Origin of the sequence: Enterobacter sp. CRENT-193 (genome assembly GCF_002787395.1) — a bacterium.
GTDB classification, from domain to species: Bacteria; Pseudomonadota; Gammaproteobacteria; order Enterobacterales; family Enterobacteriaceae; genus Enterobacter; species Enterobacter hormaechei_C.
Genome location: NZ_CP024812.1, coordinates 113,113 through 169,081, shown reverse-complemented (window position 1 = coordinate 169,081; position 55,969 = coordinate 113,113). Strand labels below are relative to the sequence as shown.

Below are 55,969 nucleotides of genomic sequence, written 5' to 3'. Positions count from 1 at the left end.
GTTAAATCCAGAACATAAATATGCTCACCCTCTTCGATGCCTGAAAAATGAAAGCCAGTCCTGATAAGTAATTTTATTGAAGAGGTATTTTCCGGATCTACACCGGCTTTGATGAGTGGAAAACCGTTCCCTTTAATCCAGTCGATCGCGGCGGTAATTGCTTCAATTGCATATCCCTGACGAGCATAAGCGGGGCTGATGGTATAGCCGAGCCAAAATACATCGCATTACTGACGTAAATAGATATCACCAATCAAAACCTCCGTCAGTTTGTTGATGATGGCCAATTGTATGCCACGATCAAGTGTAAGGACACCCAGCAATGCTGCTTCATAGGCCCTTTTTGTTAGCCCCTTAAACCCCTGATATTTCATCTACTCAGCATCATTGCGATACACCATAAAACTATCAATGTCGTGTGGCTGAAATGGTCGAATGATGCATCTTGGCGATCTTATTTGCATAAGACTTCCTGTTTAATGATTCTCCTGCCACAGTCTCTGCGACTATAAGAGTTACCGCCTGACGCTACGCCCGACGGCTACTCTCTGACTATGTCCGGTGCGTCGCCGCTTTCATACACAACACGAAAACTGTCAGTTTAATGTTCAACCCTCATCGGCATAGAACACAAACGCCAGCTTATTGCCATCCGGATCGCGTACATAAGCACTATGGAATCCTTGTCCGTACTGCGGCCTGTGATCCGGCGCACCCTCATCCGCGCCTCCCAGACTAAGGGCAAGCTCATGCAACTGACTGATATGTTCAATAGAACGGGCGTTCAGCGCCACCATCGTGCCATTACCAACCCCGGCGGGCTGCCTGTCAAAGGGCCTGCCGACGCACAATCCGATGGTATGGTTATCGCTGAACGTCCCCCAGGATGCGCCTTCTTCATTCCGGCCTGCCTTAGGATGCCCAAGCAATTCCATCAACGGATCGTAGAATCGGATGGCGCGTGGTAGATCGTTAGTACCCAGCATCACATAAGAAAACATAAACCCTCCTTACTCACTTTTGTATTATTGTTCCTGACAGCCTGACGGTGATTCTAACTGGCTCTGATGCTGCCCACGCAGTTTAAGCAGGCGGGAAACTGATATGATGACGGCTATACCGGCCAGCAGCGCCGCGCAGTGGAAAGCAATCCTGCCGCCAGCATGGAAGTAAACCCAGCGGGTTATTTCAATGCTAAGAGCAATTATGCCGAGCGCCAGAATATTCAGCGTGGCAGAAACGGTGCCTTTTGGCAGGTTATGAGAAAAGAGCGTAAAGCGAAACAGCACCGGATAGAGCAGTCCAATACCCAGGGCATAAAAGCTCGTTCCCAGTACTGACCATAGCCAGACGTGTGGCCATAGCAGGTTACCGACCAGCAAAGCCAGCAAGCCAGCAAACTGTATCGGGACTGTACCCCAGATAAAACGCGGTGAAGTCGGGTCTTTGATAAAATTCGCTACGATCGCACTGGCGATAATGATCCCACTAAACACGGGCACCTGTGTCCAGGCATAGGTACCGGGAGACATACCCCCGTGCTCAATCAGGATCACGGGGGAGAGCGCTACCCAGGTGATGATAGGCAGGTTACCAAAAGCGACTGCCAGTGAGCCGGTCAGCACCACTGGATGGCGAAATGCCGCGATGAAATCTGACAGCACTTCACCCGGTTTGAATTCTCTTCCCTGAGATATAACTGTTTCCGGCATTTTGAACAGTAGTAAGAACCATGCTACCAGACCAAACACACCGATGATGGCAAAGAGCAGTTTCCAGTGAATGAACGCCATCAGCGCAGCGCCGGCCACCGGCCCGATAACTGGGGCGAGCAGAACAATGGAGGTCAGCGCAGCCATGATCCTGATGGAATCTTTTTCATCAAAGGCCTCCTGTATTGATACATAACCAACGGTGGAGATAAAACAGATGCTGGTGCCCTGAATAAAGCGGGCGACGAAGTATTGTTCGATCGAGGTGACAAACAGCATGCTCAGGCAGGCTAAGGCAAAGATCATTGCACCCGTGAGCAGGACCGGGCGGCGGCCAATCCTGTCGGAGAGTGGCCCCAGGAGCCACTGTAGCGCCAGTCCGCCTGCCATATACAAACTGACTGATGCTGGAGCCAGCGTAACATCCGCCTGTAACTCATTTATAATGTTAATGACGCCCGGCTGAATAAGGTCCGTTGTCAGGTAGGCTGAAAAATCGTAGATGATCATCGCCAGTGGAAATAATAGCACGCTGCCATACCTGCCAATGCGTCCCGAAAATGGCTTCATAAACGGGTTCTCCGTTTTTTATTATTGAATGATTATTATCAACTTAGATCGTGCAGGTCCTTATCCATCGCAGGAGTCAGTCTGAGATCAAGAAATTCTACCTCCAACCCCTTGCGCTGAGGTGTACAACACATGATGCCCGTTTTTACAGGGCCTGTAGGGAAATGGCATAAGCGAAGTAATGGCCAGTGCTGTCCATCTGAGGAGTACTGCAGTCGTAACGCATCTTTTTTACGGGTCAGACGCAGCCAGAATTCCTTCGGATCCCCAGGAAAGAGTCCTGTAGCCCAGTCGGAATTTCTCATCGTGAGTACACTCCCGATTGCAGGTGCTCCATCGTTAAATTCGATGCCAGCTTTGAGCCAGTGCTGTTCGTCAGAGAGCATCATAATTCCGGCCTGGTCATAGAGTGTGGTGAAGTCTGCGCGGATCCTGACCTGAAAAGTAAAATCACCTGTTACATCAGTAGCGTAGATGTGGCCGGTAAAACGCTCAAACCCGTACCAGGTACGGTACCAGAAATCAGTATGCTCATCTGTGATTACTGACAGGGCGTTATTTTCGTAGCACCATACGGCGGGCTCATTGATCCATTCAAACTTGCAACTCATCATTGTTCTCCTGTCATGCGGAACGGAGCATGACGATATTTAAAATGTCAGTTCCATCTCATACTGGCATAACGGTTCAGCCTGATAACCCGCCGCAGTAAATAATGGTGCCAGCGTTTCTGGGATCGCGGCTGATGTACCTATGCCAGGCCATCTGGCATTGATTTTCTGAAGCATTCTTTTAGCCCGTCCCTGGTAACGATACACCGGTTCCACAAACAAACAGCGGAGCTGAGGTTGTCCCATGAACTCCGCGACAGCACACCATGCATGTTCGTTATCCCTGAGGATGTCGCAGGGAATAGACAAGAGCTGCAGGGGGCTGGCCAGCCAGGGAAGATCATCATCTGGTGCAGACCAGACGGTACGCAGGAAGTCATTAGCAGTCTTGGATTCCATATCTCCTGAAGGTATTTCCGGACGAGACTGTGGATCTCCCCGGTATTTGCACAGATGTCGGCGAACCTGAAAACCGAGCGCGTGATAGAGAGCGATTGCCCGGGTATTTTCGCGCATCACTTCCAGCCTCACGCTGGATAACTTTTTCTCTTTTAAGGAGGTAAACAGAGGAGTAAGCATCTGTTTTGCCAGTCCTTGGCTCCGGTACTCAGGCAACACACCAAATGCTGCCAGACGCGCTTTGTCCATTCTGCGGGTTACGATGGCTATTGCCGCCGGGTTATCATTGACCAGCCAGACAAACGAGTCTTCAAGGCTGAGTCCTTCGGAAATGAAACGTGAAGCAAACATTTCCGGTGGCAACGCAAATGGTGTCAATGATTCATTAAAGCTGTCTGCAAGAATACGGCACAGCTCAGTAATGCTGCATTCAAGGGCTGATACCGGAATTACGGTCATTGATAAAGCTCTCCATTGCGATTACCGGGAGCTACAGGGGAAAATATGCTCCCTGTTTTCTCAGACAGTGAAGCTGATTTCTACAGAGCGGGCACTGCGATCGCCCTCACCATGGTAAACAGCTTCGATGTTGTTACCGTCCGGATCCAGAACAAAAGCGGCATAGTATCCGGGATGATAGGTGCGTTCGGCAGGTGCGCCGTTATCACGTCCGCCATGATTTAGTGCTGCGTGGTAAAACGCGTTCACCGATTCACGGTCTGCGGCCTGAAAGGCCAGATGGTGCCGTCCTGTAGGCACCCCGCCAGACTCCGAACTTTTTACCGACGAAATGACCAGTTCGTCAGCCCAGATATAATCGTCATCGGTAATAACCATGGGGATCTTAAGTTCCGCCAGAACAGCAATGTAAAATGCTTTGCTTGCGGCAAAGTTGTTTACCACGAGCTGGATATGGTCGATAAGTCTGCCACGATGTAGCGTATAGTTATCCATGATTCGTTTCCTTTTTCAGACTCCGTCGGTCAGGTCTATACCTGTGAAACTCAACAGATGCACAAATCTACGTAATGCTTGTGTTGTTGAAAAAAAATACGTTAAGTTTTGTGCTTTGTACCCGACAGGTATCAGAAAATCATTCCAGATTTGGTCTTTGTACAGGAATTGCTATTCCGTTATTCGCTTATGACCAGGCTCTCAATTGCCAGTTGTAATATAACGAGCAGGGATGAGATAAGAGCAAGCCATTTTACGGGGCGTAGTTTACGTTCAGGTATAGAGAGCGTGTGGAGTATGGCATGACGCTTCATTTTATTGAGTGGCATGCTGCCTCCTGAAAAAGAGCCGCCTGCACGGGCTGCTACACAATGAAAAAAGAATCATTCCACAAACAAGGCACTTATGAGCAAGGTTAGTTGCCCCGGTGCTAACGTAACGGTTAAGGCGGTAAGAACAAGCCACTAGCGGCTAAACGTTTTCCTTCCGAGTTGACAGTTTCCTGCTTGAGAGCTGTTCGTTTGTTAGCCAAAACAGGTTAACGGATAAAATCAGTATATCCATAATAAATAAATGGTTGTTTAGCATTTATTTAAATAATGCCTTCCGAATAATACGCACTAAAATAATAAACAAGCTAGGACTATCCAGTACTGCTAATTGATAGGCGCTCATGAGAACTGGAGAGATAATTGCTTCTGATTAGCCATCAATGCAATTACATCCTGGTCGGGGGATTCCCGGGGGTTAAGTAGCGTGATTAACCACCATAAATATTGATTGAACTCATTTACCTAAAAAGCGCCATTTTGATAGTCTCGACTTATCTCGTTGAACATCTACAGGATTGTAGCGTTGGAAATCTTTTTTTAACCCGCTGAAAAATATCTCTTAAATATTTTTCATACACAAACATTCATGGTCCGTTCAGTACGGATCCGATTTTGTATGGGTTAAAAAAGGTACGTTATGAAAGTTACATGGACCGTCACGCCTGTGGGGTATCAGCGCATCGCGAAACGATGCCCTTCATGCAACATTAAACGGGACTTCATGCCGTCAGGTGCATTTCGGGTTAATTCGCAAAAGAAGGTGCTGGACGTGTGGAGTATCTATAAATGCACACACTGTGATTACACTTGGAATATCTACCTGTTTTCGCGTCTGCACGTCAGCAAAATTGACCGCCAGCTTTATCATCGGCTAATGACAAACGATGCCGCCACGGTTCAACATTTTGCCTGTGATATCGCGACGCTGAAGCGGAACAACGCCGAGCTATCGGGTCGGCCTGATTTTACCGTTCAGGAGCGCTGGCAGTTAAGCATCTCCGCCCACCAGCGGGTTCGCGTTAGTGTCAGGATCTCCCGTTCATTTCAGGTAAGTCTGCTGTCGATTTTGAAGCAGCAGCTCATGCTTAGCGCTGGTGAGATTCAGAGAAGGGTGAAAGCAGGGCAGATCGGTGGCGTTACGATGAAGATGCTTAAATCGAGAAAGCTGAAGGCAGCGGAATATGAATTCCAGCTGTCTACGGAAACGTTATATGCCCGGCGCAGGATTGTTCTGACACGTCGTTAAAAAATAAGAAGCTCACCCTATGAAATAAACGTCAGTATGGCAGCCGTTCTACATAACAACGGATAGGCCAGGGATAGGGTGGGCTTCTGTTTTTCAGCTTCTGAATTGAGAACTTTAGTGAATGGGGTGATAGAGGATATCGCTTGAATTGTGCCGAGTCTGAATGGTGTTTTAAGGATTGGGGTATTGGCAAAAGCGTAGCTTAATTGAATGGGTTCTATCATTGGCCGCGCGAATCCGTAATGCGCTGCTGTAACCATAATTCGACTTCGCTTTGCTTCCAGCGGGAACTGCGGCCCAGCTTAATTGGTCTCGGAAACAGACCATCTTTTATCAGCTTGTAAAACCATTTATCTGTCAGCCCCGTTAGCTTCGTGATGAACCGCATATCCACCAGTTGATCATCGAGCAAAGAAATATGTTCTGTCATGATGCTGTCTTCCATTGTGGGATTAGCCCGAGTTGGTGGGTGATTGCTCGTTACCACCAGCCCTTCCACATCAATGGATTGATACGTAAAAAAGTGCAGAACGTGAGTTATACCGCGCGAGGACGCCCCAGTCCGCTGGGCGACGGTACCTCACTGGCTCCGTAGTGATAGTGACCGTGCTTTTGTTCTTCTTTGGCAAGGTAGCTGATGATGTAGCGCAGGTTATGGATGGCTTCGGTATCACCGTAGTTCACCGGCTTATCAATATTGACTTCATAAGTGGGTTTGTACTCGCAGCGGTTGTAATAGCCTTCTCGTTGCGTTATTTCCCGCCATATTGTTCCAACTCTCTCAGCTATTGGGTAGGTAGCCTGGTTAAGGTGCCTGTCGAGATAGAACACGATATGGACATGGCACCCGTGATCTACAGAGTTCTCGAGTACCCAGAAATACCCTGCCAGTTTTGTGTGCTGCAGGGTGCGTTCAACCAGCATACGTACTTCTTGCTCGGTATCGTTCCATGAATGACGTTTATAACGCTCTGTACCTTTCTGATAGAACAGGTCGAGTCTGAGTGCCTGTATTCGGGAGTATCGGTTCAGTAGCTGATTCAGGTGGTCATTGAGTAGAGACAGTAGAAACCAGTTCATCGTGTACCTGGAATTAAAAGGGTAAGGTGTGTGCATTGATTTATCCTTTGTCAGGTGGAGTACAAAGGATTGGGATAAGATGTAATTTTTAAGAGAAGCGGGGATGCAGCAGATAAAGGAAAGTGTGTATCCAGGGGAATACAGGCAGGGTTAATGATTGGGGGAAGGAGCTATGAACAGGGTGGTATAGAGACAGGGAGTCCCCCTTAATTATACTAAAAACCCAAATGTTCATATTTGCTGTTGAACGATGCTAATGAGGTGAACAGAGGACGATCCTAGGGTAAAAATCACAGGAATAATGCAGTAAGGTGTCAGAGTATTATCACAATAGAATCAGGGGGATATCAGTAAAAAATCAGCCATTCCTCAGCCTGTGACCCGCCTCCCTCTACCTAAAAGATGCTCATGCTAATCTGTGTCCAGGAGCCAGAATTAGAGGGAAGAGACGATGTTGCATTACGATATGATCCGCTACGAGATAATGTATCTAAAAATGCTTGGTGCGCTTTCCAACACTGATTACTCCTTACAGTGGAGTACTTATGATTCGCCGGATCAGTTTCGACGTTTAATCTCTGAGATCCTTGAACGGCATTTCCTGGGCGATCAGGACAGGATCAAAGTTGGTCGGAAAACTCTTAAAGAATGGGCTGAGCTGCTACTGATTGATAAAGATTATTTTGATTGTTTCAAAGGTACACCAAGAGCATTGTGGTTTGCTCACCATTATATTTTTGAATACCCAGTATTATCTGCAGGGCTGACGCTTGGTGGGTTGGGGAATGACGTCGGTTGTTCTGGTAGTTTTAATTCTCTTTTAATGGACGATAATATCTTCACAAATCTTGATTTCTCTAATTTGAATACTGACCTGGACGATATAGATTGGGACCTGATAACAAATCCACAGGCCACTGCTTTAAAGAAACCGAAACGCGTTTTCTCCCGATTTTATCTGAACGCGGGAGCTAGTACCTCTCTGTATAACCCCACTCCGGTAACTGAGCGTGAACTCATCAATGGTGTGATGAGGTACATTGATGAAGCGCCATGCTCACTTGGAGATAAGATCTCTTATTTCAAAAAACTGCATGAGCGCTGGCTTGAGCAATATGATTTTTTTCTGACAGATTTTGACTGGATGTCACGTGATGACGAAATTCAGTTAGTCTATCTCTGGGACTATCTCAAAGGAAAAGGACGAATAGCAGGCTATCTTCGCCCTTATAATACCTCTATGCGTTATGACATGATTATTGCGGCTATAGATGTGTGGAACGTCCAACCTGAAGAGAAGCTGGAGTTTATTGAGAAGATGAAACATGCCTGGCAAGCGGCGAAATCTTATCGGCGATCTGCTAAATAGCGTTGTGATCCCAGCGGTTTCTTCGTCTGATTTCTCAGTATTGTTATGAATCTTAATCGACCAAGGTTCTATAGCTGTCTCTCTCTTGCCCGTTACGTACAGAGCACCGTAGCCGAGGCATGGAAGTTAGAACTTTTACTTCTGGCTCGAAGCGTACAAACTGACTGATCTGAAGGTCCGCTGTGAGCGAGGAGCGGACTTTTTCAGTCATTATCTAAACATTCAGGCCAAGTAATTTGAATCGCCATTGAATGTGTTTTATATGCCTTTGAAGTGGCCCTAACATGAAAGAGCAAGTTCAAGATTTCGTAGTTTTTACCGATGATATCGGTATTACATGCATTCAATGTGTGGGTTGCATCAGCCAGATTCGTTAGAGGGGAGCCGATTTGTACACTTATGCAATAGAAGAGGTTCAGGACATTCTGTATCGAATTGATACGGATACGAACATGACCCAAGGACAGCAAAGGGACAAGCTAAACTACGTCTGCGCTATGTTTGCTGAACTGGCGTATCACCATGTACCCGAAACAGAGATAGGCTCTAACAAGCGTGCGAAGATCATTTCTAGCGAGGCTTACAAGCAAATTCTTAAACGTAAGATGGCAAGTAGTGTAGACATAACACCCTACGTATCACGGCAACGGAATGAAGGTGAGTTGCCACAAAGTTTTATTGTCACAACCGAGCAAGTTGTAGCCATAGGACATGTTTTTGGAAAAAGATTGTTTATCGCTTTCAGAGGAACTAAATTTACATTAGGCGCCGACTGGTACACTAATTTTCAGGCAAAAAAAGTGTCCATACCTGGAGGCGGTTTTCCATGGACAAAAAGAATATCCGATCGTAATCCGGGCCTTTTTCACCGAGGTTTTTTAATAGAGGCGTATCGTATTTCTGCCCTTATCAATACAGAGTTAACCCTGCGCGGCTTTGGTCATGTCGAAGAGGTGTATCTATCTGGTCATTCTCTTGGAGGGGCTGTAGCCTTTCTCTCACAGCAGTTCCTCAGAGTTGGCCAGGTAGCTAGAATATTTATTTATGGTGCGCCACGGAGCAGTAATGTTCGTGGATGTATTGATAGAAAGTTCAAGTACCCAATTCAGGTTCGTCATGCAGGCGATCCCGTTCCGACGGTCCCACCTTTAACATTCCGCTATGTAGACTACCCTTTAGAACTGAATACCGATGGTAACCATTATCGGGACCCAAGTTTTTTGGAGTGTCCGTTTACTTCGATCTTCCGTTGGTTATGGTGCTTATGTGGGCTTGGCAAGTCACATTTTATGGAAATTTACCGTAAAGAATTAGGGGTAACGGCAGGGGCAGTTGGCGCTGAATTGGAACTTGTTCCCATGAAAAGACTAACAAATGAACAACTTAAATGAATGCTATGTACTCAATTTGGGCCGGTTTATGCATAGGATAAAATCATTATATGCGCATGAATTTTTGTAAAATTTCACGGAAACTATGCAACCATGGCTGTCATTCCAAGTAATGGAGATTCTGTTATGCCAATTTCTATTAAAGCCACGATAAACACCCGTACAGGCATCAGGGGAGTACAGCGATATGGGGATATGTATCGCTGGCGTGTTGATGCTGTCAGGTTCAGAAGCCTAACAGGACAAGATCCAACACCGTCATTCATTGCCCGTCTTAATGAGCGTAAATCCGGATGTGTAGACTCTGCTAGTTTTTATACGATTGAGGATGCTGGGGATGACCTTTGCCAGTTCTTAAAAGCAATGACTGGAGTTACATTTGAGTACTAATGATCTGACACGAAATTACTCTTTATTCTTTTTATAATGTCTGCTTCTGGCACTAAGCGGACATCTTTCAGTTCTGGATTGCACAATTTCCTTTACGTGTTAACCTAATATTCCAAATAATTTCAGACAGATATTATCTCAGTGAATCCCTGCCTTCCTGACTGGAACGCGGGGTTTTTAATTCTTCACGCTGAGACTACTGTATGAATAAACCTGATGGCCTTCAGGCCCTTGAACAACCGCTCGCGTCGCTTCCGCACACGCTTCGCCAGCTTATTCTTGAACGTATCCAGAACCTGACCCATTACGAGCCGGTGATTGGCATCATGGGCAAAAGTGGTGCAGGTAAATCCTCTCTCTGCAACGAACTTTTCCGGGGGGAAGTGTCTCCGGTGAGTGACGTGAATGCCTGCACTCGCGACGTACTGCGCTTTCGCCTACGAAGTGGTAGTCACAGTCTGATGATTGTCGATTTACCGGGTGTAGGTGAAAACGGGCAGCGGGATCATGAATACCGGGCCCTGTACCGTCGTATGCTGCCGGAACTGGACCTGGTGCTTTGGGTCATTAAAGCCGATGATCGGGCACTGACCGTGGACGAGCAGTTCTGGCACGGTGTGATGCAAACTTACAGGCAAAAGGTACTGTTTGTGATTAACCAGGCCGACAAAATAGAACCCTGTCATGAATGGGATACCCTTACCAGCAAACCTTCACCGCACCAACTGGGAAATCTTAAAGCGAAGCAGGCTGCAATTATGGCTATGTTTAAACCGCATCATCCGGTTTGTGTGGTGTCAGCCCGCACTGGATGGGGCATTGAGGAGATGGTGGCAAACATGATGCGCTGTCTGCCTGACCGCGCCACCAGTCCGGTGGTGACACAACTGCACGGGAGACACTGCACAGAGCCGGTAAAGTCGCAGGCCCGTGACAGTTTCGGCGACGCTGTGGGCCGGGTTTTTGATACGGCTGAGTCATCGTCGTTCCTGCCTGCATCGCTGAAAACGGTGATCCGTAGCGTGCGTGATGCGGTGGTGTCGGTCGCTCGGGCCGTCTGGGACTGGATATTCTTCTGACATCGCAATTTTCTATGCGAATGATGAACTGGTTGTTAATGATTTGTTGATTGTGGACATGTCCTGTCCACTGAGTTTTACCAACAATTAAATCAGGCGAAGTATCATTATCTGTCAGATGAGCGCCCACAAGCCCGGACTGCTCATAAAAAATAGTTCCGATGTTGTCCATACCCTGTCCACTCCTTCCTTTAAAGTAATCAGTATTAATTCAGAGAGTTAACTTCTCAGGAGAAATCTTTCATGACGCTTCAGGAGCGGCGACATGACCGGCTTGCTGTCAGGTTGTCGTTGATTATTAGCCGCCTGGTGTCCGGTGAAACTCTGTTTATTCGCAAACTGGCAACTGAATTCGGGGTGTCAGAGCGCACGTTACGTCGTGACTTTCGGGAACGTCTGATGTATCTCGACCTGGATTATTACCAGGGGCAGTGCAGTCTGCGCTCAGATATTCACAGTACGCGGCAGGAAATAGATATTCTGACCTTTGCTCACCGCACGGGGTTGGCCGGGGTTTTCCCGGGCTTTGACCGGCGACTGGTCAGCAGCCTGCTGGACTGTGATGAGCGACCCTGTCTGGTATGGCATCAGGACAGACCTCATCCCCCGGCAGGAAAGCTCTGCTTCTACAGGCTGGTCAGAGCTATTTCGGGATGTCAGCGCATCACCATTCTGACTGAAGGGGAGCGTCATGAGGCCGTTGCACCTTACCGGCTAATCGCCCTGGATGGTTACTGGTATCTGGTCGCTGAACATAACAGACAATTACATGTCTTCCGGCTGGATGAGATTCATCTGGTAAGGCCATCCCGGGAAACATTTATTCGCAGTGAGCTTCTCTATCAGCTGTCGGAGGACAAACATTTTATCTCTGCCTTACCTCATTTCCGTTTTATTCAGCAGTCGCTGAATTCATTTTCTCCATCAGAAAGTCGGGGGCAATCCGGACAAACTGATTAGAGATGGTCTCCACAATTGAATGTAAGGTTAATCTAATGAAAAAATTGAAATTATTGTCTTTACTGCCAGTCATGTTGTTCCCCTTACTTATCGCAGGTAATGCTCACGCAGCACGTCCTTATAGCGGGTTCCTGCCTGCGGCAGTGAATAATAAAAGTGGGAATATATTCTGGTGTGATGCCCACCGACAGGTCAGAAAACTGTGTACAGCGACGGAAGTGGATTCAATGGGATGGTTTATTGTTGTTCGCTCGAAACCTTCCAGAGATTGTCCGGGGGGAATATGGGGGTGGATCACTCCCAGTAAAGACGATGTGGCAACAGGGTATACCATTACGCCAGGTAAAGAATTCAATCTCACCATGAAGGATATGTGCAGTCCCGATATGAAAGTAACGTTCCGCCCGAATAAAAAGAACCCTCGTTATGACGATCTTGTCGGGATTTATGCTGGAAAAGAAGCGTTTCGCTACAAACAAATAAAATAATCCAACTGTTTTTTCATTACTTTATTGTTTTAAACAACAAAAGCTTTATTACATGATTTGAGGACAACATTATGCGACTGCCTTACGTAATATTTACATTAGCTATGCTGGCTTCTGTATCAACAGCACAGGCTATTCCTAATATGTGGACGAGTGGTTTTGGGATGGGCGTGACCGAATATATCATTACCAGCCCGGAGAAGGTGGTGTTTAATCTGAACTGTACTGGCAATCCGGATGCGCAGAATATTTTGCAACACGGTGTTGATCTCACTCTGCCTGATGGAACATCAGTAAGTTCTCATGACGACGGGACGGAAATAACGGTCGTCATTGATAACAGTCAGTTCTCATTACCTTCATCCCTCGGCTGGAGGAATGGCGATAATGCCTGGGTGTCATTTATTGACGCACTGGGGCAGGCAGCAGATTTCGATGTTTATGTCAGCGATAAAAAAGTAGGCACTTTCAGTCCGGGTCTGAAGAATACGCAAAAAGAGCTGTCTGACCTCAGTGAGTGCCGGACCACACACTACAGCGATTAGTTACTTACATTTCAGACCTCTCTACCCCGCAACACACCAACACCAGATAGCAACAGGCCATGCTCCTTCGGGAACATGGCCTTTTTTGTTTTTAATTCATTATCAGATAAGGAGTTAGCTATGCGATTAGCCAGCCGCTTTGGCCGTATAAACCAGATACGCCGTGACCGGCCTCTGACCCACGAAGAGCTGATGAGTCATGTTCCCAGCGTGTTCGGGAGTGACAAACATGAATCTCGTTCAGACAGGTACACCTACATCCCGACCATCACCATCCTCGAAAGCCTGCAGCGTGAAGGCTTTGAGCCGTTTTTTGCCTGCCAGACAAAAGTTCGCGACCAGAGCAAGCGGGAGCACACCAAACACATGCTTCGCCTGCGTCGTGTCGGTCAACTGACCGGCCATCAGGTGCCGGAAATCATTCTTCTCAACAGCCATGACGGTTCATCAAGCTACCAGATGCTGCCGGGGCTGTTTCGCGGCGTCTGTACCAACGGCCTGGTCTGCGGTCAGTCATTCGGAGAAGTGCGGGTACCGCATAAAGGCAATGTCGTAGAGAAGGTGATTGAAGGGGCTTACGAAGTGCTCGGGGTCTTTGACCGGGTGGATGAGAAACGCGATGCCATGCAGTCGCTGGCGTTACCAGCCCCGGCCCGTCACGCGCTGGCAAATGCTGCACTGAAGTATCGATTTGGTGAGGAGCACCAGCCGGTCACGGTATCGCAGTTGCTGACCCCACGTCGCCGTGAGGACTACAGCGATGACCTGTGGACCGTCTACCAGCGCGTGCAGGAGAACCTGATGAAAGGTGGATTGTCAGGGCGAACCGCTCAGGGGAAAAGCAGCCGCACCCATGCTGTTACCGGTATTGATGGCGATGTGAAGCTCAATCGCGCCCTGTGGGTTATGGCAGAAAACATGCTCGCGTTTTTCGAGCGTTAAACAACCGTTCCGGCATAAGGAGATAGTTTAATGGATACACACAACCCTGAGTTCGCTGAGCAGGCAGCAATTACTGCCTCGGTGGTCCCTGACGAGCTACGCATCGGCTTCTGGCCGCAGCACTTTGGCTCCATCCCACAATGGATAACCCTTGAGCCCCAAATCTTCGGCTGGATGGATCGCCTGTGCGCTGATTACAGCGGCGGCGTCTGGAGCTTTTACACACTCAGCAATAGCGGCGCATTTATGGCTCCGGAGCCTGACGGTGAGAAATGGACGTTGTTCAACCCGATGAATGGCAACGATGCGGAGATGAGCGGAGAGGCTGCCGGTATAGCAGTCTGCCTGATGGCTTACAGCCACCACGCCTGCCGCACCGAGTGTGACGCTATGACTGGACACTATTATCGCTTACGCGACTACGCGCTAAACCATCCGGAATGCAGCGCCATTATGCATCTTATCGACTAAGGAATGCCTGACATGAATACTGTATTATCCCTGGAGTCATCGCAGCCTGAACTCTTTCCGCTGGCGGTTATGGCCCAGCATGGTTGCCTGCTCCCCGCGACCTCCGGATTGACACCTTATGCCCAACGGACCATTCGACGTGCTATCAACCTGCTGGATAAATATCTGCGCCAGCCCGGCATGTCCTTTACCTCAAGCACTGCTGCCCGTGACTGGCTTCGGTTACAGCTGGCAGGACAAGAACGGGAAGTGTTTATGGTGCTCTATCTCGATAACCAGCACCGTTTACTGGAGAGTGAAACGCTATTTGCCGGTTCGGTTAACCATGTCCAGGTCCATCCCCGTGAGGTGGTGAAGTCAGCGCTTCGCTTCAATGCTGCTGCTGTTGTGCTGGCGCATAACCATCCATCCGGTGATCCGGAGCCCAGCCAATGTGACCGCAACATTACGGGCAGGCTTAAAGAAGCGCTGGCACTGGTTGATGTGAACACTCTCGATCATCTGGTTATCGGTTCAGATGGAATTGTGTCGTTTGCAGAGCGAGGCTGGATATGAGGGCACTTCAATGAAATCTACTGACTCAGAGAACGATTCATTTCTCAAGTGGGGTCTGAATCGTAATGTGACACCTTGCTTTGGCGCTCGTCTGGTACAGGAGGGAAACCGGCTGCACTATCTAGCTGACCGGGTCAGTATCACCGGTAAGTTCAGCGAAGCAGAATGTCTTAAGCTGGATGTGGCATTCCCACATTTTATCAGCCAGATGGAGTCGATGTTGACTACTGGTGGAATGAATCCTCGCCATGCCCACTGTGTCACCCTGTACCACAATGGTTTCACCTGCGAAGTCGATACCCTTGGCAGTTACGGCTACGTATACATCGCCGTTTACCCCACTCAACGTTAACTAACTCTACAAGAGCAAATATGAAAACTCTACCTGCAACAACTCCGCAGGCGGCGAAGCTATGTCTGTTGCCCGTGGCAGTGTGGCAAATGCTGCTTGCACGCCTGCTGGAACAACATTATGGCCTGACACTCAACGACACGCCATTCAGTGATGAAACGGTAATTCAGGAACATATCGATGCCGGTATATCTTTGGCCGATGCCGTTAATTTTCTGGTGGAAAAGTACGGGCTGGTTCGTATTGATCGCAGGGGATTCAACTGGCAAGAACAGTCCCCTTATCTGCGGGCGGTCGATATTCTGCGGGCGCGACAGGCAACTGGTTTATTGAAAAGAAATCGTATTAGCGCGGCACGGTGAACATTGGGAATAGCCTCCCTGATTCACATTGCAGTCTTACTTATTTACTCACTCCAAAAAGCACCTGCCGATGCTGGTTGGTGCTTTTACTTATATGGACGAAACATCATGCAAATTGAAGCTGTAATTTTAACTGGGCACATTATCGCAAGCACAATCCGGGAATGCTGGGCCGTCGTTGTTGATGGTTTTGACGCATACTACGAACAAGCTTATGATCCAGCATAATTTCTTTTCCTCATGAAGGGACTGGTATGGGCAACAGAATGTGGATGATCCGCGGTGACGGCGGCAAGCTCTATGACGATTTTCGCGATAAGCAAATTGTAGGCATCGGTTGGTCTCAGCTGGCTCCATTAGTCAAACCCGGCCTATCCCGAGCCCAGTTACTCGCCTTATACCAGGAGGCTGATCCCTTAACAAAGCTCGGAACAGCCCGTTCTGGCGCATCGCAGGTCTGGCGTTTTGTGAATGAGATCCAAAAGGGTGATTGGGTTATTACCTATTCGCCAGCCAACCGTACTTATTTGCTAGGCAAAGTTACTTCAGACTTCCAGTATCATCCTGAATGGGTGGAAGAGGGGATGGGTATCGCTCGGCAGGTTAAATGGAATACTCAAGAAATCGACCGCGATAGACTGTCTGTTGCTACCAAAAACACATTGGGTTCTACGCTGACGGTTTTCCAGCTTCCAGAATATGCGCTAGAAGAGCTTTTGCAGGATAAGAAACCTACGGTAGATGTGATTACTCAGAATCCAATTGCGATGGATGAAGATGAGGTCGTTTCTGATCCGCTTCGCGATATGGAAATGCTGGCGTTTGAGGGTATCAAAGATCGTATCAACTCTCTTGACTGGGATGAGATGCAAAATCTTGTTGCCGGAGTTTTACGCAGTATGGGCTATAAAACGCAGGTCTCACCTGCGGGAGCTGATCGGGGTAAAGACATCATTGCTTCACCTGATGGGTTCGGTTTTGAAAATCCACGTATTATCGTTGAGGTAAAACATCGCAGGGAGCAAATGGGAAGCCAACAGATCCGCAGCTTTATCGGAGGTCGCCATAAAGACGATCGCGGGCTTTATGTCAGTACAGGGGGTTTTACGAAAGATGCTCGATATGAAGCCGACCGTTCGACGATACCACTAACGCTCTGGACGCTTGATGATCTCGTCCGTGCGCTTATTGAGAACTATGAGCAAGTGGATATTGAGACCAAACTTTTGGTACCTCTGAAGAAAACTTTCCTGCCTGCCTGAATCTTGCTTTGATAGCCATATCGGTGTTCTACTGGTATGGCTTTATACCCACTCGTGGTGTCTATTTTTTGTACGGATTTTAACTTGTGGGTACAAGTGCGGGTATAAATAATTATTCCTGCTTATAAACTACATTGATATCAGTCTATTGGGTGTGAAATTCGAGTCCGGCCTTCCACTCATCCTCTAAACACCTCTCTACGATGCCACTCCACAAACCCCTCCCTTGGATAATTCCCTTTCACCATCGGCAGCGCAATCTGCTTCCTGGCAAAATCCCAGAACAGCCGCCCAACAATCCCGCCCCCATTCACCGCCTCGGAAACCAGCACCCGCATACTTTCATCCAGCCCAATCGATCCCTTATCAAACGCCTTATGATGAATCGCACACAACGCCAGTCCGTTCGGGATCTCACACGGTCCGCCAAACTGCTTCCATTTAATATGCGCAGCTTCAAGTCCTACAGAGGCGTTATCATGTCGCGCAGATTGCTCACTCATAGTTATAAGCTCGCAGAACCTGCTGGCGGAACAGCGGATCTCGAACCTTACGGATCTGCTGGATATCAAAACCTATCTCATCAGCGAGCTCTTCCTGAATGCTTTCAGGAAAGTGCGCTTCAAGATCAGGTTTTTGTTCTTAATCAGAAGCGCAAAGTGCTCTTCATCAAACCCGCCTGCGACGTTATGTTCCACAAGTTCTTTAACGGGCGGCTGTTTGCTACCCGTGGTCGAACAGAGCTCAGTATTCTTCAGATCCCAAAACCCATCCCCCTTAAGCCGCCAGAAAGGCATATTCGGGTAATGCGCCTTCCGCTGTGGGCCAAAGCGTTCTAATAGGCTAAGCAGCTGCTAGTGGACTTCTGTACCGTAATCAAACAGTCTCGCATGCCCCTGCTGATACTTCGCCAGCACGTACAGAAGCAATAAAGGCTTATGCGGCGCACGCTGTTCGCCTTTGCGCCAGATGGTGATATCGGCAATTGCCTGTTCGAGAGTTTTGCTGAAAGCCATCGCGTTACGGAAGAAGGTAAATAATTGCGATGATGCTCGCAAAACCCAGACCAATCAACCCGCAACTAACAAAAACATGACATTACCGCACAGAACTCTATTTTCTGAATCCCCCTCGCAAATTCCAAATTTACCCCACACCAAACCGCTGTATTTATATTCAGCCCTGTATAATGACCATCAGAAATTAGCCGAATGGCAAAAGGAAGTATCAAAGAATATTTTACGAGGAATTCGCGATATGAAGGTGCTGCAACACCCCCATACCGCTAACCACAACAACTACTGAGGAGTTGAAAATGGCTGCGACGAATTTTAAGCCAGAGTTTACTGTTTGCAAAACAGAATCAGACGCTTTCACCGGCATGATTGAAAACCGCGAGCTGGTCCGCAAAAACAGCGCCCGCCGACTTCACGGCAACCAGCTCAACGCGGCGCCCGTCCATCCCCGCGCGGAGACGCCGCAGGACAGTGCCGCTTGCTGCGAACTTTATTCTCGCATAGATATGAAATACCTTCTTCTGGGCGGCGAGTGGTTAACCCGCGCGGGCTTTATCGACGGCATGCCCGTAAAAATCCGCGCCATGAAAGACTGCATTGTGATTACCCCGCAACATACAAGAGAATTATGGGGATGCCTGGAAGGTATGAGCGTGGTGAATATTAATAAGCAGAAAGTCGCGCAGTGGCTGAAGACCTTTCCGGGAGCGCTGAATGATACAGGTGATGTTCCGGTGATTAAGCGTGGGAGTGGGCAGGCTGTTTAAACTTAAGACTACCTGCACGGGCATGTAAGCACATGCCCGCACTACGCTAAGAATAACTCAATCATGATGCACTTGTTCTTTCACTGCCTTAACCAGCACAGCATGAAGCTCGCCAACGGTTAAATCGCATATCACAGGTTCGGGAATGCCACGTAGCCTGCGAATCAAACGGCAGATACCAAAGTAATCTATGCCCTCGGTGCTAAAAAGAAACTCATTTTCAGCGAGAGAAAAAGTTTTCTCATAACCGTTTTCTTCAGTGACAAGCGTAACGCCAAACGCTTCCTCGCAGTCTTCTATCATGGCATCGCCATCCATGCCGCAGATATCAAGGTCGGCTTCGATTAGGGTGTTCACATCAATGCGCTTGCGATGATGTCCAGAGGACTGACGCACAACCTCAATGACCTGCGAAAGAGTGGGGTACATTATGTTGGATTCCGTGGGTGAATAAATGATGTAGACATTCATTAATAGAACGATTTAACGCCTGGGACTTATTATTGAAGGTACAAAGAAAATCAAAACAACCCATGCAAACATCCCAATGCTTTTTAGCGGCCAGGGTTCGAATACATCAAAACACATAATTGCGCCTATAACTAATAGTGGTCCTCCCAATAATTCTAGTATTCCTATCTAAGATAGATAACTTATGAGGCAATACACGATTTAGTAAAATGGCCATGAAATGTGCGCATCCTAAAGTGATGATTATAGCTATAGTGCATTCTTTCCAGTTATCAGTGACGCCCACGCATATGAGGCATAACACAATCACAAGAACACAAAGTAACGTATTCAGCATGGAAATAATAAACTTACTCATAGCAATTGCCGCGACATTTAAAATATAAAGAATCTATGAATATAGCGCTCTTAACAGAATGACAAACGAAAATGGCTAATAATGCATTTAAGAATTTTTGTGCCTCGCTTATTTACGCAATAATCAAGTTAGCGGCTTCATGCCAGTCTCATGCACTCCACCGCTAAATCGACTTTAACAAAACACCGGCACCCCCAGCCCCACCTTCACCTCCCTCAACGTCTCCTGCGTCACCCCCTGCGCCCGCTCGGTCCCGCGCTTCAGCATCGCCATCAATTCCCCCTTGTCCTGCATATACATCGCCCTCCGCTCCCGCATCGGCGCAATCAGCTCCTGCAAACACGCCTCCAGCTCGTTCTTACACACCCGATCCCCCAGTCCGCCCGCCTGATAGTGCGCTTTCATCGCCGCCACTTTCTCCTTGTCCGGGTGAAACGCGTCGAGGTACGTAAACACCACGTTCCCCTCAATCTGCCCCGGGTCGCTCACCTTCAGGTGGTTCGGGTCGGTGTACATCGCGCTCACCGCGCGGTGAATGGCCTCTTCGCTGGCCGAAAGATGCAGCGTGTTGCCGAGCGATTTCGACATCTTGGCGCTGCCGTCGATGCCGGGCAGGCGGCTGGTGTCGCTCAGCATCGCCTTGCAGTGGCGCAGCACCGGGGCGGGCAGCAGGCTGTTCATCTTGTGCACAATCTCGTTGGTCTGCTCAATCATCGGCAGCTGGTCGTCGCCGACGGGCACGCACTCGGCCTTAAACGCGGTGATGTCCGCCGCCTGGCTGATGGGGTAGGCCATAAACCCGACCGGCAGCGAGCGGGCGAAGCCTTTCTGCGCAATCTCGTTTTTCACCGTCGGGTTACGCTCCACGCGGGCGACGGTGACGATGTTCATATACAGCATCGTCAGCTCGGCGAGGGCGGGCAGGGCGGATTGCAGGCAGATCGTGGTCAGGTTCGGGTCGATGCCGGCGGCGAGGTAGTCGGCCAGCACTTCGGGGATGTTGTCGCGGATCTTCTGCGGGTTGCTGCCGTTGTCGGTCAGCCCCTGAAGGTCGGCAATCAGCACAAACTGGCTGTGCGTCTGCTGGAGCGCCACGCGCTGGCGCAGCGATCCGACGAAGTGGCCGAGGTGCAGCGGGCCGGTTGGGCGATCGCCGGTGAGGATGGTGGGTGCGTTCATAAAGACTCCTTAATGTGCAGTGGCCGAAAGGGGTCTTAGAAAAGTGAAAGCCGCCTTTCGGCGGCTATCTGAAAATGGGGAAAACTACTCCGTGCCGCCTTTAAGAAGGCAGCCACCAGCGGTTTACGGTGAGGACGGCGTGGTTTATGTTCATGCTTTTACCGTACCACGTCCGGCGCGAAAAACAAAAGGGCACGTCATGCTGCAATCACTCAACCACCTGACTATCGCTGTCAGCGACCTGCAAAAAAGCGTCACCTTCTGGCACGCGCTGCTGGGGCTGACCCTGCACGCCCGCTGGAATACCGGGGCCTATCTCACCTGCGGCGAACTGTGGGTCTGCCTGTCGTACGACGAGGCGCGCCGGTACGTGCCGCCGCAGGAGAGCGACTACACCCACTACGCGTTTACCGTGGCGGAAGAGGATTTTGAACCGTTCTCGCAAAGGCTGGAGCAGGCGGGCGTCACCGTCTGGAAGCAGAACAAAAGCGAGGGGGCGTCGTTCTATTTTCTCGACCCGGACGGGCACAAGCTGGAGCTGCACGTGGGCAGCCTCGCCGCGCGCCTGGCGGCGTGCCGCGAGAAGCCCTACGCGGGGATGGTGTTTACCTCAGACGGGGCTTGAGGCGCGTACCTTCAGCCTGCCCGCCAGCGTCACGTGCGTGGCGGCATCTTCCTGATTGCACAGGTACTCCACCGCCAGCCGTCCCAGCTCGCTGTAGGGTAGCTGGATACTGGTCAGCGGCGGGGTGAGCTGCTCGGAGATCTTCTGGTCGTCGTAGCCCGCCAGCAGCATGTCCTGCGGGATGCGCACGCCGTTCACTGCCAGCGCCTGATAGCAGCCAATCGCCAGCCAGTCGCTGGCGCAGAAGATGGCGTCCGGGCGCTCGGCCAGTTCCAGCAGGGAGGTGGTGGCGGTAAAGGACTCGCTGAACTGCCAGTTGGTCTGGCGCACCAGGCCGTCGTCGCACGCGAGTCCGGCCTGCTGCAGCGCCGCCTGGTAGCCCGCCAGACGCTGGCGCGAGGCCTCCATCCAGCTCTCGCCGGTGATGTGGGCGATGCGCGTGGCCCCGCAGGCGATGAGGTGTTTAGTCACCTGGAAAGCGTTGGCGTAGTCGTCCGGGATAAACGACGGCAGCAGCGGCGAGCCCGGGTCGCGCTGGTTGAGCAGCACCAGCGGGATGCGGGTGCAGTCCTGGAATGCCGTCATGTCCACCTGCGTGGTGACCGGAGACGCGAGAATAATCCCGATGCAGTTGCGCTTCTCCAGCTGGCGGATGATGTTCAGCGCCAGCTCGATGTCGTCGCCGTAGTCGTAGACGGTGAGCAGGGTCTCGTTGCGCCACGCCGCTTCCCGCGCCTGGCTGATGGCGTCGATAAACGGGTCGAAGCTCTGCATGGAGCTCACCAGCAGGGCGATCTCTTCCTGGTTGCGCGGGGCGTGAACGGCGGGGAGGCGGTCGTAGCCGAGCTCGGTAGCGACGTTAATCACCCGCTGGCGGGTGTCGTCGCTGAGCTTGATGTTGCGGGACTGGTTAAGCACCAGCGATACCGTCGCCTGCGACACCCCTGCCGCCCGCGCAATATCGTTCATCGTTACCTTCGTTTTTCGCTTCATCCGTCCTCTCCCTTTCGCGAATTCGCATCATACCCTAACCGCACGCTTACGCGCCGTCGATCACGTTTCTCATTCATCGAAGCGCGAACTTTGTGAGGGGCATCGCTTTTCTTCGTGCGGGAAATTGCGCATTTATCCCGCAACTAATATTTATTAGCTAAATATTATCAGTAAGAGGACGCGTAATGAAAGAGCAGTGGAGCAGGGAGCAGGCACAGGCGTGGTATCAGCAGAAGGGCTGGCTGTGCGGGTTTAACTACCTGCCGTCGACGGCGGTGAACTGGACCGATATCTGGCAGGCAGAGACCTTTGATGCCGCTACCATCGAGCGCGAGCTGGGCTGGGCGGCGGACGCGGGCTACAACACCCTGCGCATCAACCTGCCGTTTATCGTCTGGGAGCACGACCGCGACGGGCTGATGGCCCGCATCGACCGGTTTTTGACGATTGCCGACGACCACGGGTTCAGCACCATGCTGACCCTGATGGACGACTGCGGTTTCTCCGGCGACGAGCCGTATCTCGGCCCGCAAAAGCCGCCGGTGCCGGGCAAGCACAACAGCCAGGCGGCGGCGAGCCCGGGGCGCGACAAGGTGTGCGATCCGGACTGCTGGGCAGACATTGAGCGCTATATCCGCGACGTTGTCCGCCAGTTCCGCGAGGATAAGCGCGTGCTGCTGTGGGATCTCTACAACGAGCCGGGCAACCGCGGCATTTTCGCGACCGGCACGCAGGAGGTGCAGTACGACGCGAAGCTGGAGACCTGCGCCCATGAGCTGATGAAGCTGGCGTTCCGGTGGGTGCGTGAGGAGGACCCGACCCAGCCGCTCACTGTCTGCGCGTGGCGCCTGCCGCCGGAAGAGGAGGGCGACACGTTCTTCCAGCATCCGCTGGACCAGACCGCGCTGGCGCTCTCGGACGTGGTGAGCTTCCACGCCTACACCCACACGGGGCGGATGACGGCGATTATCCAGCAGCTGCAACAGCTCGGACGACCGCTGTTCTGTACCGAATGGCTGGCGCGCCACGTGGGCAGCACCATCGAAGAGCAGCTCCCGCTGATGTACGCGGCGAAGGTCGCGCCGTACCAGTGGGGGCTGGTGCGCGGCAAAACCCAGACGTGGCTGCCGTGGCCGGTGGTGATGAAGGAGTCCACGGACTACTGCCGCCTCTGGTTCCACGACGTGTTCGAGGAGAACGGTATCCCGTTTTCACGCGCTGAAATCGCGCTGATGAAGAAGCTGCGCAAAATCGCCCCGGATCCGCAGGGCTAATAATAACGACCCGGCGCGCTGTCGCCGGGTAACCAGGTACGCACTATGGCAACGACAATGAAAATACCGTCTCGCGAGTTATGGTCCTACTTTGGCTATGGTTTAGGTCAGTGTTTTAGCTTTGGTTTAGTGGGTTCGTTTATTAACTATTTTTACACCGACGTGCTGGGGATCTCGGCGCTGGCGGCGAGCACCATCTTCCTGATTGCCCGTGCATGGGACGCAGTTCACGATCCGCTGTTTGCCAGCATTATGGACACCATTAACAGCCGGTTCGGCAAGTTTCGCCACTTTTTGCTGATCGCGCCGCTGCTGATCACCGGCGTCACGCTGCTGTCGTTCTATAAAATCGAAGCGGATATGACCACCAAAATCCTCTACGCCGGTGTGACGTATATCCTGTGGGGAACGCTGTACGCCATCTCCGATATCCCGTTCTGGTCGATGTCGTCGGTGATGACCAACGACTCCGCCCAGCGCACCCGCGCGGTGACGGCGGCGATGCTCGGGGTGAACGCCGGGATTGCCTGCGCCAACATCTTCTTCCCGAAGCTGGCGGCGTTCTTCGCCCAGTACAGCAATGACAAAGGCTACTTTATGGCGGCGCTGGTGATGATGCTGGTGGGCCTGCCGCTGATGCTTAACGGCTTTATGCAGATCAAAGAGCGCGTGCCGCCGAGTCCGGAAAAGGTGACCATTCGCGACACCTTCCACAACCTGCGCCAGAACAAGCCGCTGTTTATCGTCCTGCTGTCGTTCTTTTTCTGCGTGTTCCACAACGTGGCGGGCGGTCTTTATATCTACTTCTTTATCAACAATATGGGCGACGGCAGCCTGCAAATGGCGATTGGCGTGATGGGGATTGTCGCGGCGGTGCTGTGCCTGGTCGCCCCGATGCTGACGCGCCGGATGCAGAAGCGGAAGCTGTTTATGATCCTCTGCGGGCTGGACGTGGCGGTGCGCGTGGTGATGTGGTTTGTCGGGTATCAGCAGGTGACGATGCTGTTTATTCTGCTCGGCCTGAGCACGCTGTTCGTGATGATGACCAACATCCTCACCTCGTCGATGATTGCCGACACCATCGAGTACGCGGAGTACCACACTAACAAGCGCTGCGCGGCGATCACTTTCTCCGGGCAGACCTTCACCGGCAAGATGTCGGTGGCGGTAGGCGGCGGGTTAATCGGCGTGTTTCTGACGATGATCGACTATGTGCCGCAGGCGCAGGCCCAGAGCGATAGCGTGCTGGCGGGGCTGTTCTTCGGCATTTGTTTGTTACCGGCGATAGGCTCGCTGATCCGAATGGGGTTTATGTCGCGCTTTACCTTTACCGAGGAAAAGCATGCGGAGATGTGTCGGCTGCTGGCGGAGCGTCGGCATCATGTAGAAAATAGCCGTGCAGAGAATGAGCGGCTGGAGCGTCCGGCTCCGGCGAACTAAGAGAAATGGGCGCCTGTCATGCAGGCGTCCACTTCAGAACTTAATTCACGTCAGTTATCCCACAGCAATCACGCGCTAATTTCAATAATTGCTGAGTCATTGTGGCGGCATCTGCTGCTAAATCTACGGTGGCAAAGTGGATTTTATGCCCCTGTACCTCAACGAATTCGTAGAGCATTACATCGACGGCTGGATGAAGTAATAATCCAGCTGAACGGAGAGATAATGGATCTGTTCGGTTCTCCTGAGTTCGCAGATAGGTATAAATCTGGTAGATATAACCGCTGCGCAAGCTCTTATCGCGATACCAGCCTTTAGTCAGAATGTTATTGAATTTGGTGTCGATGATGACGCGCTGTGCAGGTTGCTTGTGCTCAAGAATAATGTCCGAGTTCATGGTTGGGAAAATACTTTCGCTCCCTGCACTTTGAGACGTTAATCCCCATTTCAACTCTTTTCCGGCAGCGACTGTCCAGTCTTTTTTGGGAAGATGGAAGTGATAGAAACCCGCCATACTTTTCTCGAACAGCTTGCGCATCCAGTAAGGATCATTAGACGGCGTTGGCAACAGTTTTTGCCCCGCAGTTTGGGTTGGTAGCCATAATTCAAATGCCAGCTTCGCGGCATCGACCATGGCTTTATCCGCCGCATCGTGGCGGCCAAAACGTGTGATTGACGGCAGTTCACCTTTACTGGGCATACCCCCCTCAATACCACGACGACGCAAATTGATTGCCATTGCGCGACATTGCGCAGCCAGCGGGCCGTTGCTGAGCAGCGGAACAAGGTGCTCTAACGCAGAGCGAACATAGCGATTTCGTGGTGTGTCCAGCGTCATTTCCTGAAACTGGCAGGCTACCTGTGCCCGCTCAAGCAATTGTCGACTGGTTGTGCGCAGAACATCAATGCGTCCCCTTACCCTGTTAAGCGTGGCGCGGCGAGTTTGGTATCCCATACTTAAATGCCTTAACAGCCGCTGCTCCACTTCGTGAAGCAGGATCCTGGCCACCAGCGCCGGGATCTCCTCCGGATTGTTTTCAGCGGCAACCATGCTGCGCCCGTGGTGGCGAAACAGACTGGAGGCGTACAGCATCAATAGCCAGATATTCCGCAAAGGAATACGCGAAACAGCTGCCCGAGCCTGCGTATCGTCACGTTCAGCAAGATCGGTCATACGCTGAGAAGTTCCTTTCTGGAATCCTGGACTTTCTCCGGCGCATCAAACCAGTATTCGGCAAGTAAAGGGCAGATTTCGGTTTCGACAACCTGCTCGTACCAGGCCATCCCGTCGTCAATTTTCAACCCCGCAGGTGGGGTAACATAGCTATGCCCGATACAAAATTGAGGTCCCAGGGCCGCATCCCTGGACAATTTTTCATTTAACGCGGTTAATTTGGATTCGATAAGGGCTAATGTTTCCAGGCTCACATTAAACCGTTGGTTAACCCATTTTTTCCACGCGTCGTTAAACTCGGGCTTTAGATCAATAAACGCAAAGCGGCGCCGTAAGGCCAGGTCTAGCAGAGCAAGCGAGCGGTCAGCGATATTCATCGTCCCGATGATATACAGGTTTTCAGGAATGTAGGTTTTTTCATCCATATCAGATCGATATGAGAGCTCAAGCGCCTCGTTCGGCGTACGTTTATCCGCCTCCATCAGCGTCAGCGTTTCGCCAAAAATTTGCGCAGGATTGCCCCGGTTAATCTCCTCAATAATGACCACGTACTTAGTTGTCGGATCGTTTACTGCTTTGTCGATTGCATGGAGAAAAGGCCCGTCTACCAGTGCTAAACGTCCTTCATTGTTAGGACGCCAGCCTCGAATAAAGTCTTCGTAGGAGAGGGTAGGGTGGAACTGCACCGCGCTGATGCGCTTAGAGGTTTCCTCGCCCATCAGACAATACGCCAGACGGCGCGCAAGCCAGGTTTTACCGGTTCCCGGCGGGCCCTGAAGGATCAGGTTTTTTTTGGCCTGTAACCGCTGAAGGATGAATTGGATTTTTTCCTCTTCTAAAAAGCAGCCCTCATCGATCAAATTGCTTATCGTGTAAGGCTTGTGGGGGATTTCCGCGGGCACGTTCTCTTCAACCGTTTCCTCGGTGATGCTCTGCAATTCACCTTTATCGAAGTTGAGGTATTCATAATTGCCGGGGGTCTGAAACTCCAGTTCATCATCGTCACGTAGTTTTTGCAGATAATATGAAATGGATGATTCAATAGTATTGTTATTGGGATAATCCGCCTTAATCTCATCCAGATAGGCCTCTTTTAACTCCCTCAAAGAGAAAAAGGGGCTGTCTTTTCGTAGGCACAGCACCTTGATCTTATTGAGCAAATACGCTTTCCATGTCAGCCGCTCGACTTCATCATTTGACTGTTGCAAATCGATATTCCATGCCGCCAGAGAGAGTTCAGGGAAGGAGTGAACCGGATAGTTTGGCTGGGTAAAAGCCTTTTTGAGCGCCAGGGCTACGGTCTGATAGTTGTGTCCGCTACAGCGCCCTTTGGCACCTTTTTTAATGATTTTAATGTTCAGGACTTTCTGGATGTAGTACTGAGACTGGCTATCCAGCGTAGGGTAGAACCAGGGGCGTAGCCAGTACAATCCCATCGTCAGGTTCCAGCCCACATTGCGCACGTTAGATGCGGCGTCATAAGAAAAGAGGAAGTCAGCGGGATCGGCGTTTGGGGTGTCGGCGAAGGAGATTGCCTGAGAAAACATTTCCCACAGCGTATCGATGTCTTCAGGCTTACGTGATTTCTCATAGCCAAAGAACCATGATTTCTGATTGTTCAGTAGCGGAATACCGTCGAACGATTCAGGAACCTTTTCGCGTACGCCTATCAGTTTTGCCAGGCTGGCTGCGATATTTCTTCGGTTGGTAACGGTAAGCGAGCGATTAAACAAGCCCATAGTGGTGAAAGGACAAATGTCTTTCAAAGGATGGGGGACGCCATTAGCGGGCTTGTCCTGTAGGTGTGACATACTACCAATCTCAGCAGCAATGCGGTGAATACCCGCCACCAACTCCTCTCTTCGATTTCGCCAGGTCAGTAGCTGAGAGGCAAAAGCCTGATAAAAGTCTGCCCATTCGAATCTGACGTCTTGCTCAACTGCGTCCATATGCTCTCCAGTAAAATTACAGGCTTCAGTAACCTGGCGAATGAATTTTACGGGATTGTAAGCCTGAGTGAATAACTACCTAAAACAGTGATCTATAAGGGCATGCCGGATCAACATGCCCCTGGACGACATTACAGCACCTTCACAAACGCCAGCAGATCTTCGTTGAGCTGATCCTGGTGGGTCAGCGCGAAGCCGTGCGGCGCGTTGTCGTACACCTTCAGCGTGGCGTTTTTGATCATCTCTGCCGCCAGCTTGCCGGTCGTTTCAAACGGCACGATCTGGTCGTTGCTGCCGTGGATCACCAGCGTCGGCACGTCGATTTTCGCCATATCCGGACGGAAGTCGGTTTCGGCGAAGGCGGTCACGCAATCGATGGTGCCCTTCAGGGACGCCAACAGGGCGATGTTCAGCGTCTGGGTCAGCGCGCCGGCAGAGACGGTCTGCCCGGCATTGATACCGTAGAACGGGGTGGCGAAGTCGCTGATGAACTGGGCGCGATCTTTACGCAGCCCGTCGCGAATGCCGTCGAACACGCTCTGATCCACACCCTGCGGGAAGGTATCCGATTTGCCGAAGATCGGCGTCACCGCGCCCAGCAGCGCAAGACCGGCCACGCGCGCGCTGCCGTAGTTGTTGATGTAGCGCGTCACGTCGCCGCCGCCCATGGAGAAGCCCACCAGCGTCACCTCCTGAAGGTCCAGGGTGGTAATCAGGTCGTTGATGTCGGACGCAAAGGTGTCGTAGTCGTAGCCGTTCCACGGCTGATCCGAGCGGCCAAAGCCGCGACGGTCAAAGGCGATGGCGCGGAAGCCGCGCTCGGCCAGGTAGTTCAGCTGGCTGTCCCACATGTCGCCGTCCAGCGGCCAGCCGTGGCTGAAGAGAACCGGTTTGCCCGCGCCGCAGTCTTTGTAGTAAATCTGCGTGCCGTCTTTTGCCTTAAACGTTGCCATAGTGTGTTCCTGTGCAGGTGATGGTTGTGGTTATACCGGCGCGACCAGATAACGAATTGCCGGTGATGTTGTGCCCTGATGAAAAGCCAGAACGCGGCTCTGCAGCAGGAGGTCATTCATGGTGTGGCGCTCCTGCTGGCGCAGATGCTCAATCCACGAGCCCATCAGGAAGGTCTCGATAAACAGGCCGGGGCGCTCAATATCCTCGTACACCGCCCAGCTCATCGCCCCGGCGCGGCGGCGCACCCGGCGCAGCTCGTGTACCGCCTCCAGGAAGGCTTTTGCGTTGTGCGGGTCGATGATGTACTCGTGCGAGACCAGCACCGGGCCGCGCTCGTTCGGCAGGTCGATCTCCACGCCGTCCAGCGGCTGGCCGCTCAGGTCGAGGTTTAAATCAGGATCTTTCTCCAGCTTCCAGCGGAACGCCGTCGCGCTTGCAAGCACCATCCCCAGCGTGGCGACCACCAGCGAGGTCGGGGTGCCGAACTGAGAGGCAATCTGCCCCCAGATGGCGCTGCCTGCGGTCATCGAGCCGAAGAACACCGTCAGGTACACCGCCAGTGCGCGGGCCTTAACCCAGCGGGCGGCGCTGCGCTGCGCGCCGAGGTTGAGGGTCGAGAGCACCGCAATCCACGCGAAGCCGGTAAAAAACTCAAACAGGTTGAGCAGCCAGACGTGGCGCACAAACGCCAGCGCCAGCATGGTGAGGGCAAAGACCAGGCTCGCGGCTACCATCAGACGGTCGGCATTCAGCCGCTGGCGCAGGCGCGGCAGCAGGATGGCCCCGGCAATCGCCCCCAGGCCAATGCACGCCAGCATCACGCCGTAGCCTGCCGGGCCCAGGCCCAGCTCGCGGCGCGCCACCAGCGGCAGTAATGCCCAGCCCGCGCTGCCGAAAACGAAGAACGCCACGGTGCGCACCAGCACGTTGCGCAGCACCGGCGCGGCGTGCACGTAGCGAATGCCGGAGCGCACCGCGGAGAAGAAGTGCTCCGGCGGCAGGCGCTGCACGGACGGCGCCGGACGCCAGCGCCACAGCACCCACGCCACGCCGACCACGGAGAGCGCGTTCAGGGCAAACACCATCCACGGCCCGGCGAGCGAGAGCAGAAAACCGCCCAGCGCAGGGCCAATCGCCCGGCTGATGTTCACCCCGAGCGAGTTCAGCGCCACGGCGGCGCCCAGCTCCGGCTTGCTCACCAGATCGGGCACCACGGCCTGGAACGGCGGCGAGCTCATCGCCGCGCCCACGCTCAGCAGAAACGTCGCCACCAGCAGAACGGTAGGGGTGACGTGTCCGGTGAAGGAGAGCAGTGTCAGCCCGGCGGCGGCGATGAACACCCACAGCTGGGAGAAGAGCAGGTATTTACGTCGGTCAACGATGTCCGCCATCACCCCGGACGGCAGGGCGAAAAGGAACATCGGCAGGCTGCTCGCCGCCTGCACCAGCGCGATATCCAGCGGATCGGCGCTGAGCGTCAGCATGCTCCAGTTGATGCCGACGTCGCTCATCCATGAGCCGACGTTAGAGACCACCGTGGCGATCCACAGCATGCGGAACACCGGCTGGCTCAGCGGCTGCCAGGGTGAAACCGCCGGGGCGGGCGTCGTCTCGACGTGTGCGTCGCGAACGTCGTTTACCTGGGTCATGCGAACCTCTCCGTTGTTTTACGCTGCACTCGCCACTGGCCCGGCCCGGTGAGGGCAAGGGTGGTGAAGATAATCAGCAGCAGCCAGCCAAACTGCCCTTCGGCAATCGACCAGTTCGGATGAACCGCCAGCATCGCCACCAGCAGCACGGCGATAATCGGCAGGCACGCCAGGCGGGTGTAAACCCCCGCAATGATAAACAGCGGGCAGATCACCTCGGCGACGATCGCCGGGATCAGACTGGCATACGGCCCGAAACCAAACGGATCTTCGATGCGCGTCAGCTCTTCGCTGAAGTGCAGCACCTTCGGCAGGCCGTGCACGTAAAGCAGCAGCAGGCTGCCGGTCAGGCGCAGAAAGAACAGCCCCGGATCGATCCGGGGCGAAGCGTCATTTTGTTTCATCAGAATGCAAAGCAGCTGCAACCCAGCGCCCCCCAGAAAGCGTTATCGTCGGATACCGGCATCGCTGACGTGCGGGCGAAGTCATGCTGGTGGCTGTGAACCCCGCACGGGCCGCTACAGTGGTGAGCCACACTCATACCCACGCGTGCGGCCTGCGGCGGCGCGCTGCGGTAGTGGCCCGGCACCTTGACCACCGGGGACCACTCGGGCAGGACCGGAATGGCCGGCGGCGCGAGCGGGCCAAAGCTGCCCGCGGCGTAGACGATATCGCCGTTGACCACCGTCAGGACGGATTCGATGCCCTTGATCTCCTCTTCCGGCACGCGGAAGTAGTCTTTGCTCAGCACCGCCAGGTCGGCGAGCTGGCCGACCTTGATCTGCCCCTTCTGGTTTTGTTCGCTGGAGAACCACGCGCTGCCCTGGGTCCAGAGCATCAGGGCGGTATCGCGATCCAGACGGGCGCTGTGATCGTACATCTGCATCCCGCCGACGGTACGACCGGAGACCAGCCAGTAGAGCGCGGTCCACGGGTTGTAGCTCGCCACGCGGGTGGCGTCCGTCCCTAAGCCCACCGGCACGCCGGTCTCGAGCATTTTTGCCACCGGCGGCGTGTGGCGGGTGGCTTCGATGCCGTAGCGCTCGGCAAAGTATTCGCCCTGGAAGGCCATGCGGTGCTGGACGGCAATGCCGCCGCCCAGCGCTTTGATGCGGTCGATGTTGGCCTGGGTGACGGTTTCCGCATGGTCGAAGAACCAGTGCAGGCCGTTGAACGGAATGTCGCGGTTCACCTTCTCGAAGACGTCCAGCATGCGGCTGATGGATTCGTTATAGGTGGCGTGCAGGCGGAACGGCCAGCGGTGCTCCACCAGGTGGCGCACCACGCGCTTTAGCTCGTCCTCCATGCCCGGCGCGAGGTCCGGGCGCGGCTCGAGGAAGTCTTCAAAATCGGCGGCGGAGAAGACCAGCATCTCGCCCGCGCCGTTGTGGCGGAAGAAGTCGCTGCCCTGGCCCGGCGTGAGCATGTCGGTCCATTTTTCAAAATCTTCCAGCTCGTGGCCCGGACGCTGGGTAAACAGGTTGTAGGCGATGCGGATGGTCATCTGCTTTTTCTCGTGCAGCTCGGCAATCACCTCGTAGTCTTCCGGGTAGTTCTGGAAGCCGCCGCCCGCGTCGATGGCGCTGGTCAGCCCCAGACGGTTCAGCTCACGCATGAACTGGCGGGTGGAGTTCACCTGCTGCTCCAGCGGCAGCTTCGGCCCTTTGGCCAGCGTGGCGTAGAGGATCATGGCGTTCGGACGGGCAATCAGCATCCCGGTCGGGTTGCCGTTGGCGTCGCGCTGGATCTCGCCGCCCGGCGGGTTTGGCGTCTCTTTGGTGTAGCCGACCACCTTCAGCGCGGCGCGGTTGAGCAGAGCGCGGTCGTACAGGTGCAGAATGAAGACCGGGGTGTCCGGCGCGGCGTCGTTAATCTCGTCCAGCGTCGGCATGCGGCGCTCGGCAAACTGGAACTCGCTCCAGCCGCCCACCACGCGCACCCACTGGGGCGACGGCGTGCGCAGGGCCTGCTCTTTCAGCATCCGCAGGGCGTCGGCGAGCGACGGCACGCCTTCCCAGCGCAGCTCGAGGTTGTAGTTCAGCCCGCCGCGGATCAGGTGCAGGTGCGAGTCGTTCAGGCCGGGGATGGCGGTGTGGCCTTTTAAGTCGACCACCTTAGTGCCGTCGCCGTGGTGTTGCATCACCTCGGCGACGGTACCCACTTCCAGAAATTTTCCGTCGCGCACGGCAACGGCTTCTGCGAGAGGATTCTCGCGATCGACGGTGTGAAACTGGCCGTTAACCAGAATGAGATCGGCTTTACCGAGGGTAACCATAAGAGCTCCAGACTAAGAGGGGAATGGTCAGGATTATGGGAACCGGTTTCGGCAAAGATCCAGTTATACAATAGGATAGGTATACCAAAGTATAACTATACCTAAGGTTAACTATACGAAGAGATAATTACACCACAGCGCTGTGGGTCATAGGATGAACGCGATTTTATCGGCGTGCTGTTCGCGGCGATTTTAACCTTTAACCTCACTGGATAATCTTATGACCACTTCTAAGCTCGAAGTCTTAACCCCTGCCAACTGTCAGATCATTTTCATCGACCACCAGCCACAGATGGCGTTTGGCGTGCAGTCTATTGACCGCCAGGTGCTGAAAAACAACACCGTGGCGCTGGCGAAAGCGGCTAAGGTGTTCAACATCCCAACCATCATCACCACCGTTGAGACTGAAAGCTTCTCCGGCAATACCTATCCGGAACTGCTGGACGTGTTCCCGGGCCAGGACATTCTGGAGCGTACCTCCATGAACTCCTGGGACGACCAGAAAGTGCGTGACGCGCTGAAGGCCAACGGCAAGAAGAAAGTGGTTGTCGCCGGTCTGTGGACCGAAGTGTGCAACAACAGCTTTGCCCTGTGCGCGATGCTGGAAGGCGACTACGAAATTTATATGGTGGCGGACGCCTCCGGCGGCACCTCCAAAGAAGCCCACGACTTCGCGATGCAGCGCATGATCCAGGCGGGCGTGATCCCGGTGACCTGGCAGCAGGTGATGCTGGAGTGGCAGCGTGACTGGGCGCGCAAAGAGACCTACACCGCGGTGATGGATATCGTGCGCGAGCACTCCGGCGCCTACGGCATGGGCGTGGATTACGCCTACACCATGGTGCACAAAGCGCCGTCTCGCCAGAAGAGCGAGCACCGCACCTTAGCGCCGGTTCCGGCTCGCTAAGTCCCGTCGGCGGGCTGGTCCCTCATCCGGCTCGCCGCTGCCTCTTTCTCTGGAGTTCACAATGAGTACTGGGCTGATATCCCTTGCGGCAGGCGTGTTGATTGGCCTGATGTATGCCGTGCTGAAGGTGCGCTCCCCCGCGCCGCCCGCGCTGGCGCTGATTGGCCTGCTGGGGATGCTGGCGGGTGAACAGGCGATGCGTCATCTTTTATCCCGCGATAATCCGGCTGCCGTGCAGGTGACGGTTCCCCACGTTCAACACCCGACCGGAGCGTCATCATGAAGGCCTGGATTATTTCGCTGGTGTGCGGGGTCGCGGCTGGGGTACTTTACGCCCTGCTCGACGTACATTCCCCGGCGCCGCCGGTCGTCGCGCTGCTTGGCCTGTTCGGCATGCTGGTGGGTGAACAGCTGATCCCCATCGGACGGCGTCTGGTGAGCCGCGAACCGCTGACCCTGGCCTGGTTTCGTCATGAATGCGTACCGAAGATCAGTGGTACCGCGCCCCCAGCGCCCGCGAAGGAAAGCCGCGACGCGTAACGATTTGTTTGAGGAAAGACAGCATGACGCTGCCGTGGCGCATTGCCATCATCGATGACGAACGCTCTGTTCGCAGCGGGCTCAGTAACCTGCTGCAATCGGAAGGGTATGCTACCGATACCTTCGATTCGGCAGAGGTGTTCTTGAGCCACCCTCTCGCCCTGTCCGGCGCGTCGCTGGTGATCGCCGACATCAAGCTGCGCGGCATGAACGGCATCGAGCTGTTTGAGAAGCTGCGGTTGCTGGCCATGCCGCCACCGCCAATACTCTTTATCTCCGGCCATGCTGATGAAAATATGCAGCGGTATGCACTCAGTCTGGGCGCCGCTGCATTTTTGCGTAAGCCGATTAACATCGATATTCTGCTGGATCATATTCAGCGGGAGCTGACCCGCCGACAATAAGGATCGCGGATGAACGAACATACGTCGCCTGCATTTTGGCCCGCCCGGGGTAGTCTCCATGAAGGGCGGGCTTTTGTTCTGAAAGAGGATGTCATTTTTACCGTGCTGGCGCAGGAGGGCGGCATCTCCTGGATGAACGGGCGGCATCCCCAGTCCGGCGGTTCGTTTATTATTGCCACCGCGGTCAGCGATGAAGAAGAGGAGCGGGCAACGCGGCTGCTGAAAAACGAGTTTGCCCTGCGCGATCGCCTTCATGACGGCTGGGCTATCCGGCCCGTCGCTACAACCCAGTACCGCGGACGTTTTGCGCTGGTCTACGCGCCGTTCTGCTTTGAACTGCTGGCGTGCCGGGCAGGTAAGGCGATTTCCGGGATCGCCCGCTTTATCGAGATGGCGATCCGCATCAGCGGTCCCCTGCGCCAGATGCATCAGCACAACCTGATCCACGGCGATATCAAACCCGGGTCGATCTTCGTTCATCACGACGCCACCTGCCGTCTGTGCAGCTTCGGTCTTTCCTGCGGCACCTCCGACGCCTTCTCCCAGTCCCGGCTTGCCGCGTCTGGCGGCACGCCCGCCTACATGTCACCGGAACACACCACGCGTACCCGGCGCGCCGTTGACAGCCGGAGCGATCTCTACAGTCTGGGGATCGTGCTTTATGAACTTCTGACCGGGCGATTGCCGTTTGAACTGAGCGCTGATGACCAGACCAACTGGGCGCATTATCACATTGCCTCTGAACCGCTTGCGCCGGGTCGGGTGCGCCCGGACGTACCCGGCATGTTGTCGACCATTATCCTTAAGCTGCTGGAGAAGAATCCGGAGAATCGCTATCAGACCGTCGACGGGCTGATTGCCGACCTCAGGCGCTGCCAGGCGACGCTGACCGTTGAAGGCGAAATTGTCGACTTTATTCCCGGCCAGCAGGATCGCTCTCCGGCGATCCATCTGGCCGATTCACTTTTCTCTGCGCATCCGCAGGCCAGCGACGTCATCGCCGCGTTTGAGCGGGTCAGCCAGAGCGGTGCGCCGGAACTGGTGACGATTGGGGGACCTTCGGGGATCGGCAAATCTTCCGTGATCGCCACCACGCTGAAATCGCTGCAACAGCGCAAGGTGCTGCTGGCGGTGGGCAAGGTCGATCAATATTCTCCCACGCTGCCCTACGGCGTGCTGAGTTCGGCGTTTCGGACGCTCACGCTGCACCTGCTCGGGCTGCCAGCCGGGGAGGTGGCGACGTGGAAAATCCGTCTGTCGCGCGCGCTGGAAGGCTTCGAGGAGCTGGCCGTCAGCCTGGTGCCGGAGCTGAATTTACTCCTTGAGAACAAACCGCGTTTCTCCGCGGATACCTTTTCCATCGACGCGCGGGCGCGCTTCAGCCATATGGTGCTGGCGCTGGTGAAAACCTTCGCCACCCAGGGCGCGCCGCTGGTGCTGCTGCTGGATGATGTACAGTGGATCGACGCCGCCAGCCTGCAAACGCTCGATCACCTGCTGCGCGCCTGCGGCGCCATCCCGCTGCTGGTGGTGGTGGCGCACCGCGATCTCAGTTCGCTTTCTGATCCCACCTTGCAGACCGCGCTGGCGAGCCTGCCGGAGGCGGCGCAATACGCCACGACGATTGTGCCGCAGCCGCTGTCGGTGAAGGCCGTGGCGCGCTGGCTCGGGGGAATTTTTCATGCCCGCAGTAGCGGCACCGCCGATCTTGCCACGCTGATCCATGAAAAAACCGGCGGCAACCCGCTGTTCGTGCAGGAGTTTTTCCGTCGCATCGTCGATGACGGACTGGTGGTGCACAACAAATATCAGGGGAAATGGCATTACGATCTCCAGGCCATCCGCGCCCGGCACTACACCGAAAACGTGGTGACGCTGGTACTTGAACAGCTCAAGGAGATGCCCGACGAGACGCGCCGCCTGCTGGGCAGCATCGCCTGCCTCGGCTGCACGGGCGAGCTGGAGATGCTGTGCCGCGTGGTGGGGCGGTCGGCGGCGGAAATCCGCTACGCGCTTCACCCGGCGGTTACTGCTCAGCTGATTGTGCTGACGGAGAAAGAGTACGTTTTTACTCACGATCGGGTGCAGGAAGCCGCCTTTGCCCTGCTGGATGAGGGCGAGAAAAGCCATCTGCACCTGACCACCGCCAGCCTGCTGGCGGATGCCGCACGGCAGACGGCGGGCAACGAACTGCTGTTCCGCGCGGTTCACCACGTCAGCGCCGCGCTGGACTGCATCCAGCCTGCACCCCAGCGGCAGCGATTCCGGGAGCTTAGCCTTCAGGCCGCGCGGCGTGCGAAGCGTACCGGCGATTACCTTTCCGCCTTAAGCTATATCCAGACCGCCAGAGCGCTGGGGAATGCGGGCCCGGTCTCGGACTTTATGCTGGATATCGAAGAGGCGGGCTGTGAGTTTGCGCTCGGGCACCTGGAGCGTACGCGTGCGCTGTGCGATGCGATCCTCGGTTCACCGGGCGGGCTGACGGAGAAAGCGCTGGCCGCCAACCTGCTGGCGGAAGTGTATATGCGCCAGTCGGAGATCCGCCTGGCGCTGGAGGCGTCGTTATGTTGGCTGGGCGTGTTCGGGATCCAGATCAGCCGCTACCCGGAAAATGCCGAATGTGACGAGGCCTGGCAGCAGTTCTGTCAACGCACCGCCGACGCGCCGCTGAACCCGTTTTCTCAGCTTAAGCTGATGGAGAACGCAGAGACCGAAGCGGTGATGAACCTGCTTTACAGCGCCAGTATTTTCGCCAGCTTTACCTGCCCGCGCCTGCACTTTTTACTCCTGTGCCGGATGATGCACCTCACGCTCGATCACGGCATCACCGGCGCCTCCACCACGGCGATGGCCTGGTTTGGCGTGCTGATTGGTCACCGCTACGCCGAATACCGTCTCGGATTTGAGTACGGCACGCTGGCTCGTGAGCTGGTGAACCGCCACGGCTATGATGCCTATGAAGCCAAAACTCTGTTGCCGCTCGACCAGCTCAGCGTCTGGACCCAGCCGCTGTCGTACACTATCGAGTGCGCAAAGGCCTGCTTTACCTCGGCGGTGACCCACGGCGACATGACGATGGCCTGTTTCGCGGCCTGTCATCAGATCATTAACTTCCTCTCCCGGGGCGATCATCTGGATGGCGTGCTGACCAGCATCGATCGCGGTCTGGCCTTTGTGCGCAAAACGGATTACCAGGACATTGAAACCGTTCTGCACATTCAGCGCCGCTACGTGGAGTTTTTACGCACTCCGGTGACGGGCCCATGGAGCGCCGCCCAGGCGCTGCCTGACGATCTGCTGCCCGCGCCGCCGGAGCAGGCGCCCGAGCAGACCTCGACCATGCTGTTCTGGTACTGGCTCTATCGCGGGATGGCGCACTTTTCCTGCGGCGAATACGCCGACGCGCAGGCGGATTTAGAGAGGGCGGGCTGGTATGCGTGGTCCGCGCCGGGTCATATTCATCTGCTGGATTACCATTTTTACAGCGCGCTGGCGCTCTCCCGCCAGCTCACGCCGGAGACCTTCTCGGCGGATTATCGCCGCAGTATTCATCACCATTACGACAAAATTGCCCTCTGGGCGCGGATCAATTCGGGCACGTTTGCCGATAAAGAAGCGCTGATTTACGCCGAAATCGTCCGTCTGGACGGTATGAACAGCATCGCGCTGGAGCAGTATGAAAAAGCGGTGCGGCTCTCGCGGGAGGGCGGCTTTAACCCGATCAATGCCCTGGCGCACGAGCTGGCAGGGCGTTTCTCGCTGGCCTGCGGCTACCCTACCGCCTCCGACGCCCATTTCCGCGGCGCGATTGCTGCCTGGGGGCGCGCCGGGGCGCAGGCCAAGGTGCGCCAGCTGGAGCAGGATTTCCCGCATCTGCTGGCCTCCGGGCAGAGCCGCGCGTATGACACGGCGGCCTTCGCCCAGAACGAGGTGATCCGCGATTTACAGAGCGTCATCAAAGCCTCACGCGCCTTGTCCGAAGAAATTAACCTCGAGCGTTTAATTGAAAACCTGATGACGCTGCTGCTTGAACGGGCCGGGGCGCAGCGTGGCCTGCTGCTGCGCGTTAGCGATAATCACATCCCGGAGATCGAGGCCAGTGCCTGGACCAGTACCGACGGGGTGCGGGTGCGCATCCTGAAGGCGTCACCGATGGCGACGGACATGCCGCTGTCGGTGCTGGCCGCAGTGATCCGCACCGGGCAGGAGATCCGCACCGGCAAACCGGAGGAGTTCCACCCGTTCAGCCAGGATCCGTATCTGGTGACGTCCGGCGCCGCCGTGATGTGTGTCCCGATGTTCAAACAGGCGCGGCTGGTGGGGGTGCTGTATCTGGAAAACCGCCTGATGCCGGAAGTGTTTACCGCCGAACATTCGCGCGTGGTCAGCCTGCTGGGCGCGCAGGCGGCGGTTTCGCTGGAGACGGCGCGGCTTTACGCCGAGCTGCTGGCGGAAAACATCCAGCGCCGACGGGTGGAGAAAGAGCTGCGCGCCAGCCAGACCTCACTGATGCTGGGCGAGCAGATCAGCCATACCGGCAGTTGGCGCTGGGAGCTGGTGCAGGATCTGATGTTTATGTCTGAAGAGTACGCCCGTATCCTTGGCCTGCCGGAGCAGCAAAAGATGATCTCAATGGCGGAGTTTTTAACCTTCGTGCATGAGGACGATTATGGCCGGATCAGCACCCTCGTTAACCAGAGCGTGCGCGACGGGCTGTCGATGCGCGCGGAGTTTCGCATTATCCGCACCGACGGCTCCGTTCGCTACATCCTCGGGATTGGCGATCCGGTCGGCGTCGGCAGCGAAGTGAATGAGTATTACGGCATCATTACCGACATCACCAGCCAGCGGGCGGCGGAAGATGCGATGCGGGTGGCGCAGGCGGATCTGGCGCGAGTCTCACGGGCCACCACCGTCGGGCAACTGACCTCCTCGATCGCGCACGAGATCAACCAGCCGCTGATGTCGATTGTCTCGAACGCCGGCGCGAGCCTGCGCTGGCTCAACCGCGATCCGGCGCGGCTGGACAAAGTGCGCGAGGGGCTGGAGGAGATCGCCGCCGAGGGCGAGCGGGCAGGGGAGATCATTCGCAGCATTCAGTCTCTGACGCGCAAGCAGGACCCCACGTTTACGCGTATTGATCTGCACTTCCTGATCCACCACATCATTATGCTTTCACGCAGCGAACTTGAGCTGCGACACATAAGCGTTGATTATCTTCTGAACGCTGACGACAGCTTTATCATCGGCGACAGCGTGCAGATCCAGCAGGTGCTGCTTAACCTGGTGATGAATGCGATGGAAGCGATGGCGGAAGTGACGGATCGCCCGTGCAGCATCACGATCTCCACCGCGAACTGCGGCGAGGGGAAGGTGATCTTTGAGATCGCCGATACCGGCAGCGGCATTGAGCCGGAGCTCACCGAGCGGATCTTTGACTCGTTCTATTCGACCAAAGCGCAGGGAATGGGGATGGGGCTGACCATCAGCGCCAGCATCATTGAACGGCACCGGGGGAAACTGAGCGCGCGCCGCAGAGAGCCGTACGGCACGGTATTTACCTTCGCGTTGCCGCTTGCCGGACAGGAGGAGTAACGGTTATTCCACTGGTTGATGTTTGGTCAGGCGCTCGACGGCCCTGACCAGTTCGGCCACGGAGCGGACCTGCATTTTCTCCATTACCCGGCGGCGGTGCACTTTCACCGTGATCTCACTGACGCCCAGCTCGGCGGCGATCTGCTTGTTGAGCTTGCCGCTGATGGCCAGCTCAAGCACCTCATGCTCGCGCGGCGTGAGGGACATGTGGCGCTGCTTCAGGGCGTAGTGCTCTTTGACGCGGGCGGCGTTGTGCTGTGCCAGTCTGAGCGCGGATTCGATGGAGCCGATGAGCGCGCTGGATTCAACGGGCTTAGTGAGAAATTCGTAGGCTCCGCCTTTGATCGCCCGGACGGACATAGGGATGGTGCCGTGACCGGTGAGAAAGATGATCGGTATTTCCCGCCCGCTGGCTTTCAGCGCATCTGCGACATCAAATCCGGTTATCGTGGGCATCTGCATATCGAGGATCACGCAGGAGGGCAGATCCTCAAAGGGATGGCTGAGAAAGGCTTCTGCTGAGGAAAAGCCAAGGGCGTGCATATCCGCGGATTCCAGCAGCCTGACAACGGACTGTCTGACTGTGTCATCGTCATCAACCACATAAACAATGTGTTCCATTCACCGCCCCGGTGTGTGATCAGTAAATCATCGACAATAAAATAGCGCCTTTTTGAACGTAAGCGACTGTTTGCTATCCTCATTCATACTAACACATTAATTATTATTATCATTTACCAATATGAAGATGATATGAAAGTGTAATAAAAATGTGGCGAATTAGTTAGGAGTGGAGCGCTGTTTTTAGAGACCTTTCCGGGGGCGGAGCCAGCGCACGACACGCGATGTTTTGTGTGAGGACGCCGACGGGTAAAACAGGCTACACTCTGATTTTGAGCGCGACAAGCTGAGGACATAACGATGCACTACACACTGAAAAGCAGTGACGATAAAGAAAAAGCGGAAGGAACAAACGGCGCGGGCGCTCTACAGCAAAAACTGCTGGAATCCCGTTCGATTGTCATCTCCGGTGAAATCAACCAGGAGCTGGCCCAGAAAGTCATCACTCAGATGATCCTGCTGCAAAGCGTCAGTAACGATCCGATCAAGCTGTACATCAACAGCCAGGGTGGCCATGTAGAAGCGGGCGATACCATCCACGACTTCATTAAGTTTATCCGTCCGGAAGTACACGTTATTGGCACCGGCTGGGTGGCAAGCGCCGGGATCACCATCTTCCTGGCGGCGAAAAAAGAGCACCGCTACTCGCTGCCAAATACCCGCTTTATGATCCACCAGCCGCTGGGCGGCGTGCGCGGTCAGGCAACGGATATTGAGATCGAAGCGCGGGAGATCATCCGCATGCTGGAACGCGTGAACAAGCTGATTGCCGACGCCACCGGCCAGCCGCTGGAGAAAGTGAAGAAAGACACCGACCGTAACTTCTGGATGTCACCGGCGGAAGCGCTGGACTACGGCATCGTGGGCAAACTGATCACCCATTATGACGAGCTGAACCTGGATTAAGTTTTAGCCTGCGTGTGCGTCGGGTGACGGCTTCGCCTTACCCGACCTACACGCGCTCGATTGACCCATGACAAGTTCCCCCTCTGCTTTCTTACCTATAATCGCGCCTGTTTACCCTCTCACTGGTGCTAACCATGGCGTATCAACTGAACCTGAACTGGCCGGAATTTCTTGAAAAATACTGGCAAAAACAACCCGTTGTACTTAAAAATGCCTTCCCGAATTTTGTCGACCCCATTACCCCTGATGAACTGGCGGGTCTGGCGATGGAGCCGGAAGTCGATAGCCGCCTGGTAAGCCACGCTAACGGCAAGTGGCAGGCGAGCAATGGCCCGTTTGAGCATTTCGATAACCTCGGTGAAACCGGCTGGTCCCTGCTGGCGCAGGCGGTGAACCACTGGCATATGCCCGCCGCAGAGCTGGTGCGTCCGTTCCGCGTCCTGCCGGACTGGCGTCTCGATGACCTGATGATCTCCTTTTCTGTCCCGGGCGGCGGCGTTGGGCCGCATATCGATCAGTACGATGTGTTTATCATCCAGGGGATGGGCAGCCGCCGCTGGCGCGTGGGTGACAAGCTGCCGATGCGTCAGTTCTGCCCGCATCCGGCTCTGCTACATGTCGATCCTTTTGAGCCGATCATCGACGAAGATCTGGCGCCGGGCGATATCCTCTACATTCCGCCTGGATTCCCGCATGACGGCTTCACCCATGAAACCGCGCTCAACTACTCTGTCGGTTTTCGCGGGCCGAACGGTCGCGATCTGATCAGCAGCTTTGCCGACTATGCGCTGGAGAACGATCTGGGCGGCGAACACTACAGCGATCCGGATCTGACCTGCCGCGAACACCCGGGCCGCGTGGAGCAGTACGAGCTTGATCGCATTCGCGAGATGATGATCGACATGATTAGCAAGCCGGATGATTTCACGAAATGGTTTGGCAGCTTCGTCTCCACGCCACGTCACGAGCTGGATATTGCCGCCGCCGAGCCGCCGTATTCCGCAGAAGAGGTGCTGGACGCGCTTCAGGGCGGCGAAACGCTGTCGCGCCTGAGCGGCCTGCGCGTGCTGAACGTTAACGGCAGCTTCTTTATCAACAGTGAACAGCTGGAAACGGCGGATGTGAACGGGGCAGACGCGCTGTGCCGCTACACCGAGCTCGGCCAGGCCGAGCTGGGCGAGGCGCTGAATAATCCGGCGTTTGTGGACGAACTCACCGGGCTGATTAACCAGGGGTACTGGTACTTCGACGAGTAACAGCAGGCGGCGTTTAGTCAGCCTAAACGCCGCTACGTTCAAACCAGCATATTACACGCCTTCCAGTAGTTCAAAAGCCGCTCGTCGTCGCGCTCTTTCTCCGCTTTGATTTTCATCGCCTGGGCGAGATTCTCTCGCGATAACTCATGGCCTTTTTGCACGATGTCTAAAACCGCTTCACCAAGAGCCAGCGAAATTTCTGTCCGATTGTTGCGAATCGTCATAAATACCTCCTCGTTGGTTGCGATAAGTTAATTATGAACGGGAAATAATCAGTCGGTAATAATTCATCTCATTCTTATTTTTTCATTTCGGAGTTAAGTAGAATGAATATTCGGTTCTGTCAATGATGTTTCAAAATGCTAATAGGGCGTTTAAGCCTTAATTTATGCGCTACAGTTAATTTCGTGCAACAGGCAAATAACCGAAACAGGAGAATAATTATGGTAGATAAAAGCGCAATTAAGGATCACACTCAGGTTGTCGCCAGCTGCGGAACGCACGTCGGGGTTGTGGACCATCTTGATGGTGAGCGTATCAAGCTTGCGAAGAGCGATCCGGAATCGGGCGGCAAGCACCATTTTATTCCTCTCGGCTGGGTTGATAAAGTCGAAGATAATAAAGTTGTCCTGACCAAAAACCATAAAGAGGTTTTTGCTGAGTGGCAGGAAGCATAAATATATCTCTCGCAAGGAAATATATGCCTTCGCTCCGGCTTCGTCCGGAGCGTAATAGTGTCTGCGCCCGGTGATTGCTGCCATTGCAAATGGATGGTACTGTTTTGCCTGTCCTTTCCCGATGCAGGCCCCGAATGATGCTCCAGAGTGAAAATAAATCAGCGAAACGCATATTTTTTGTTGAAGATTTTCAGGTATTCGGCGAGCGCTATGGCATCGACTACCGTTTCCCCCAGTTAAAAGAGGCGCAGGTCAGCGGTAGCCCCGTGTTGCAGGGGAATGTTGAAGAGATGATGCTCTCGTCCGGCATTTCGCTGACCCATTCCGACGTACGTGTATTACAGCCCTATGAAACCACCTCTCGCCACAGCAGCCCGCTCTATATGCTGGTGGTGCTGGAAGGGTGCGTGACGCTCACGCTCAATGGTATCAATTATCCCGTCCGCCCGGGCATGGCGTTCAGCTCACGTCTGAGTGAAGATCAGGTAATGAGCGCGCGTCACGATGCCGACAGCACGCTGAAAACGCTCTCGTTTGGCGTGTACCCGCACGATGCCGGACGTGAAGCCTTGCTTGAGTCATTGCTTCTGGAATGGCAAAGCCTGAATGCACCCGCGTTTGTCTGGCAGGTTCCCGAGTTTGTGATGTCAGGTATTCTGCATGCGCAGCGGCAGGGGGTAAGCGTGCTTTCACGCAAGCTTTTGCTTGAGGGGCTGATGTATCAGCTGCTCGGCCATGGCCTCAACCAGCGCCAGCAGCCTTGCCCAAGCCGCCCTGAGCATGCGCGTCTTGAACGCGTGCGGAGCCTGCTGGAACAGTCTCCTGAACGGGATCATACTCTCGCGCAGCTGGCAGCCCTGGCTGCAATGAGCCCAAGCAGCCTGCGTAGCAAGTTCCGTCAGCGCTATGGCTGCACCCTCTTCGACTATCTCCGCAACTGTCGCCTTGCGCTGGCGCGCCGCTATCTGCTGGAAGGCCACAGCGTGCAGCAGGCGGCGTGGATGTGCGGGTATCAGCATGCCACCAACTTCGCCACCGCGTTTCGTCGTCATTACGGGATTTCACCGGGTGACGTGCGCAAACTCCGCTAACGTAATTTCTCCTGTCGCGCGAATGCATCCCGTGCGGTTTAGCATCGCGCATACGTAACCTGGCTGTACGCATAGCCGTTTGCACTCTCAAAAAGGTAATAATTCTTATTAACAATAAGAAATATCTCTGGAGAGGGTTATGTTTGCTAAATCGCGTCTGGCACTGCTGGTGGGATGGGTTACCGGTAGCGTCGCTTTTCCTTTACTGGCGCAGGATGCCCAAAAAACTGACACCGTGGTGGTGACCTCGCAGATGCAGTCTGCGGCCACCAAGCTTGAAACACCGGATATTGAAACCCCGCAGTCGGTCTCTATCGTCACGCGCGAGCAGTTCGAAGAGCAGGGCGCAACCAGCGTGCGTCAGGCCGTGAGCTACACGCCGGGGGTCTACAGCAACCAGATCGGGGCGTCAAACCGCTTTGACTACATGGTGCTGCGCGGCTTCTCGGACGGCAGTCTGGACAACGTCTACCTCGACGGCCTGAAGATGATGGGCGACACCAATTCCCACAGCTCGCTGGTGGTTGACCCGTGGTTCCTGGACAGTATCGAAGTCGTGCGCGGTCCAGCCTCCGTGCTCTATGGCCGCTCATCGCCGGGCGGGATTGTGGCGCTCACCTCCCGTAAGCCATCGTTCGATCCTGGCGGGGAGATTAAGCTCTTCGCCGGTAACAATAACCAGCGTGGGGCGATGTTCGACGTGACCGGCCCGGTTGATGATAACGACCGCGTGGCGGTGCGCCTCAGCGGGATGACCCGCTATGCTGATTCCCAGTTCGATCCGCTCAAAGAAGAGCGTTACGCCCTGATGCCGAGCCTGACCTGGCGTATCACCGACAGCACCCGTCTGGATCTGATGGCCTACCTGCACCGCGATCCGGAAGGCGGCAGCCACTCCGGCCTGCCATATGAGGGCACCGTTGTACCGCACAGCGGTAAGAAAATCTCCAACACCTTCTTCGAGGGCGAGGACGATTACGACAAGTACGATCGTCGGGAAAACATGGTCGGCTATAACATCGAGCACCTGTTTGACAGCGGCTGGTCTGTGCGCCAGAAGCTGCGCTACCTGCACACCAAAGTCGAGCTGAACCAGGTGTATGCCGCAGGCTGGCTGAATGACACCGAGCTGAATCGCGGCTATTCCGGCTCTGACGAGAAGATGAACGCCATCACCCTGGATAACCAGGTCGACGGCAGCTTCGACACCGGGGCGGTGAACCACCGCGTGCTGATCGGCATGGACTACCAGGACCGCACCAACAACGTCACCGGCTACTACGGCGGCTTCCCGCCGATTGACGCTTTCCATCCTGTTTACGGCGCGAAGCCGGACTACATCACCCAGTACAGCAGGGAAAAACACAAGCTGCGCCAGACCGGCTACTACCTACAGGATCAGATGTCCATTGACCGCTGGCGCCTGACGCTCGGCGGGCGTTACGACCAGGTGAGCGTGTCGAACGTCGACAACTTTAACCACACCCGCAGCGATCTGGATAAAAACAACTTCAGCAGCCGCGCGGCGCTGCTGTATCTGTTTGATAACGGCGTTGCGCCGTACGTCAGCTACTCCACCGCCTTTACGCCGACCAGCTTTGCCGACGAGCAGGGCAATATCCTGGATCCGATGAAGGGCAAGCAGTGGGAAGCGGGCGTGAAGTATGAGCCAGAAGGGATGAACAGCCAGTTCAGCGCCTCGGTGTTCCGCATCAACCAGAAGAACATTGCCACTAAAGAGGAGCCGACCGATCCGTACCGTTCCATTGGTGAAATCGAATCCGAAGGCGTTGAGCTGGAGGCGATTGGTCAGCTGACCGACAGCCTGCGTATGCAGGCGGCGTACACCTACACGGATATTCGCTACAAGAAGAGCAGCCCGGAAGAGGAGGGCAAGCGCGCCGTTTATGCCCCGCGTAACATGGCCAGCGCCTGGCTGAGCTACGACGTCAAAACCGGCCTGCTGGACGGCCTGATCGTCGGCTCCGGCGTGCGCTATGTCAACGGGATCGCCAGCGATCGCCAGAACACCCATACGCTTCCGTCGTACACGCTGGTGGATATGACCGTGGGGTATGACCTGTCGAAAGTGGGGCTCACGGGCGTGAGCGCGCAGTTGAACGTCAATAACCTGACGGACAGAAGCTACGTCGCGGCCTGTAACTCTCTCTCTTACTGCTACTTCGGTGCAGAACGCAGCATTGTGGGCAGCGTTTCGTGGAAGTTCTGAGTTGTTGATCTTGCCGGGTGGCGGGAGCGGTTTTCTCCCTCTCCCTGTGGGAGAGGGGCGGGGTGAGGGCAAAATGCCGCACTACTCCTCCATCGCAATCACAATCGCTTCACCCATCTTTTTCAATGCCTCGCGATTTTTGTCTGTCGGCGGCAGCGCTACGTTGATCCGCAGGCAGTTGCGGTACTTCCCGGAGGCGGAAAACAGCGACCCGGCCGCGGCCTGGATCTTCAGCCGGCACAGCTGCTTGCTGACGCACACCATATCGACCGTCTCCGGCAGCTCAACCCACAGCAGGAAGCTGCCCTGCGGGCGGGTGACGCATATCTCTGCCGGAAAATACTGCCGCACCCAGCAGGTGTAGGTCTCCATATTCTGCTGATAAATCTGGCGCATACGCCGCACGTGGCGATGGTAATGGCCGTCGCGGATAAACGCCGCCACCGCCATCTGCGTGCCCGGCACGTTAAACCCGCCCGCGGCGTACTTCATGTGCATCACCCGATCGTAATAGCGCCCCGGCACAATCCAGCCGACGCGCAGGCCCGGCGCCACGGTCTTGGTAAACGAACTGCATAACAGCACGCGACCATCAATATCCATAGAATGAATGGTGCGCGGACGCGGATACTCCGCCGCCAGCTCGCCGTAGATATCATCCTCAACAATCACGATATCGTGCCGCTGTGCCAGGGCTAAGACCTGCTTCTTCCGCGCCTCCGGCATGATAAACCCGAGCGGGTTATTGCAGTTTGGCACCAGGATCACCGCCTTGATCGGCCACTGCTCCAGCGCCAGCTCCAACGCTTCGATGCTGATCCCGGTTTCAGGATCGGTGGGAATTTCAATGGCCTTGATGTCAAAGCCGCGCAGCATCTGCATGGTGCCGTGAAACGACGGCGATTCCACCGCCACGATATCCCCCGGTTTGCACACCGAGAGCAGGGCGATCGACAGCGCGCCGTGGCAGCCGTTGGTAATGACAATTTCGTTTGCCGCGACGGTGGAGCCGCCGTCCAGCATCAGGCGGGCGATTTGCTCGCGCAGCTCCAGGCGCCCGTCGAGCACGTCATAGCTCAGCATCTCGCCGGGGTTATGCTGCGCGATGCGGCTCATCTCGCGCCACAGGGGCTTCAGGCTCGGCTGGTTAATATCCGGCGAGCCGCCGCCAAAGGAGATCATCTCTTTGTCGGCGCGGGCGTCCAGCAGCATCATCACCTCATCCCACTGGGTAACGTCCACCGGGCGCTGTACCGGACGGGTCATCGCCGGGACGGGCGGCTGGGCTTTGCGTTTCGAGACGAAATAGCCGGAGCGCGGCTGAGGCGTGATCAGCTGGAGGTTTTCGAGGATCTGGTAGGCCTGCTGTATGGTGCTGATGCTCACGCCGTGCTCCTGGCTCAGCGTGCGTACCGACGGCAGACGTTCGCCGCTGCGATACAGCCCTTGTTCAATGCGTTCCGCCAGGAGGTTGGCCAGATGTTGATAGCGCGTCATGCTGTATCCTCTGTTTTCACCATACAGATTATAAAACCAGTACAGATTGCTGCGAAAATTGCCATGCAGATACTGTTTTAGCGGATCTGTATGTTAAACAAAAGTTGTTTTTGCATCTGTATTGCACAGGCCGATTTCCGGATGATAACCCCACTGACACAGTGAGGAGAGCATCATGGAATTCTACGAGAATCGTTCAAAACGTCCGTTTATTGTGTTTGTCTGGATCGCAAAAACGCTGCGTAACTGGTATCGCATCAACCGTACCCGCCGTATTCTGAGCCAGATGAGCGATGAGCAGCTCAAGGACGTCGGGTTATCGCGATATGATGTGTGAGCATAGGGTTGCCCGGTGGCGCCACGCTTACCGGGCCTACAGGAGACCGTAGGCCGGGTAAGGCGCAGCCGCCACCCGGCGGTTTTCAGCTCAACAGTTCTAGCGTCTGCCGTTTCGGCCTTTCCAGCAAATCCAGCGCCTCCTGATACGACCGCACATTGTTATAGCCCATCACCAGCCCGTAGCGTTTTCCTGATCCGTGATACCACGCCGAAAGCGCATTGACCTGCAATTGCTGTTCCTGCCAGCAGCGGGCGATCTCCCGGTCAGCGCTTCCCTTTGCGAGGAACGCGACAATATGCATCCCGCCGTCGTTTTGCTCGGTGAAAAACAGATCGCCATAGACCTCACGCAGGGCGGCAATCATCCAGTCGCGGCGGGTCTGATAGAGCGCGCGCATCTTTTTCAGATGACGGAAAAAATGCCCTTCGTTGAGAAACGCGGTGAGGATCTTTTGCGTCAGCACCGGCTGGCCGCTGGTGAGGATGTCCGCGCTGTCGGTAAACACGCCGACGGTGCTGGCGGGCATCACCACGTAGCCCATGCGCAGCGATGGCATGATGGTTTTGCTGAAGGTGCCCATAAAGATCACCCTGTCGTGCTGGTCGAGGCTTTTCAGCGACGGCAGCACTTTGCGGGTGTAGTGAAATTCGCCGTCATAATCATCTTCGATAATCCACGCCTCGTTTTGTGACGCCCAGTCGAGCAACTGCTGCTTGCGCGGCAGGGAGAGCGTCACCGCCAGCGGGCTCTGGTGCGACGGAGTAACGATGGCGAAGCGGGCATCGTGATGATTACGCAGCAGGTAGTCCGTATCCATCCCTGCGCGATCGACCGGCACGGTGTGCAGGCGGGGCACAATGCGCTTGAGCAACTGCTGGCCCATAAAGTAGCCTGGATCCTCAAATACCACCTTATCGCTGCGGCTGGCGAGCGTGTCGAGGATCAGGCGCAGGCTGCCGCTGTAGCCGCTGGTGATCATTACCTGTTCCGCAGTGCAGGATAACCCGCGCGAGATATTGAGATAGCGGGCTATCGCCTCGCGCAGCGGATACCAGCCCAGAACGGGCGGGTTGAGCATTTCATCCTGACGCATGGCGCGCGTCGCCTGGCCCGCCAGCAGCAGCCATTTTTTATAGGGGAAGCTGTCGAGCGCGGGAATGCCGGGGCGCAGAAAACCGGCTCGTTCGCGTTGGCTAATCAACGACGCCGGCAGCGTGCCGGTCGCTTGTTCTGTGGGGGCGTTTTGCGCGGGCAGCAGAAGATCCGGATTCACCCGCGTCCCGCGCGCGCCCTGGCTCACCAGATACCCTTCGCCCGTCAGAATGGCATACGCCGTCTCGACGGTTTTGCGCGCCACCTTCAGCTCTTCCGCCAGCAGGCGGATGGCAGGTACCCTGTCGCCCGGCTTCAGCACGCCGCGCATGATGTTGTCGCGATAGCGGGAATAAATCTCGTGATAGCCTGGCTTCATGTCCTACCTCATTTCACGCTTTTTGTATCTTTTTACTATGTCATGAACGGCGTAGATTTGCTTCATCGCATGACACATGCCGCACAAAAAAGAGGAAAGACAATGAGCACTCGCGTAAACCACCACAAAGCCACCCCTGCACTCACCAACGCGCTTTCCGCCCTGAGCATGGAAGTGGCGAAAACCTCTATTGATCCGGCGCTGAAGCACCTGATCGACATTCGCGTGTCGCAGCTGAACGGCTGTACGTTCTGTCTCGATATGCACTCAAAAGAGGCGAAAATTGCCGGCGAGCGCGAGCTGCGCCTGTACCATCTGGCGGCCTGGCGCGAGTCCCCGCTGTTCAGCGCCCGTGAAAAAGCGGCGCTGGCCTTCACCGAAGCGCTGACCCAAATCGGCGTTCACGGCGTGAGCGATGCGCTGTACCGCAGCGTGGCGGAGCACTTCTCGGACGTGGAGATTTCAGAGCTGAACTTCGCCATCGTGGCGATCAACGCCTGGAACCGCCTGGGCATTACCTCCCGCATGGAGCCGGGCTCGCTGGATGCGGCGTACGGGCTGAACAAGGCTAACCTGGAATAATCCCGCGCTCGCGGATCATCGCCACCAGCGCCCGCAACCCCGGCGGGACGTGGCGATGGCCGGGGTAGTACAGGCGCAGCCCGGCAAACGGCTGCGCCCAGTCGTTTAAGACGCTCACCAGCTCCCCGCTTTTCAGTTCGTCCTGAATATAGATTTCCGGTAAAAATCCCACCCCTAACCCCGCTTTTACGGCGCGGATCGAGGCAAAAAGATCGGACGTCGCAAAGCGCGGCGGCACGGCAAGGGCGTACGTTTCCCCCCGACGGGCCAGCTCCCAGCGGTAGATCCCGCCGTGGGCCATACGCATGCCGATCCCCTGATGCGAAAGCAGATCGTCCGGCGTCTCGGGTATGCCGTGACGGGCGAAATAGTCCGGCGTGGCGGTGACGAGCTGGCGGATCTCACCGGTCAGCGGCACGGCGATCATGTCCTGCGGAACGGACTCTTCGAGGCGGATCCCCGCGTCATAGCCTTCCGCTACGATGTCGATCATCCTCGCTTCGCTCACCGTTTCCACGCGCATTTTCGGGTAGCGGATCATGAAATCGATCAGCAGCTGGTCCAGAAACAGGGTGCCGATATGGTTCGGCACGTTGAGGCGCAGCGTTCCGGCGGGTTCCCCGGTGTCGCTGTGGATCTCCTCCCCGGCGAGGCGGATCTCCTGTAGCGCCGGGCCGATACGCGCCACGTAGCGCTGTCCGGCGTCGGTGAGCGCCACGCTGCGGGTGGTGCGGTTGAAAAGCCGCGTCTCAAGGCGGCTCTCCAGCCCGGCGATGGCGTTGCTGACCGCCGTGGCGGACATCCCCAGTTCCTGCGCCGCGCCGCGAAAGCTGCCGCGCCGCACCACCGCCATCACCACTTCCAGCTCTGTCAGACCTGAACGATGCATAGATTATCCTGAAAATCGAAACAACCCTTGCAGCATAGCGTGGATTATCGCAACGGAGAAGCCGTGACAGACTGGGCTCACACAGCCTGAGGAGGTTTATATGCACACCATCGAACAGATCTTTATTAACGGCGAGTTTGTTACCCCGCACGGTACCGAACGGTTTGATTTGTACAATCCGGCGACGGCGCAGGTCATCGGCCAGGTTCGCCTGGCGGATGAGGTTGACGCTGAACGCGCTATCGCGGCGGCGAAAGCGGCGTTTCCGGCGTGGTCGCAGACCACAAAGCAGGAACGCATCGCCGCGCTGAAGCGCATGCACGCCGCCGTGGCCGCTCGTCACGACGCTCTGCTGGAAGCGGTCATTGAAGAGTACGGCGCGCCCGCCTCGCGCTCGGCGTGGATGGCAAGCTATCCGGCAGAGGTGATTGCTCAGGCCATCGAGGCGCTGGAGGCATTTGAGTTTGTCACCTCCGCAGGTGCCGCAACGGTGCAGATGACGCCGCTCGGCGTGGCCGGGCTGATTACGCCGTGGAACAGCGATGCGGGGTTTATCTGCGGCAAACTGGCGGCCGCGCTGGCGGCGGGCTGCACGGCGGTCATCAAGCCGAGTGAAATGAGCGCACTGCAAACGCAGATTGTCACCGAAGCGCTGCGCGACGCTGCGCTACCGCCGGGCGTGTTTAACATCGTCACCGGACGGGGTGAGACGGTCGGTGACACAATCAGCCGCCATCCGGACGTCGCGAAAATCTCGTTCACCGGTTCCACGAATACCGGCAAGGCGATCCTGCGCAACGCGGCGGAAAGCTTTAAGCGCGTGACGCTGGAGTTGGGCGGTAAATCACCGACGATCCTGCTGGATGATGTGGATCTGGCGCAGGCGATCCCGCTGGTGATCCAGGCCGGGTTTATGAACAGCGGGCAGGCGTGCGTGGCCGGGACGCGCATTCTGGTGCCTTACTCGCGCAAAGCGGAGATCGAAACCGCGCTGGCGCAGGCCGTGGCGGCGATGAAATCCGGCGACCCGCGCAACAGCACGACAGACGTCGGCCCGATGGTCAGCGAAAAGCAGTGGCTGCGGGTGCAGGGCTATATCCGCAAAGGAATCGAAGAAGGGGCGCGCCTGCTGGCGGGCGGCGAAGGGCGACCGGAAGGCACGCGGGACGGCTGGTTTGTGCGTCCGACGCTGTTTGCCGGCGTGAACAATCGGATGACCATTGCCCGCGACGAGATTTTCGGCCCGGTGCTGTGCGTAATCCCTTATCAGGACGAGGCGGAGGCGATTGCCATTGCCAACGATACCGAGTACGGCCTGAGCGCGATGGTGCTGGGCGGCGATGTGGACCGCGCGCGACGCGTGGCACAGCAGATTGTTTCCGGTCGCGTGCTGGTGAACACCCTGGCTCATGAACCGAAAGCGCCGTTTGGCGGGTTTAAGCACTCCGGCGTGGGGCGCGAGATGGGCGAGTGGGGGATCCGCGCGTTTATGGAGCCGAGGTCGGTTCTGGGCTAAAGCTTCGCTCTTTACCGAAGCATTGTGCTTTTCCATCCTGCATTCTCTCCTCAACATCACAGCGGAGAGACCATCATGATCGCAGTCCTTTTCGAAGCCAAAGCCGCGCCTGCCCATCAGGCGCGCTACCTCCAACTTGCCGCAGAGCTTAAGCCTTTGCTGGCCGACATCGACGGCTTTATCGATATCGAACGGTTCCAGAGCCTGACGACCGACGGCAAAATCCTCTCCCTTTCCTGGTGGCGGGATGAAGAGGCCGTCCGCCGCTGGAAGCAGAACGTCTTCCATCAGGCGGCGCAGGCCGAAGGACGGGCGTCGATTTTCTCTTTCTACCGTATTCGCGTGGCGCAGCTGGTGCGGGAATACAGTTCCGAAACCGGAGGGCACGCGGATGTATGACGTTCACGTGATTTTCCGCGACGGGCCCGGCGAGCTGGCGCGCTTTGGACAGCTGTTGGGGCGCAACGGCGTGGGGCTTGAGGGTGGCGGCGTATTCGGTACCGATGCCCATTTCCTGGTGGAGGACGGGGAAAAAGCCCGCCGTGTGCTGCTCGACGCCGGGTTTACCGTGCAGGCGCTGCGAAAGCCGGTGATCAGAAAGCTTAAGCAGGAGCGTCCTGGCGAGCTGGGCGAGATAGCGGCGGCGCTGGCGGCACGCGGCGTGTCTATCCTGACTCAGTACAGTGACCATGCGAATCACCTTATTCTGCTGACGGATGATGATAAGCTGGCCGCTGAGATCACCACACCCTGGGCGACGAATGTTAAAGACGAGCTTACCCTCTGATAACAGCGCGATGCTGGAAAAGGCGATTGCCGCGGTGGCGGCTGCAATGGCCGATCCGTCGCGCGTGAAGATGCTTTGTGCGCTAATGGACGGGCGTGCGTGGACGGCCACTGAACTGAGTGCGGCGGCAGACGTTGCGCCGTCGACCGCCAGCGGGCATCTTGCCCGGCTGGTTGAAGGGCAGCTAATTACCTGCCTGTCGCAAGGGCGGCATCGTTATTATCGTCTTGCCGGGCACGACGTGGCGGCGCTGGTGGAACAGATGATGGGGCTTTCGTGGAGCCGCATTACCCCGCCGGAAACCAGCGCGCCGAAAGCCATGCGTGAAGCCCGGACCTGCTACGACCATCTCGCAGGCGCGGTGGCGGTGCAGATCTATGATTTCATGCAGGCGGAAGGCTGGCTGGAGGCTGACGGTTCCGCATTGACCCTGTATGGTCGGGAGCAGTTCCTGGCACTCGGTATTCCGTTAAGCGCTCATCCGCGTCGGAAGGCCTGCTGCGCCTGCCTGGACTGGAGCGAGCGGCGGTTTCATCTTGGCGGTGAGGCGGGCGCTGCGCTGCTTATCCACATGGAAAGCAAAGGCTGGATCCAGCGGGTGGCGGGTTATCGGGAGGTGGTGGTGACGGCTTCGGGGAAAAGTGCCGTCAGGAAGCATTTTAGCCGCTAAACGCCGCTGCGGGCTGATGCCCTCACCCCGACCCTCTCCCACAGGGAGAGGGAGAACATCGTTTCGCAATTCCTGCGCTTTAACTTCTCGTTTCTTGATACTTATCCTGATAACTATTATCGTGATGGCGTACTACGAGAGGGCTCCCCATGAGTGAAGAAGATCTGTTTAGCCGCAGGCCGATGGGCATGCGGATGGCGATGATCGTGCGTCAGTGGCGCGCAGTCATCGACGACGCCATTCTCGACACCGGGTTAACCCAGTCGAGCTGGACGGTGATGATGCAGCTTCATCAACTCGGGGATAACGTCTCGGTCAGCGAGCTGGCGGAAGTGCAGGGCATTGAACTGCCTCCCCTAATGCGCACGCTGACACAGCTGGAAAAGCAGGGCTACCTGCTGCGCACCGTCTCGCCGTATGACAAGCGTATCCGGCTGCTGACGCTGACGCCTGAGGGAAAAGCCATTCTTGAAAGGCTCTCTCAGGTGATTGAGACGTTCCAGGCGCGCGTATCGCAAAACATCGCGCCGGAACATATCGATATTTTCAGCGCTACTCTCAATCAAATCGCCTGCAATTTGCGGACAATCCGCGAAGAAGATAATAAGACCGAAAAATAATGACTCCTGAACAAAAGTTTGCCCGCTGGGTAAGGGTGAGTATTGCCTCTTTCCTGCTGATGTTTGTTTACTTTATCGTCGCGGATATCTGGATCCCGCTGACGCCGGACTCCACCGTGATGCGCGTGGTGACCCCGGTGTCTGCCCGCGTCTCCGGGTATGTGGCGGCGGTACAT

General features: G+C 55.3%; 58 protein-coding genes and 1 pseudogene (2 of these 59 running past the window's edge). 36 read left to right on the top strand and 23 right to left on the bottom strand.

Annotation, left to right across the window (positions count from 1 at the left end):
* The 6 genes from CU081_RS26410 to CU081_RS00850 all read right to left on the bottom strand — a co-directional run.
* Nucleotides 1–158 carry the 5' portion of a GNAT family N-acetyltransferase gene (locus CU081_RS26410; RefSeq protein ID WP_230020111.1) on the bottom strand. The gene continues 13 nt to the left of window position 1, outside the view, so the window shows 158 of its 171 coding nt (coding positions 1–158); its start codon is at nucleotides 156–158; its stop codon lies beyond the left edge, outside the window.
* 450 nt (nucleotides 159–608) lie between these two features.
* Entirely contained in the window at nucleotides 609–1,001 is a 393-nt protein-coding gene (locus CU081_RS00870; protein ID WP_039268704.1) for a VOC family protein, read from the bottom strand.
* 24 nt (nucleotides 1,002–1,025) lie between these two features.
* Nucleotides 1,026–2,282: a multidrug efflux MFS transporter MdtM gene (locus CU081_RS00865; RefSeq protein WP_039268705.1), complete on the bottom strand. Its 1,257-nt coding sequence runs from the start codon at nucleotides 2,280–2,282 to the stop codon at nucleotides 1,026–1,028.
* Nucleotides 2,283–2,320: 38 nt separating this feature from the next.
* Nucleotides 2,321–2,893, bottom strand: a complete 573-nt coding sequence (locus CU081_RS00860) for a DUF1349 domain-containing protein (protein WP_039268706.1) — start codon at nucleotides 2,891–2,893, stop codon at nucleotides 2,321–2,323.
* Nucleotides 2,894–2,932: 39 nt separating this feature from the next.
* Nucleotides 2,933–3,751 carry a GNAT family N-acetyltransferase gene (locus CU081_RS00855; protein WP_039268707.1) on the bottom strand — a complete coding sequence of 273 codons (819 nt, stop codon included), beginning with the start codon at nucleotides 3,749–3,751 and terminating at the stop codon, nucleotides 2,933–2,935.
* Between the two features lie 60 nt (nucleotides 3,752–3,811).
* Nucleotides 3,812–4,246: a VOC family protein gene (locus tag CU081_RS00850; protein ID WP_039268708.1), complete on the bottom strand. Its 435-nt coding sequence runs from the start codon at nucleotides 4,244–4,246 to the stop codon at nucleotides 3,812–3,814.
* 969 nt (nucleotides 4,247–5,215) lie between these two features.
* Here CU081_RS00850 and CU081_RS00845 point away from each other — a divergent pair.
* A complete protein-coding gene (locus tag CU081_RS00845) occupies nucleotides 5,216–5,824 on the top strand; it encodes a DUF1062 domain-containing protein (protein ID WP_039268709.1) in 609 nt (202 codons plus the stop codon).
* A gap of 220 nt (nucleotides 5,825–6,044) precedes the next feature.
* On the opposite strand, the gene CU081_RS00840 is transcribed toward CU081_RS00845, so the two are convergent.
* Together CU081_RS00840 and CU081_RS00835 are read right to left on the bottom strand one after the other, a co-directional pair.
* Nucleotides 6,045–6,254: a helix-turn-helix transcriptional regulator gene (locus tag CU081_RS00840; RefSeq protein ID WP_021571980.1), complete on the bottom strand. Its 210-nt coding sequence runs from the start codon at nucleotides 6,252–6,254 to the stop codon at nucleotides 6,045–6,047.
* Nucleotides 6,255–6,361: 107 nt separating this feature from the next.
* Complete coding sequence (locus CU081_RS00835; RefSeq protein ID WP_039268710.1) at nucleotides 6,362–6,940, bottom strand: YagK/YfjJ domain-containing protein; 579 nt, start codon at nucleotides 6,938–6,940, stop codon at nucleotides 6,362–6,364.
* 415 nt (nucleotides 6,941–7,355) lie between these two features.
* Between CU081_RS00835 and CU081_RS00830 the strand changes: the two genes are divergently transcribed.
* The 13 genes from CU081_RS00830 (at nucleotide 7,356) to CU081_RS00775 (ending at nucleotide 17,070) form a co-directional block, all read left to right on the top strand.
* Entirely contained in the window at nucleotides 7,356–8,273 is a 918-nt protein-coding gene (locus tag CU081_RS00830; RefSeq protein WP_012543045.1) for a hypothetical protein, read from the top strand.
* A gap of 452 nt (nucleotides 8,274–8,725) precedes the next feature.
* Nucleotides 8,726–9,664, top strand: a complete 939-nt coding sequence (locus tag CU081_RS00825; protein WP_110921105.1) for a lipase family protein — start codon at nucleotides 8,726–8,728, stop codon at nucleotides 9,662–9,664.
* A 93-nt stretch (nucleotides 9,665–9,757) separates the two neighbouring features.
* Nucleotides 9,758–10,054 (top strand): hypothetical protein, encoded by a 297-nt coding sequence (locus CU081_RS26100; protein WP_123839383.1) that lies wholly within the window; start codon nucleotides 9,758–9,760, stop codon nucleotides 10,052–10,054.
* A 203-nt stretch (nucleotides 10,055–10,257) separates the two neighbouring features.
* Nucleotides 10,258–11,133: a GTPase family protein gene (locus tag CU081_RS00820; RefSeq protein WP_039268712.1), complete on the top strand. Its 876-nt coding sequence runs from the start codon at nucleotides 10,258–10,260 to the stop codon at nucleotides 11,131–11,133.
* A gap of 243 nt (nucleotides 11,134–11,376) precedes the next feature.
* The gene (locus tag CU081_RS00815; protein WP_039268713.1) at nucleotides 11,377–12,093 is read left to right on the top strand and encodes a helix-turn-helix transcriptional regulator; all 717 of its coding nucleotides are present in this window, start codon (nucleotides 11,377–11,379) and stop codon (nucleotides 12,091–12,093) included.
* Nucleotides 12,094–12,128: 35 nt separating this feature from the next.
* Nucleotides 12,129–12,581, top strand: coding sequence for a hypothetical protein (locus tag CU081_RS00810; RefSeq protein WP_039269148.1), 453 nt, complete (start codon nucleotides 12,129–12,131; stop codon nucleotides 12,579–12,581).
* Between the two features lie 71 nt (nucleotides 12,582–12,652).
* Nucleotides 12,653–13,126: a hypothetical protein gene (locus CU081_RS00805; protein ID WP_039268714.1), complete on the top strand. Its 474-nt coding sequence runs from the start codon at nucleotides 12,653–12,655 to the stop codon at nucleotides 13,124–13,126.
* A 120-nt stretch (nucleotides 13,127–13,246) separates the two neighbouring features.
* Nucleotides 13,247–14,068 (top strand): DUF932 domain-containing protein, encoded by an 822-nt coding sequence (locus CU081_RS00800; RefSeq protein ID WP_039268715.1) that lies wholly within the window; start codon nucleotides 13,247–13,249, stop codon nucleotides 14,066–14,068.
* Between the two features lie 30 nt (nucleotides 14,069–14,098).
* Nucleotides 14,099–14,539: an antirestriction protein gene (locus CU081_RS00795; protein ID WP_039268716.1), complete on the top strand. Its 441-nt coding sequence runs from the start codon at nucleotides 14,099–14,101 to the stop codon at nucleotides 14,537–14,539.
* A 12-nt stretch (nucleotides 14,540–14,551) separates the two neighbouring features.
* Nucleotides 14,552–15,094 (top strand): RadC family protein, encoded by a 543-nt coding sequence (gene radC / locus CU081_RS00790; protein ID WP_045259572.1) that lies wholly within the window; start codon nucleotides 14,552–14,554, stop codon nucleotides 15,092–15,094.
* A 10-nt stretch (nucleotides 15,095–15,104) separates the two neighbouring features.
* Nucleotides 15,105–15,446, top strand: coding sequence for a type IV toxin-antitoxin system YeeU family antitoxin (locus CU081_RS00785; RefSeq protein ID WP_100185454.1), 342 nt, complete (start codon nucleotides 15,105–15,107; stop codon nucleotides 15,444–15,446).
* A 20-nt stretch (nucleotides 15,447–15,466) separates the two neighbouring features.
* Nucleotides 15,467–15,808, top strand: coding sequence for a TA system toxin CbtA family protein (locus tag CU081_RS00780; RefSeq protein ID WP_039268718.1), 342 nt, complete (start codon nucleotides 15,467–15,469; stop codon nucleotides 15,806–15,808).
* A 254-nt stretch (nucleotides 15,809–16,062) separates the two neighbouring features.
* Nucleotides 16,063–17,070 carry a restriction endonuclease gene (locus CU081_RS00775; protein WP_039268719.1) on the top strand — a complete coding sequence of 336 codons (1,008 nt, stop codon included), beginning with the start codon at nucleotides 16,063–16,065 and terminating at the stop codon, nucleotides 17,068–17,070.
* Nucleotides 17,071–17,249: 179 nt separating this feature from the next.
* Here the strand turns inward: CU081_RS00775 and CU081_RS00770 are convergent.
* Nucleotides 17,250–18,086 (bottom strand): annotated as a pseudogene (locus CU081_RS00770) (phosphorothioated DNA-binding restriction endonuclease).
* A gap of 299 nt (nucleotides 18,087–18,385) precedes the next feature.
* Between CU081_RS00770 and CU081_RS00765 the strand changes: the two are divergent.
* On the top strand, nucleotides 18,386–18,853 hold the full coding sequence (locus CU081_RS00765) for a SymE family type I addiction module toxin (protein WP_022650322.1): 468 nt from the start codon (nucleotides 18,386–18,388) through the stop codon (nucleotides 18,851–18,853).
* 57 nt (nucleotides 18,854–18,910) lie between these two features.
* Here CU081_RS00765 and CU081_RS00760 read toward each other — a convergent pair whose 3' ends face one another.
* The gene (locus CU081_RS00760; protein WP_022650323.1) at nucleotides 18,911–19,282 is read right to left on the bottom strand and encodes a hypothetical protein; all 372 of its coding nucleotides are present in this window, start codon (nucleotides 19,280–19,282) and stop codon (nucleotides 18,911–18,913) included.
* Nucleotides 19,283–19,856: 574 nt separating this feature from the next.
* On the bottom strand, nucleotides 19,857–20,861 hold the full coding sequence (trpS, locus tag CU081_RS00750) for a tryptophan--tRNA ligase (RefSeq protein ID WP_022650324.1): 1,005 nt from the start codon (nucleotides 20,859–20,861) through the stop codon (nucleotides 19,857–19,859).
* Between the two features lie 199 nt (nucleotides 20,862–21,060).
* On the opposite strand from trpS, the gene fosA reads away from it, so the two are divergent.
* Entirely contained in the window at nucleotides 21,061–21,486 is a 426-nt protein-coding gene (gene fosA / locus CU081_RS00745; protein ID WP_022650325.1) for a FosA/FosA2 family fosfomycin resistance glutathione transferase, read from the top strand.
* On the opposite strand, the gene CU081_RS00740 is transcribed toward fosA, so the two are convergent.
* A complete protein-coding gene (locus CU081_RS00740; protein WP_022650326.1) occupies nucleotides 21,472–22,479 on the bottom strand; it encodes a LacI family DNA-binding transcriptional regulator in 1,008 nt (335 codons plus the stop codon). The two genes, fosA and CU081_RS00740, sit on opposite strands and share 15 nt — an antisense overlap.
* Before the next feature lie 185 nt (nucleotides 22,480–22,664).
* On the opposite strand from CU081_RS00740, the gene CU081_RS00735 reads away from it, so the two are divergent.
* Together CU081_RS00735 and CU081_RS00730 are read left to right on the top strand one after the other, a co-directional pair.
* Nucleotides 22,665–23,753: a cellulase family glycosylhydrolase gene (locus CU081_RS00735; RefSeq protein WP_022650327.1), complete on the top strand. Its 1,089-nt coding sequence runs from the start codon at nucleotides 22,665–22,667 to the stop codon at nucleotides 23,751–23,753.
* A gap of 45 nt (nucleotides 23,754–23,798) precedes the next feature.
* The gene (locus CU081_RS00730; RefSeq protein ID WP_022650328.1) at nucleotides 23,799–25,193 is read left to right on the top strand and encodes an MFS transporter; all 1,395 of its coding nucleotides are present in this window, start codon (nucleotides 23,799–23,801) and stop codon (nucleotides 25,191–25,193) included.
* Nucleotides 25,194–25,233: 40 nt separating this feature from the next.
* On the opposite strand, the gene mcrC is transcribed toward CU081_RS00730, so the two are convergent.
* The 6 genes from mcrC to CU081_RS00700 all read right to left on the bottom strand — a co-directional run bounded on the left by mcrC (nucleotide 25,234) and on the right by CU081_RS00700 (nucleotide 33,194).
* Nucleotides 25,234–26,367, bottom strand: coding sequence for a 5-methylcytosine-specific restriction endonuclease system specificity protein McrC (gene mcrC, locus CU081_RS00725; RefSeq protein WP_003863041.1), 1,134 nt, complete (start codon nucleotides 26,365–26,367; stop codon nucleotides 25,234–25,236).
* Entirely contained in the window at nucleotides 26,364–28,316 is a 1,953-nt protein-coding gene (locus tag CU081_RS00720; RefSeq protein ID WP_022650329.1) for an AAA family ATPase, read from the bottom strand. Before CU081_RS00720 ends, mcrC begins: the two co-directional genes overlap by 4 nt.
* A gap of 131 nt (nucleotides 28,317–28,447) precedes the next feature.
* On the bottom strand, nucleotides 28,448–29,269 hold the full coding sequence (locus CU081_RS00715) for an alpha/beta fold hydrolase (protein WP_022650330.1): 822 nt from the start codon (nucleotides 29,267–29,269) through the stop codon (nucleotides 28,448–28,450).
* A gap of 30 nt (nucleotides 29,270–29,299) precedes the next feature.
* Nucleotides 29,300–30,919, bottom strand: a complete 1,620-nt coding sequence (locus tag CU081_RS00710) for an MFS transporter (protein WP_022650331.1) — start codon at nucleotides 30,917–30,919, stop codon at nucleotides 29,300–29,302.
* Nucleotides 30,916–31,323, bottom strand: a complete 408-nt coding sequence (locus tag CU081_RS00705; RefSeq protein ID WP_017383877.1) for a DoxX family protein — start codon at nucleotides 31,321–31,323, stop codon at nucleotides 30,916–30,918. The genes CU081_RS00710 and CU081_RS00705 overlap by 4 nt, the downstream gene beginning before the upstream one ends.
* Entirely contained in the window at nucleotides 31,323–33,194 is a 1,872-nt protein-coding gene (locus tag CU081_RS00700) for an amidohydrolase (protein WP_022650332.1), read from the bottom strand. Before CU081_RS00700 ends, CU081_RS00705 begins: the two co-directional genes overlap by 1 nt.
* A 220-nt stretch (nucleotides 33,195–33,414) precedes the next feature.
* Between CU081_RS00700 and CU081_RS00695 the strand changes: the two genes are divergently transcribed.
* From CU081_RS00695 to CU081_RS00675, 5 genes are all read left to right on the top strand, one after another.
* Nucleotides 33,415–34,101, top strand: coding sequence for a hydrolase (locus CU081_RS00695; protein ID WP_003863053.1), 687 nt, complete (start codon nucleotides 33,415–33,417; stop codon nucleotides 34,099–34,101).
* Nucleotides 34,102–34,162: 61 nt separating this feature from the next.
* A complete protein-coding gene (locus CU081_RS00690; protein ID WP_003863054.1) occupies nucleotides 34,163–34,384 on the top strand; it encodes a DUF1427 family protein in 222 nt (73 codons plus the stop codon).
* Nucleotides 34,381–34,641, top strand: coding sequence for a XapX domain-containing protein (locus CU081_RS00685; RefSeq protein WP_003863056.1), 261 nt, complete (start codon nucleotides 34,381–34,383; stop codon nucleotides 34,639–34,641). Before CU081_RS00690 ends, CU081_RS00685 begins: the two co-directional genes overlap by 4 nt.
* A 23-nt stretch (nucleotides 34,642–34,664) precedes the next feature.
* The gene (locus CU081_RS00680; RefSeq protein WP_003863058.1) at nucleotides 34,665–35,045 is read left to right on the top strand and encodes a response regulator transcription factor; all 381 of its coding nucleotides are present in this window, start codon (nucleotides 34,665–34,667) and stop codon (nucleotides 35,043–35,045) included.
* Between the two features lie 9 nt (nucleotides 35,046–35,054).
* Nucleotides 35,055–40,640, top strand: a complete 5,586-nt coding sequence (locus CU081_RS00675) for a trifunctional serine/threonine-protein kinase/ATP-binding protein/sensor histidine kinase (protein ID WP_003863059.1) — start codon at nucleotides 35,055–35,057, stop codon at nucleotides 40,638–40,640.
* A 3-nt stretch (nucleotides 40,641–40,643) separates the two neighbouring features.
* Here CU081_RS00675 and CU081_RS00670 read toward each other — a convergent pair whose 3' ends face one another.
* Nucleotides 40,644–41,261 (bottom strand): response regulator transcription factor, encoded by a 618-nt coding sequence (locus CU081_RS00670; protein WP_003863061.1) that lies wholly within the window; start codon nucleotides 41,259–41,261, stop codon nucleotides 40,644–40,646.
* A gap of 300 nt (nucleotides 41,262–41,561) precedes the next feature.
* Between CU081_RS00670 and CU081_RS00665 the strand changes: the two genes are divergently transcribed.
* Together CU081_RS00665 and CU081_RS00660 are read left to right on the top strand one after the other, a co-directional pair.
* Nucleotides 41,562–42,167, top strand: coding sequence for an ATP-dependent Clp protease proteolytic subunit (locus CU081_RS00665; RefSeq protein WP_003863062.1), 606 nt, complete (start codon nucleotides 41,562–41,564; stop codon nucleotides 42,165–42,167).
* Between the two features lie 134 nt (nucleotides 42,168–42,301).
* Nucleotides 42,302–43,423 (top strand): ribosomal protein uL16 3-hydroxylase, encoded by a 1,122-nt coding sequence (locus tag CU081_RS00660; RefSeq protein ID WP_022650334.1) that lies wholly within the window; start codon nucleotides 42,302–42,304, stop codon nucleotides 43,421–43,423.
* 38 nt (nucleotides 43,424–43,461) lie between these two features.
* On the opposite strand, the gene CU081_RS00655 is transcribed toward CU081_RS00660, so the two are convergent.
* Entirely contained in the window at nucleotides 43,462–43,647 is a 186-nt protein-coding gene (locus tag CU081_RS00655) for a hypothetical protein (RefSeq protein WP_003863066.1), read from the bottom strand.
* Between the two features lie 219 nt (nucleotides 43,648–43,866).
* Here CU081_RS00655 and CU081_RS00650 point away from each other — a divergent pair, with 219 nt between their 5' ends.
* From CU081_RS00650 to foxA, 3 genes are all read left to right on the top strand, one after another.
* A complete protein-coding gene (locus CU081_RS00650) occupies nucleotides 43,867–44,100 on the top strand; it encodes a DUF2171 domain-containing protein (protein ID WP_003863067.1) in 234 nt (77 codons plus the stop codon).
* Between the two features lie 134 nt (nucleotides 44,101–44,234).
* Nucleotides 44,235–45,191: a helix-turn-helix domain-containing protein gene (locus CU081_RS00645; protein ID WP_022650335.1), complete on the top strand. Its 957-nt coding sequence runs from the start codon at nucleotides 44,235–44,237 to the stop codon at nucleotides 45,189–45,191.
* Between the two features lie 121 nt (nucleotides 45,192–45,312).
* Nucleotides 45,313–47,421 carry a ferrioxamine B receptor FoxA gene (gene foxA, locus CU081_RS00640; protein WP_104456779.1) on the top strand — a complete coding sequence of 703 codons (2,109 nt, stop codon included), beginning with the start codon at nucleotides 45,313–45,315 and terminating at the stop codon, nucleotides 47,419–47,421.
* Nucleotides 47,422–47,502: 81 nt separating this feature from the next.
* Here the strand turns inward: foxA and CU081_RS00635 are convergent, their stop codons facing one another.
* Complete coding sequence (locus CU081_RS00635; protein ID WP_003863072.1) at nucleotides 47,503–48,918, bottom strand: aminotransferase-like domain-containing protein; 1,416 nt, start codon at nucleotides 48,916–48,918, stop codon at nucleotides 47,503–47,505.
* A gap of 175 nt (nucleotides 48,919–49,093) precedes the next feature.
* Here CU081_RS00635 and CU081_RS00630 point away from each other — a divergent pair, with 175 nt between their 5' ends.
* Complete coding sequence (locus CU081_RS00630) at nucleotides 49,094–49,255, top strand: DUF1127 domain-containing protein (protein ID WP_022650337.1); 162 nt, start codon at nucleotides 49,094–49,096, stop codon at nucleotides 49,253–49,255.
* A gap of 85 nt (nucleotides 49,256–49,340) precedes the next feature.
* Here the strand turns inward: CU081_RS00630 and pdxR are convergent, their stop codons facing one another.
* Nucleotides 49,341–50,729: a MocR-like pyridoxine biosynthesis transcription factor PdxR gene (gene pdxR, locus CU081_RS00625; protein ID WP_022650338.1), complete on the bottom strand. Its 1,389-nt coding sequence runs from the start codon at nucleotides 50,727–50,729 to the stop codon at nucleotides 49,341–49,343.
* Between the two features lie 102 nt (nucleotides 50,730–50,831).
* Here pdxR and CU081_RS00620 point away from each other — a divergent pair, with 102 nt between their 5' ends.
* The gene (locus tag CU081_RS00620; protein WP_003863077.1) at nucleotides 50,832–51,311 is read left to right on the top strand and encodes a carboxymuconolactone decarboxylase family protein; all 480 of its coding nucleotides are present in this window, start codon (nucleotides 50,832–50,834) and stop codon (nucleotides 51,309–51,311) included.
* Here the strand turns inward: CU081_RS00620 and CU081_RS00615 are convergent.
* Nucleotides 51,298–52,200 (bottom strand): LysR family transcriptional regulator, encoded by a 903-nt coding sequence (locus CU081_RS00615; RefSeq protein WP_003863079.1) that lies wholly within the window; start codon nucleotides 52,198–52,200, stop codon nucleotides 51,298–51,300. The genes CU081_RS00620 and CU081_RS00615 overlap by 14 nt on opposite strands.
* 100 nt (nucleotides 52,201–52,300) lie before the next feature.
* Between CU081_RS00615 and CU081_RS00610 the strand changes: the two genes are divergently transcribed.
* The 6 genes from CU081_RS00610 to CU081_RS00585 form a co-directional block, all read left to right on the top strand.
* Nucleotides 52,301–53,716, top strand: a complete 1,416-nt coding sequence (locus tag CU081_RS00610) for an aldehyde dehydrogenase family protein (RefSeq protein WP_022650339.1) — start codon at nucleotides 52,301–52,303, stop codon at nucleotides 53,714–53,716.
* 75 nt (nucleotides 53,717–53,791) lie between these two features.
* The gene (locus CU081_RS00605; protein WP_003863082.1) at nucleotides 53,792–54,115 is read left to right on the top strand and encodes an antibiotic biosynthesis monooxygenase family protein; all 324 of its coding nucleotides are present in this window, start codon (nucleotides 53,792–53,794) and stop codon (nucleotides 54,113–54,115) included.
* Nucleotides 54,108–54,503 (top strand): amino acid-binding ACT protein, encoded by a 396-nt coding sequence (locus CU081_RS00600; protein ID WP_022650340.1) that lies wholly within the window; start codon nucleotides 54,108–54,110, stop codon nucleotides 54,501–54,503. The genes CU081_RS00605 and CU081_RS00600 overlap by 8 nt, the downstream gene beginning before the upstream one ends.
* Nucleotides 54,478–55,173, top strand: coding sequence for an ArsR/SmtB family transcription factor (locus CU081_RS00595; RefSeq protein WP_032608444.1), 696 nt, complete (start codon nucleotides 54,478–54,480; stop codon nucleotides 55,171–55,173). The genes CU081_RS00600 and CU081_RS00595 overlap by 26 nt, the downstream gene beginning before the upstream one ends.
* Nucleotides 55,174–55,322: 149 nt before the next feature.
* On the top strand, nucleotides 55,323–55,793 hold the full coding sequence (locus CU081_RS00590; RefSeq protein WP_003863089.1) for a MarR family winged helix-turn-helix transcriptional regulator: 471 nt from the start codon (nucleotides 55,323–55,325) through the stop codon (nucleotides 55,791–55,793).
* A protein-coding gene (locus CU081_RS00585; RefSeq protein ID WP_086527941.1) for an HlyD family secretion protein crosses the window boundary here: on the top strand, nucleotides 55,790–55,969 show its 5' end (the start). Its footprint extends 888 nt past the window's final position; only the first 180 of its 1,068 coding nucleotides appear in the window; the start codon lies at nucleotides 55,790–55,792; the stop codon falls past the right edge of the window. The genes CU081_RS00590 and CU081_RS00585 overlap by 4 nt, the downstream gene beginning before the upstream one ends.

Coding starts and splice junctions, on each gene's coding strand:
- CU081_RS00870 (WP_039268704.1), bottom strand. CDS start 1,001: ATGTTTTCTTATGTGATGCTGGGTACTAACGATCTACCACGCGCCATC.
- CU081_RS00865 (WP_039268705.1), bottom strand. CDS start 2,282: ATGAAGCCATTTTCGGGACGCATTGGCAGGTATGGCAGCGTGCTATTA.
- CU081_RS00860 (WP_039268706.1), bottom strand. CDS start 2,893: ATGAGTTGCAAGTTTGAATGGATCAATGAGCCCGCCGTATGGTGCTAC.
- CU081_RS00855 (WP_039268707.1), bottom strand. CDS start 3,751: ATGACCGTAATTCCGGTATCAGCCCTTGAATGCAGCATTACTGAGCTG.
- CU081_RS00850 (WP_039268708.1), bottom strand. CDS start 4,246: ATGGATAACTATACGCTACATCGTGGCAGACTTATCGACCATATCCAG.
- CU081_RS00845 (WP_039268709.1), top strand. CDS start 5,216: ATGAAAGTTACATGGACCGTCACGCCTGTGGGGTATCAGCGCATCGCG.
- CU081_RS00840 (WP_021571980.1), bottom strand. CDS start 6,254: ATGACAGAACATATTTCTTTGCTCGATGATCAACTGGTGGATATGCGG.
- CU081_RS00835 (WP_039268710.1), bottom strand. CDS start 6,940: ATGCACACACCTTACCCTTTTAATTCCAGGTACACGATGAACTGGTTT.
- CU081_RS00830 (WP_012543045.1), top strand. CDS start 7,356: ATGTTGCATTACGATATGATCCGCTACGAGATAATGTATCTAAAAATG.
- CU081_RS00825 (WP_110921105.1), top strand. CDS start 8,726: ATGACCCAAGGACAGCAAAGGGACAAGCTAAACTACGTCTGCGCTATG.
- CU081_RS26100 (WP_123839383.1), top strand. CDS start 9,758: ATGGCTGTCATTCCAAGTAATGGAGATTCTGTTATGCCAATTTCTATT.
- CU081_RS00820 (WP_039268712.1), top strand. CDS start 10,258: ATGAATAAACCTGATGGCCTTCAGGCCCTTGAACAACCGCTCGCGTCG.
- CU081_RS00815 (WP_039268713.1), top strand. CDS start 11,377: ATGACGCTTCAGGAGCGGCGACATGACCGGCTTGCTGTCAGGTTGTCG.
- CU081_RS00810 (WP_039269148.1), top strand. CDS start 12,129: ATGAAAAAATTGAAATTATTGTCTTTACTGCCAGTCATGTTGTTCCCC.
- CU081_RS00805 (WP_039268714.1), top strand. CDS start 12,653: ATGCGACTGCCTTACGTAATATTTACATTAGCTATGCTGGCTTCTGTA.
- CU081_RS00800 (WP_039268715.1), top strand. CDS start 13,247: ATGCGATTAGCCAGCCGCTTTGGCCGTATAAACCAGATACGCCGTGAC.
- CU081_RS00795 (WP_039268716.1), top strand. CDS start 14,099: ATGGATACACACAACCCTGAGTTCGCTGAGCAGGCAGCAATTACTGCC.
- radC (WP_045259572.1), top strand. CDS start 14,552: ATGAATACTGTATTATCCCTGGAGTCATCGCAGCCTGAACTCTTTCCG.
- CU081_RS00785 (WP_100185454.1), top strand. CDS start 15,105: ATGAAATCTACTGACTCAGAGAACGATTCATTTCTCAAGTGGGGTCTG.
- CU081_RS00780 (WP_039268718.1), top strand. CDS start 15,467: ATGAAAACTCTACCTGCAACAACTCCGCAGGCGGCGAAGCTATGTCTG.
- CU081_RS00775 (WP_039268719.1), top strand. CDS start 16,063: ATGGGCAACAGAATGTGGATGATCCGCGGTGACGGCGGCAAGCTCTAT.
- CU081_RS00765 (WP_022650322.1), top strand. CDS start 18,386: ATGGCTGCGACGAATTTTAAGCCAGAGTTTACTGTTTGCAAAACAGAA.
- CU081_RS00760 (WP_022650323.1), bottom strand. CDS start 19,282: ATGTACCCCACTCTTTCGCAGGTCATTGAGGTTGTGCGTCAGTCCTCT.
- trpS (WP_022650324.1), bottom strand. CDS start 20,861: ATGAACGCACCCACCATCCTCACCGGCGATCGCCCAACCGGCCCGCTG.
- fosA (WP_022650325.1), top strand. CDS start 21,061: ATGCTGCAATCACTCAACCACCTGACTATCGCTGTCAGCGACCTGCAA.
- CU081_RS00740 (WP_022650326.1), bottom strand. CDS start 22,479: ATGAAGCGAAAAACGAAGGTAACGATGAACGATATTGCGCGGGCGGCA.
- CU081_RS00735 (WP_022650327.1), top strand. CDS start 22,665: ATGAAAGAGCAGTGGAGCAGGGAGCAGGCACAGGCGTGGTATCAGCAG.
- CU081_RS00730 (WP_022650328.1), top strand. CDS start 23,799: ATGGCAACGACAATGAAAATACCGTCTCGCGAGTTATGGTCCTACTTT.
- mcrC (WP_003863041.1), bottom strand. CDS start 26,367: ATGACCGATCTTGCTGAACGTGACGATACGCAGGCTCGGGCAGCTGTT.
- CU081_RS00720 (WP_022650329.1), bottom strand. CDS start 28,316: ATGGACGCAGTTGAGCAAGACGTCAGATTCGAATGGGCAGACTTTTAT.
- CU081_RS00715 (WP_022650330.1), bottom strand. CDS start 29,269: ATGGCAACGTTTAAGGCAAAAGACGGCACGCAGATTTACTACAAAGAC.
- CU081_RS00710 (WP_022650331.1), bottom strand. CDS start 30,919: ATGACCCAGGTAAACGACGTTCGCGACGCACACGTCGAGACGACGCCC.
- CU081_RS00705 (WP_017383877.1), bottom strand. CDS start 31,323: ATGAAACAAAATGACGCTTCGCCCCGGATCGATCCGGGGCTGTTCTTT.
- CU081_RS00700 (WP_022650332.1), bottom strand. CDS start 33,194: ATGGTTACCCTCGGTAAAGCCGATCTCATTCTGGTTAACGGCCAGTTT.
- CU081_RS00695 (WP_003863053.1), top strand. CDS start 33,415: ATGACCACTTCTAAGCTCGAAGTCTTAACCCCTGCCAACTGTCAGATC.
- CU081_RS00690 (WP_003863054.1), top strand. CDS start 34,163: ATGAGTACTGGGCTGATATCCCTTGCGGCAGGCGTGTTGATTGGCCTG.
- CU081_RS00685 (WP_003863056.1), top strand. CDS start 34,381: ATGAAGGCCTGGATTATTTCGCTGGTGTGCGGGGTCGCGGCTGGGGTA.
- CU081_RS00680 (WP_003863058.1), top strand. CDS start 34,665: ATGACGCTGCCGTGGCGCATTGCCATCATCGATGACGAACGCTCTGTT.
- CU081_RS00675 (WP_003863059.1), top strand. CDS start 35,055: ATGAACGAACATACGTCGCCTGCATTTTGGCCCGCCCGGGGTAGTCTC.
- CU081_RS00670 (WP_003863061.1), bottom strand. CDS start 41,261: ATGGAACACATTGTTTATGTGGTTGATGACGATGACACAGTCAGACAG.
- CU081_RS00665 (WP_003863062.1), top strand. CDS start 41,562: ATGCACTACACACTGAAAAGCAGTGACGATAAAGAAAAAGCGGAAGGA.
- CU081_RS00660 (WP_022650334.1), top strand. CDS start 42,302: ATGGCGTATCAACTGAACCTGAACTGGCCGGAATTTCTTGAAAAATAC.
- CU081_RS00655 (WP_003863066.1), bottom strand. CDS start 43,647: ATGACGATTCGCAACAATCGGACAGAAATTTCGCTGGCTCTTGGTGAA.
- CU081_RS00650 (WP_003863067.1), top strand. CDS start 43,867: ATGGTAGATAAAAGCGCAATTAAGGATCACACTCAGGTTGTCGCCAGC.
- CU081_RS00645 (WP_022650335.1), top strand. CDS start 44,235: ATGATGCTCCAGAGTGAAAATAAATCAGCGAAACGCATATTTTTTGTT.
- CU081_RS00635 (WP_003863072.1), bottom strand. CDS start 48,918: ATGACGCGCTATCAACATCTGGCCAACCTCCTGGCGGAACGCATTGAA.
- CU081_RS00630 (WP_022650337.1), top strand. CDS start 49,094: ATGGAATTCTACGAGAATCGTTCAAAACGTCCGTTTATTGTGTTTGTC.
- pdxR (WP_022650338.1), bottom strand. CDS start 50,729: ATGAAGCCAGGCTATCACGAGATTTATTCCCGCTATCGCGACAACATC.
- CU081_RS00620 (WP_003863077.1), top strand. CDS start 50,832: ATGAGCACTCGCGTAAACCACCACAAAGCCACCCCTGCACTCACCAAC.
- CU081_RS00615 (WP_003863079.1), bottom strand. CDS start 52,200: ATGCATCGTTCAGGTCTGACAGAGCTGGAAGTGGTGATGGCGGTGGTG.
- CU081_RS00610 (WP_022650339.1), top strand. CDS start 52,301: ATGCACACCATCGAACAGATCTTTATTAACGGCGAGTTTGTTACCCCG.
- CU081_RS00605 (WP_003863082.1), top strand. CDS start 53,792: ATGATCGCAGTCCTTTTCGAAGCCAAAGCCGCGCCTGCCCATCAGGCG.
- CU081_RS00600 (WP_022650340.1), top strand. CDS start 54,108: ATGTATGACGTTCACGTGATTTTCCGCGACGGGCCCGGCGAGCTGGCG.
- CU081_RS00595 (WP_032608444.1), top strand. CDS start 54,478: ATGTTAAAGACGAGCTTACCCTCTGATAACAGCGCGATGCTGGAAAAG.
- CU081_RS00590 (WP_003863089.1), top strand. CDS start 55,323: ATGAGTGAAGAAGATCTGTTTAGCCGCAGGCCGATGGGCATGCGGATG.